The 43,404-nt window shown below is 71.5% G+C and carries 39 protein-coding genes, 1 tRNA gene and 3 pseudogenes; 26 read left to right on the forward strand and 17 right to left on the reverse strand.

What is annotated here, in order from left to right:
* Positions 1-93: 93 nt before the first annotated feature.
* Genes OJ962_RS29175 through OJ962_RS29205 form a run of 7 tightly spaced genes read left to right on the forward strand, consistent with a single transcriptional unit; the run spans position 94 to position 10,091 of the window.
* On the forward strand, positions 94-4,314 hold the full coding sequence (locus OJ962_RS29175; protein ID WP_270006787.1) for a hypothetical protein: 4,221 nt from the start codon (positions 94-96) through the stop codon (positions 4,312-4,314).
* A gap of 18 nt (positions 4,315-4,332) precedes the next feature.
* The gene (locus OJ962_RS29180) at positions 4,333-4,890 is read left to right on the forward strand and encodes a HEAT repeat domain-containing protein (protein WP_202954022.1); all 558 of its coding nucleotides are present in this window, start codon (positions 4,333-4,335) and stop codon (positions 4,888-4,890) included.
* A gap of 52 nt (positions 4,891-4,942) precedes the next feature.
* Positions 4,943-6,847: an amino acid permease gene (locus tag OJ962_RS29185; RefSeq protein ID WP_202954023.1), complete on the forward strand. Its 1,905-nt coding sequence runs from the start codon at positions 4,943-4,945 to the stop codon at positions 6,845-6,847.
* Positions 6,844-7,017 (forward strand): hypothetical protein, encoded by a 174-nt coding sequence (locus OJ962_RS29190; protein WP_202954024.1) that lies wholly within the window; start codon positions 6,844-6,846, stop codon positions 7,015-7,017. The genes OJ962_RS29185 and OJ962_RS29190 overlap by 4 nt, the downstream gene beginning before the upstream one ends.
* Entirely contained in the window at positions 7,014-8,969 is a 1,956-nt protein-coding gene (locus OJ962_RS29195; RefSeq protein WP_202954025.1) for an amino acid permease, read from the forward strand. The genes OJ962_RS29190 and OJ962_RS29195 overlap by 4 nt, the downstream gene beginning before the upstream one ends.
* A 10-nt stretch (positions 8,970-8,979) precedes the next feature.
* Complete coding sequence (locus tag OJ962_RS29200) at positions 8,980-9,408, forward strand: potassium channel family protein (RefSeq protein WP_202954026.1); 429 nt, start codon at positions 8,980-8,982, stop codon at positions 9,406-9,408.
* The gene (locus tag OJ962_RS29205) at positions 9,408-10,091 is read left to right on the forward strand and encodes a potassium channel family protein (RefSeq protein ID WP_202954027.1); all 684 of its coding nucleotides are present in this window, start codon (positions 9,408-9,410) and stop codon (positions 10,089-10,091) included. Before OJ962_RS29200 ends, OJ962_RS29205 begins: the two co-directional genes overlap by 1 nt.
* Positions 10,092-10,268: 177 nt before the next feature.
* Here the strand turns inward: OJ962_RS29205 and OJ962_RS29210 are convergent, their stop codons facing one another.
* Positions 10,269-10,952 (reverse strand): helix-turn-helix domain-containing protein, encoded by a 684-nt coding sequence (locus OJ962_RS29210; RefSeq protein WP_270006788.1) that lies wholly within the window; start codon positions 10,950-10,952, stop codon positions 10,269-10,271.
* 230 nt (positions 10,953-11,182) lie between these two features.
* On the opposite strand from OJ962_RS29210, the gene OJ962_RS29215 reads away from it, so the two are divergent.
* The 3 genes from OJ962_RS29215 (at position 11,183) to OJ962_RS29225 (ending at position 15,085) form a co-directional block, all read left to right on the forward strand.
* Positions 11,183-11,254 (forward strand) — tRNA-Gln (locus OJ962_RS29215).
* A 76-nt stretch (positions 11,255-11,330) separates the two neighbouring features.
* A complete protein-coding gene (locus tag OJ962_RS29220) occupies positions 11,331-12,623 on the forward strand; it encodes a 3' terminal RNA ribose 2'-O-methyltransferase Hen1 (protein WP_202954029.1) in 1,293 nt (430 codons plus the stop codon).
* Positions 12,620-15,085 (forward strand): polynucleotide kinase-phosphatase, encoded by a 2,466-nt coding sequence (locus OJ962_RS29225; RefSeq protein WP_202954030.1) that lies wholly within the window; start codon positions 12,620-12,622, stop codon positions 15,083-15,085. Before OJ962_RS29220 ends, OJ962_RS29225 begins: the two co-directional genes overlap by 4 nt.
* Before the next feature lie 143 nt (positions 15,086-15,228).
* On the opposite strand, the gene OJ962_RS29230 is transcribed toward OJ962_RS29225, so the two are convergent.
* Both OJ962_RS29230 and OJ962_RS29235 read right to left on the reverse strand, forming a co-directional pair.
* A complete protein-coding gene (locus tag OJ962_RS29230; protein WP_270006789.1) occupies positions 15,229-17,010 on the reverse strand; it encodes an ABC transporter ATP-binding protein in 1,782 nt (593 codons plus the stop codon).
* A 38-nt stretch (positions 17,011-17,048) separates the two neighbouring features.
* Entirely contained in the window at positions 17,049-18,797 is a 1,749-nt protein-coding gene (locus OJ962_RS29235) for an ABC transporter ATP-binding protein (RefSeq protein ID WP_202954032.1), read from the reverse strand.
* Positions 18,798-18,875: 78 nt separating this feature from the next.
* On the opposite strand from OJ962_RS29235, the gene OJ962_RS29240 reads away from it, so the two are divergent.
* The gene (locus OJ962_RS29240) at positions 18,876-19,172 is read left to right on the forward strand and encodes a hypothetical protein (RefSeq protein ID WP_202954033.1); all 297 of its coding nucleotides are present in this window, start codon (positions 18,876-18,878) and stop codon (positions 19,170-19,172) included.
* 150 nt (positions 19,173-19,322) lie between these two features.
* Here OJ962_RS29240 and OJ962_RS29245 read toward each other — a convergent pair whose 3' ends face one another.
* Genes OJ962_RS29245 through OJ962_RS29265 form a run of 5 tightly spaced genes read right to left on the reverse strand, consistent with a single transcriptional unit; the run spans position 19,323 to position 24,572 of the window.
* Positions 19,323-20,300, reverse strand: coding sequence for a hypothetical protein (locus OJ962_RS29245; RefSeq protein ID WP_202954034.1), 978 nt, complete (start codon positions 20,298-20,300; stop codon positions 19,323-19,325).
* Positions 20,285-22,654, reverse strand: coding sequence for an AAA family ATPase (locus OJ962_RS29250; protein ID WP_202954035.1), 2,370 nt, complete (start codon positions 22,652-22,654; stop codon positions 20,285-20,287). The genes OJ962_RS29245 and OJ962_RS29250 overlap by 16 nt, the downstream gene beginning before the upstream one ends.
* 54 nt (positions 22,655-22,708) lie before the next feature.
* Complete coding sequence (locus OJ962_RS29255) at positions 22,709-23,854, reverse strand: glycoside hydrolase family 3 protein (protein WP_202954036.1); 1,146 nt, start codon at positions 23,852-23,854, stop codon at positions 22,709-22,711.
* Between the two features lie 51 nt (positions 23,855-23,905).
* Positions 23,906-24,196, reverse strand: coding sequence for an Ada metal-binding domain-containing protein (locus tag OJ962_RS29260; RefSeq protein ID WP_202954037.1), 291 nt, complete (start codon positions 24,194-24,196; stop codon positions 23,906-23,908).
* A complete protein-coding gene (locus OJ962_RS29265) occupies positions 24,165-24,572 on the reverse strand; it encodes a VOC family protein (protein WP_202954038.1) in 408 nt (135 codons plus the stop codon). The genes OJ962_RS29260 and OJ962_RS29265 overlap by 32 nt, the downstream gene beginning before the upstream one ends.
* Before the next feature lie 105 nt (positions 24,573-24,677).
* Between OJ962_RS29265 and OJ962_RS29270 the strand changes: the two genes are divergently transcribed.
* Together OJ962_RS29270 and OJ962_RS29275 are read left to right on the forward strand one after the other, a co-directional pair.
* On the forward strand, positions 24,678-25,004 hold the full coding sequence (locus tag OJ962_RS29270; protein WP_202954039.1) for an STAS domain-containing protein: 327 nt from the start codon (positions 24,678-24,680) through the stop codon (positions 25,002-25,004).
* Positions 25,001-25,408, forward strand: a complete 408-nt coding sequence (locus OJ962_RS29275) for a hypothetical protein (RefSeq protein ID WP_202954040.1) — start codon at positions 25,001-25,003, stop codon at positions 25,406-25,408. The genes OJ962_RS29270 and OJ962_RS29275 overlap by 4 nt, the downstream gene beginning before the upstream one ends.
* Here the strand turns inward: OJ962_RS29275 and OJ962_RS29280 are convergent.
* Both OJ962_RS29280 and OJ962_RS29285 read right to left on the reverse strand, forming a co-directional pair.
* A complete protein-coding gene (locus OJ962_RS29280; protein WP_270006790.1) occupies positions 25,386-25,697 on the reverse strand; it encodes a Rossmann-fold NAD(P)-binding domain-containing protein in 312 nt (103 codons plus the stop codon). The two genes, OJ962_RS29275 and OJ962_RS29280, sit on opposite strands and share 23 nt — an antisense overlap.
* Before the next feature lie 415 nt (positions 25,698-26,112).
* Positions 26,113-26,991: a DMT family transporter gene (locus OJ962_RS29285; protein WP_202954042.1), complete on the reverse strand. Its 879-nt coding sequence runs from the start codon at positions 26,989-26,991 to the stop codon at positions 26,113-26,115.
* A 41-nt stretch (positions 26,992-27,032) separates the two neighbouring features.
* Between OJ962_RS29285 and OJ962_RS29290 the strand changes: the two genes are divergently transcribed.
* The gene (locus OJ962_RS29290; protein WP_202954043.1) at positions 27,033-27,884 is read left to right on the forward strand and encodes an LLM class flavin-dependent oxidoreductase; all 852 of its coding nucleotides are present in this window, start codon (positions 27,033-27,035) and stop codon (positions 27,882-27,884) included.
* Positions 27,881-28,045 (forward strand): hypothetical protein, encoded by a 165-nt coding sequence (locus OJ962_RS29295; RefSeq protein ID WP_202954044.1) that lies wholly within the window; start codon positions 27,881-27,883, stop codon positions 28,043-28,045. The genes OJ962_RS29290 and OJ962_RS29295 overlap by 4 nt, the downstream gene beginning before the upstream one ends.
* Here the strand turns inward: OJ962_RS29295 and OJ962_RS29300 are convergent.
* The gene (locus OJ962_RS29300) at positions 27,996-28,916 is read right to left on the reverse strand and encodes an alpha/beta fold hydrolase (protein ID WP_202954045.1); all 921 of its coding nucleotides are present in this window, start codon (positions 28,914-28,916) and stop codon (positions 27,996-27,998) included. The genes OJ962_RS29295 and OJ962_RS29300 overlap by 50 nt on opposite strands.
* An 82-nt stretch (positions 28,917-28,998) precedes the next feature.
* Between OJ962_RS29300 and OJ962_RS29305 the strand changes: the two genes are divergently transcribed.
* Positions 28,999-30,771: a glycerophosphodiester phosphodiesterase family protein gene (locus tag OJ962_RS29305; RefSeq protein WP_202954046.1), complete on the forward strand. Its 1,773-nt coding sequence runs from the start codon at positions 28,999-29,001 to the stop codon at positions 30,769-30,771.
* Between the two features lie 3 nt (positions 30,772-30,774).
* Here the strand turns inward: OJ962_RS29305 and msrA are convergent, their stop codons facing one another.
* The gene (gene msrA, locus OJ962_RS29310; RefSeq protein ID WP_202954047.1) at positions 30,775-31,425 is read right to left on the reverse strand and encodes a peptide-methionine (S)-S-oxide reductase MsrA; all 651 of its coding nucleotides are present in this window, start codon (positions 31,423-31,425) and stop codon (positions 30,775-30,777) included.
* Between the two features lie 67 nt (positions 31,426-31,492).
* Here msrA and OJ962_RS29315 point away from each other — a divergent pair, with 67 nt between their 5' ends.
* Positions 31,493-32,521, forward strand: coding sequence for a hypothetical protein (locus OJ962_RS29315; RefSeq protein WP_202954048.1), 1,029 nt, complete (start codon positions 31,493-31,495; stop codon positions 32,519-32,521).
* On the opposite strand, the gene OJ962_RS29320 is transcribed toward OJ962_RS29315, so the two are convergent.
* The gene (locus OJ962_RS29320; protein WP_202954049.1) at positions 32,451-32,828 is read right to left on the reverse strand and encodes a hypothetical protein; all 378 of its coding nucleotides are present in this window, start codon (positions 32,826-32,828) and stop codon (positions 32,451-32,453) included. The genes OJ962_RS29315 and OJ962_RS29320 overlap by 71 nt on opposite strands.
* Before the next feature lie 35 nt (positions 32,829-32,863).
* Between OJ962_RS29320 and OJ962_RS29325 the strand changes: the two genes are divergently transcribed.
* Positions 32,864-33,697, forward strand: coding sequence for an aldo/keto reductase (locus OJ962_RS29325; protein ID WP_202954050.1), 834 nt, complete (start codon positions 32,864-32,866; stop codon positions 33,695-33,697).
* A gap of 84 nt (positions 33,698-33,781) precedes the next feature.
* On the opposite strand, the gene OJ962_RS29330 is transcribed toward OJ962_RS29325, so the two are convergent.
* Positions 33,782-34,633 carry a cytochrome c oxidase assembly protein gene (locus tag OJ962_RS29330; protein ID WP_202954051.1) on the reverse strand — a complete coding sequence of 284 codons (852 nt, stop codon included), beginning with the start codon at positions 34,631-34,633 and terminating at the stop codon, positions 33,782-33,784.
* 28 nt (positions 34,634-34,661) lie between these two features.
* On the opposite strand from OJ962_RS29330, the gene OJ962_RS29335 reads away from it, so the two are divergent.
* Positions 34,662-35,780 carry a 5-methyltetrahydropteroyltriglutamate--homocysteine S-methyltransferase gene (locus tag OJ962_RS29335; RefSeq protein WP_202954052.1) on the forward strand — a complete coding sequence of 373 codons (1,119 nt, stop codon included), beginning with the start codon at positions 34,662-34,664 and terminating at the stop codon, positions 35,778-35,780.
* On the forward strand, positions 35,771-37,102 hold the full coding sequence (locus tag OJ962_RS29340; protein ID WP_202954053.1) for a sensor histidine kinase: 1,332 nt from the start codon (positions 35,771-35,773) through the stop codon (positions 37,100-37,102). Before OJ962_RS29335 ends, OJ962_RS29340 begins: the two co-directional genes overlap by 10 nt.
* On the opposite strand, the gene OJ962_RS29345 is transcribed toward OJ962_RS29340, so the two are convergent.
* Positions 37,073-38,005 (reverse strand): TIGR00341 family protein, encoded by a 933-nt coding sequence (locus tag OJ962_RS29345; RefSeq protein WP_202954054.1) that lies wholly within the window; start codon positions 38,003-38,005, stop codon positions 37,073-37,075. The two genes, OJ962_RS29340 and OJ962_RS29345, sit on opposite strands and share 30 nt — an antisense overlap.
* 22 nt (positions 38,006-38,027) lie before the next feature.
* On the opposite strand from OJ962_RS29345, the gene OJ962_RS29350 reads away from it, so the two are divergent.
* Positions 38,028-38,501, forward strand: coding sequence for a hypothetical protein (locus tag OJ962_RS29350; RefSeq protein WP_202954055.1), 474 nt, complete (start codon positions 38,028-38,030; stop codon positions 38,499-38,501).
* Here the strand turns inward: OJ962_RS29350 and OJ962_RS29355 are convergent.
* Positions 38,498-39,166 carry a response regulator transcription factor gene (locus OJ962_RS29355; RefSeq protein ID WP_202954056.1) on the reverse strand — a complete coding sequence of 223 codons (669 nt, stop codon included), beginning with the start codon at positions 39,164-39,166 and terminating at the stop codon, positions 38,498-38,500. The two genes, OJ962_RS29350 and OJ962_RS29355, sit on opposite strands and share 4 nt — an antisense overlap.
* A gap of 15 nt (positions 39,167-39,181) precedes the next feature.
* Between OJ962_RS29355 and OJ962_RS29360 the strand changes: the two genes are divergently transcribed.
* Positions 39,182-40,249, forward strand: coding sequence for a histidine kinase (locus tag OJ962_RS29360; RefSeq protein ID WP_202954057.1), 1,068 nt, complete (start codon positions 39,182-39,184; stop codon positions 40,247-40,249).
* A 564-nt stretch (positions 40,250-40,813) separates the two neighbouring features.
* Here OJ962_RS29360 and OJ962_RS29365 read toward each other — a convergent pair.
* Positions 40,814-41,251 (reverse strand): annotated as a pseudogene (locus OJ962_RS29365) (FUSC family protein); the annotation flags it as partial.
* 45 nt (positions 41,252-41,296) lie between these two features.
* Here OJ962_RS29365 and OJ962_RS29370 point away from each other — a divergent pair.
* From OJ962_RS29370 to OJ962_RS29385, 4 genes and pseudogenes are all read left to right on the forward strand, one after another.
* Complete coding sequence (locus OJ962_RS29370) at positions 41,297-42,013, forward strand: amidohydrolase family protein (protein WP_202954058.1); 717 nt, start codon at positions 41,297-41,299, stop codon at positions 42,011-42,013.
* A gap of 305 nt (positions 42,014-42,318) precedes the next feature.
* Positions 42,319-42,439 (forward strand): annotated as a pseudogene (locus OJ962_RS29375) (methyl-accepting chemotaxis protein); the annotation flags it as partial.
* Positions 42,440-42,545: 106 nt separating this feature from the next.
* The gene (locus tag OJ962_RS29380; RefSeq protein WP_270006791.1) at positions 42,546-42,791 is read left to right on the forward strand and encodes a hypothetical protein; all 246 of its coding nucleotides are present in this window, start codon (positions 42,546-42,548) and stop codon (positions 42,789-42,791) included.
* A gap of 40 nt (positions 42,792-42,831) precedes the next feature.
* Positions 42,832-43,404: pseudogene (locus OJ962_RS29385) on the forward strand (xanthine dehydrogenase family protein molybdopterin-binding subunit); the annotation flags it as partial.

Consider the following 43,404-nt stretch of genomic DNA (forward strand, 5'->3'; position numbering starts at 1 on the left):
CGGAGACCGGGCGCCGGTGCGGCGGTGCCCCGGGGCGCGGCCGCGCTACCGGCCGTGCCAGGCGCCGCGGGCCCCGACGCGGCGGGGACGGCCGTGGCTCCCGGTGGTGGTCCGGCCGGGCCTGGGCTCGAAGCGCCGGCCGGGGCGGCGGGCGTCGGCGACATCGCCGGGCTTGCGGCGTCGGCCGGTGGCGCGGCGGCCGCGCCCCTCTCCGTGCTCGGCGCGCCCGGCGCGATCGCGGGCGCGATGGGTGGGGTGGCGGCGGCCGTCACGGGCGGGCTGAACGCGGCGGCCCCCGCCGCACCGGCTGGGCCCGCGGCGGCGCCCGCCGGCGGCACGCCCGACGTCGGCGCCGAGGCCGCCGGAGGCGAAGGCGAAGGCGGAGCGGCGAAGGAAGGGCCGTCCGAGGAGGAACTCGCCGAGATCGAGACGCAGCTGGCCGCCGGGCCGCAGCGCGAGGAGGAGCCCGAGCCGGCTCCCGCGCCCGCGTCCACGACGTTCGAGCTGCCGGAGCCCGAGACGGCCGACACCGCGGAGCCGGCGGACCCGGAGGCGGCGGAGCCCGATCCGGGGCCCGAGCCGGCCGAGGACGCGGCGGTCTCGCCCGCGATGGCTCCCGACGCGCCGATGGACGAGGCGGCCCCCGCGGCGGTCGCTGCGCCGGAGGTCGAGGCCGGTCCGGCGCCCGCGGAAGCACTGGCGCCGACGCCGGAGCCCACCACGGAGCCCGAGGACGCCGGCGGCGGCGAGACGTTCATCGCCCGCGCGCCCGCGACGGAGCTCCTCGCGCCGCCCACGGAGGATCTGACCGCCGAGCCCGAAGAGGAGCCCGCGCAGGACCCGTCCGCGATCTCGGCCGACGCGCAGGGCGAGCTCGAGGCGCTCGGCGCGAGCGGCGGCGGCGAGTACGCCGGCGGTGGCGGCGGTGGGGGAGGCGGCGGCGCCGTCGAGGCCGAACCCGAGGCGCCCGCGCCCGACGTGAGCAACGCGGACCCGGCCGCGGCGGTCTCCACGGCGGCGTCGCTCAAGCCCGCGCAGATGCTCGAGACGCTGGGCGGCGCCGAGAAGGCCGCCGCCAACCACGTCACCAAGGAGCAGGAGAAGCTCGCGGCGCAGCCGCCCGAGATCGAGGCCGGCGGCGGCGCGGACGGCCCGGCCGCCGACGAGAAGCACGCCAGCACGCCGCCCAGCCGCCCGACCACCACCAAAGCGGCCGCGAAGAGCGGTGGCGAGCCCGAGAAGCCGGCGCCGACGCCCGCGCCGCCACCAAAGGCCCCGCTGCCGCCCGGCCCGGCGCTCACCCCCGATCCCAAGGGCAACGTCTCCGAGGGCGACGGGGCCAAGATCAAGGCCGCGATCGACGCGTTGCCCACGTCCGACGGCGCCGTCGCGGTCCCGGCGATCTCTACGCCCAAGCTCCAGCTCACGGGCGCCGCCGACCCCGCGCAGATGGGCGAGCAGAAGGCGCACCTGGACGAGACGGTCGCCAAGACCAGCGCGCAGGGCGTCAAGGAGGCCGCCGAGCCCGCCGGCGAGAACGATCTCGCGCCCACGACCAAGCCCGAGAAGATCAAGGCCGAGATCCCCGCGGGCGGCGCACAGGCCGCGCCCGGCGCCGCCGGCCCCGGCGCAGACGACGAGACCGCGAGCATCGTCGCCGACCAGGAATCCGGCCCGCAGCTCAAGGCCGCCGCGTCCCAGGCCGCCGCACAGATCGGCGCCGAGAAACAACAGCACGCGCAGAAGGCCGCCCAGACCAAGGCCGCGGCCGTCGAAGAGGCGCAGGCCGAGGAGGCCAAGGGCAAGGCCGACCAGATCGCCGAGCACGCCGCGGCCAAGGCCGGCGTCTCACAGGCCCGCAGCGACTGGACCGGCGAGCAGAAGCAGCTCGCCGACGCGGCCCGCACCGAGGCCACCGGGGCGGTCGGCGAGGCCCAGACCGCCATCCAGACCGAGAAGGGCAAAGCCGAGCAAGAAGCGGTCAAGCACGTCGAGGCCGGCCGCAAGGAAGCCGAGGACGCCAAGCGCAAGGGCGACGAGGAAGCCAAGCGCGAGAAGGACAAGGCCAAGGAGGAATCCGGCGGCGGCGGGTTCTTCGGCTGGGTGGCGTCCAAGGCCAAGGCGCTCTACGACAAGGTCAAGGACGGCATCACCGCGGTCTTCAACAAGGTCCGCAGCGCGATCACCACGGCCATCAACAAGGCCAAGGAGCTCGCGCACAGCGTCATCGACCGCGCCGTCAAGTTCGTCGCCGACAAGGTGAAGGCCGTCGCCGGCAAGCTGCTCGCGATCGGCGACAAGCTGATCCCGGGCTTCGCCGCGGCGCGCCAGAAGTTCGGCAAGTGGATCAAGGACCGCGTCAAGCAGGCCGTTCAGGCGCTCAACCGCATCGTGACCGCCGTCAAGGACGGCATCCGCAAGGTCATGACCGCGGTCGGCAACGCGCTCAAGCAGGGCCTGGACCTGCTCAAGAAGGGCATCAGCGCCGCGATCGACGCGGTCAAGAACGTCGTCAAGGCCGCGATCGAGAAGGCCAAGGCCGCGATCGCCGCGCTCGGCCAGTTCGCGGCGATCATCAAGGACATCGCGTCCAACCCCGGCCAGTGGCTGAGCAACCTTGGCGCGGCCGTGATGGACGGCATCAAGAACCACCTGTGGAAGGCGCTCAAGACCGCCATCCAGAGCTGGTTCAACGAGAAGCTGGAATCGCTGCTCGGCCTCGGCAAGAGCGTCATGGGCCTGCTCACCAAGGGCGGGATCACCATGGCCCAGGTCGGCAAGATGGCGTTCGAGGCGCTGAAGGCCGCGATCCCGCCGGCGCTGATCATGATCCTCGTCGAGCGCCTCGTCTCGATGATCGTCCCCGCCGCCGGCGCCGTGATGGCCGTCGTCCAGGGTCTGATGGCGGCCTGGGGCGCGATCCAGAAGATCCTCGCCGCGATCGACCGCTTCATCGCCTTCCTGAAGGCCGTCAAGTCCGGCAACGCCGGCCCGGCGTTCGCCAACGCGCTCGCGGCCGCCGCCGTCGCGGTGATCGAGTTCGTCTCCCAGTTCCTGCTGCGCAAGATCGCCGGCGCCGCGAGCAAGGTCGCGGGCAAGATCAAGGCCATCGCCCAGAAGATCGGCAAGAAGCTGATGGCGGCGATGAAGAAGGTCGGCAAGAAGATCAAGCGCGGCGCCACCCGGCTCAAGGACAAGGTCTTCGGCAAGCGCAACAAGAAGACGAAGACCGACAAGGACGGCAAGAAGAATCAAGAGACCAAGGAGGACAAGCAGAAGAAGCTCGACGACGCCGTGGCCAAGATCCGGCCCAAGATCATGGCCCTCGTCGCCAAGAAGGCCTCCAGCCTGCGGATGAAGGCGCAGCTGCTCTACTGGCGCGTCGCGAACAAGCTCTCGCGCCTGTGGGTCGAGCAGAAGGGCGAGTACATCGGCGTCAAGGCGCAGGTGAACCCGGTCAAGGACGTGGTGGAGAAGATCTTCGCCGACCCGGCCGACCTGCACGCGATGCTCCTGCGCATCGGCGAGAAGCTCAAGAACAATCCACAGGTCACCGCCGAGATCAGGAAGATCAAGGCCGCTCGCGCCCGCCGCAGGAACAACCCCGACATGAAGCCGCGGGACGCCCAGTCTCCCGCGGCCGAAGCCGCGGCGATCAGCGGGAAGGCCCAACGCGAACCCAAGACGGGCGAGCACGTGATGATGGGCGACCAGGACGTCAACGAAGGCCAGAGCTACACGTCCATGCCCGGCCACATCAAGACCTACGGGCTGGGCAAGGGGCACTACAACCCCGCGATCACCGGCATCCTGGCCGACATGGAGGAGTCCGGGCTCTCACCCGAGGTGATCCGCAGGGGCATCCACAACGTCCTGCAGAACAAGCCCATCGGCCCCGGGTTCGCCGACCATCCGAAGGCTGCCAGCCAGGCCGCCGCGATCGCCCGGCTCATGTTCGTCGTCGAGCCCGGGCGCAACTCGGCCGCGTTCGCGACGAGTTACATGGCGTGGGAGTCGGCCGGGGAGGGCGGCGCGCCGCTCAAGGACGTCGTCACCAAGCTCAACCCGATGGCGCCCAAGGGGTCGGTGGCGGACGCACGCAACTCCCTGGTGCCGCCGGAGCAGCTCAGCGACCTCGAGCAGGACAACGTCGAAGCGCTGTATCGCAGGGAGATGCTGACGGTCGTCACCTACCTCGAGAGCCTGATGCGCGCGGAGAAGCCGATGTTCACGACCGACGCCGAGTGCAAGGTGTTCGTCGAGAAGAAGCTCGAGAAGCACCTGCTGTCAAAGTTGAAGGCGTTGCTGCTCTAACGCGAGAGGGGACACGCGATGCCGGAACACGGGGACACCATTCGCCTGGTCCCGAAGGACCAGGACTCCTACGACGAGACCATGGCCGTCGTCGAGGAGCACGGCTGGGAGGAGGCTTCCGCGGGCCAGGGGGCGACCGCCGCGTGGACCGTGCCCGACGAGGACGCGAAGGTGCGCTTCATCGAGGACGGAGGGACCGCGGTGGAGTACTTCGAGGTCGAGGGCCCCGGCCGAGCGGCCGCCGCCAAGCAGCTCCAAGCCAAGATCGAGATGCTCGAGCCGTCGGAGTTCCGGGCGCACCTGGATCAGTTCGACGACGACGTGGACGCCCAACGCCTGGCGCTGTTCACGGTCGCGACCGCAGCGCCGGAGAAGAGCGACGCCAAGGTCGTCAAGCTCCTCGTCGAGTACCTCTCGCACGAGGATTCGCTGATTCGCCGGACGGCGATGATCGCCATGGGCATCACGCGCTGGAAGGACTTCATCCCGCCGCTCGAGCAGGTCCGCGACGAGGACCCGGACGAGCAGATCCGCAAGCGCGCCGAGAACGCCATCGAAGCGCTGAGCAAGGCGTAACCTCGCGTCAATGGGTGTCAACACCCATCGTCCCTAGAATCGCCCGCGCTCTATGGCAAGACGCCGGCTGGAAGGACTGGAACGGGTCCTGGGGGTCAACGCCCTCTTCTCGACCGCTTACGGGAACGTCGGCTCCTCCATCTACTACGCGCTCGGCCTCGTGGCCGCGCTGGCGCTCGGCCTGACGCCGATCGTCTTCCTGATCACCGGCATCTTCTTCCTGTGCACGGCCGCCACCTACGCGGAGGCGACCGCGATGTACCCGGAGGCGGGCGGCTCCTCCAGCTTCGCCCGCCGCGCGTTCAACGAGTTCTGGTCGTTCTTCGCCGCCTGGGGCCAGATGCTCAACTACGTGGTGACGGTCGCGATCTCCGCGTTCTTCGTCCCGCACTACATCGGCAGCGCGTTCGGGTGGGAGGCGCTGCGGCACTCGCCGGGGGACATCATCGCGGGCGCGGTGATCATCGCGCTGCTGGCGGGGATCAACGTCGTCGGCGTCAAGGAGTCCGCGGGCCTGAACATCGCGCTCGCGGTCGTGGACTTCCTCACGCAGGTGCTGCTGGTGATCGTCGGCGCGGTGCTCGTGCTGGGCGCGGACCCGGGGCAGCTGGTCGACAATGTCGAGCTCGGCGTGGCGCCGACCTGGAAGGACTTCATCCTCGCGATCCCGATCGGGATGATCGCCTACACGGGCATCGAGACGATCTCGAACATGGCCGAGGAGGCGCGCGACGAGGTCAGGACGATCCCGGCGGCGATCAAACGCGTCGCGATCGCCGTGTTCGCCATCTACTTCACGCTGCCCGCCGTGGCGCTCGTCGCGCTGCCGGTGCAGCGCGGGGAGGACGGCGAGTACTTCACGCTGCTCGGCCTCTCCGAGGAGGAGGGTGGCTACGCGGGAGACCCGATCGCGGGCGTGGTCGCGAACCTCAACCTGGGCGCGTTCCAGACGCCGGCGGAGATCTACGTCGGCGTGCTCGCCGCCACGATCCTGTTCCTGGCCACCAACGCGGGCCTGATCGGCGTGTCCCGGCTCGTGTACTCGATGGGCATCCACCGCCAGCTGCCGGATCGATTGCGCCAGCTGCACCCGAAGTACCGCACGCCGTGGATCGGGATCCTGCTCTTCGGCTTTCTCGCAATCCTGATCACGCTCCCGGGCCAGGCCGGCTTTCTGGGCAACCTGTACGCGTTCGGCGCGATGCTGTCGTTCACGATCGCGCACTCGGCGATCATCCGGCTGCGGGTTTCGCGCCCCGATCTGCCGCGCCCGTACCGCGCGCCCGGCAACTTCACGTTCCGCGGGCACGACCTGCCGGTGTTCGCGTTCATCGGTGGGTTCGGGACCTTCGCGGCGCTGGTGGTCACGATCGCGCTGCACCCGGACGTGGCGATCACCGGCGTGGCCTGGCTCACGCTCGGCGTGCTCGTCTTCCTCTTCTACCGGCGCGCGCAGGGCCTGGACCTCACCTCCACGCACAAGGTCGCGATCCCGCAGCCCGTGGTGGATCACGAGGCCGAGTACGACTCGGTGCTCGTGCCGCTGAGCGACGGCTACAACGAGACCGTGATCGCCACCGCGGCCAAGCTCGCCGCCCGCAAGCGGCGCGGGATCCACGTGCTCGCGCTGGTCACCGTCCCGAGCGCGCTGAAGATCGACGCGCCGATGCCCGAGGCGGTCGCGGCCGCCGAGTCGGTGATCGAGCAGGCCCGGCTGCAGGCGGGCGCGCGCGTGTCGGGCCACGTGGAGCGGGTGCGTTCGGGCCAGGCGGGCCGGCGCATCATCGAGGAGGCGACGGACATGCGCGCCGCCGCGATCGTGATGCCGCTGCCGCGGCGCATCAACGGCGCGTCGATCTTCGGCAAGACGCTGGAGACGGTGTTGGCGGAGCGGCCGTGCCGGGTGATCATCGAGTCCGCGCCGGCGGATCACCGGCACCAGGAGATGATCCTGTGAAGCTGCTGCGTGGGTACATCCTTCCGGCACTGATGATCTTGATCGGCGTGGGGCTTATCGTACGGACGTTTTTGAGTGATGGTGGGCCGATCGCGATCGGCGTGATCCTCGGCGTGCTGTTCATCGCCGCCGGCGCGGGGCGGATCTACGTGGAGCGTTCGCTGCGGTGAAGCCGCTCAAGAAGCAACTCGGCTCCCCGGCGCTGTTCGGGATCGTCCAGGGCTTCATCGCCGCTTCGATCTACTTCTCCACCGGGCTGGTGGCGGAGCGAGCGCTCGGGCTCACGTGGGCGGTGTTCCTGGCCGGCGGCCTGCTGTTCGCGGTGATCGTGCCGGTGTACGTCGAGGGCGCCTCGCTGCACCAGGAGCGCGGCGGCGCGACCGTCATCGCCCGCTACGGGTTCAACGAGCTCGTGTCGTTCGTCGCGGGCTGGGCGATCTGCCTGGACTACCTGATCCTGGTGGCGCTGTGCGCGTTCGCGTCGACGGACTACCTCGGCCTGTTCTGGGGCGAGTTCAACTCCGGCCTGACCGAGTTTCTGATCGGCACGGCGATCGTGCTGTTCGTGGCCTTCCTGGCCATCCGGGGCGGCGGGCCGCGGCGTTTCGAGCGCGTGGCGGTGCTCGTGCTCGGCGATCTGCTGCTGCAGGTGCTGGTCGTCGTGCTCGGGCTGGCGCTGCTGTTCGAGCCCGACGTGCTGCTGAATCCCGCCTCGGTCGCGGGTACGCCGTCGCTGGAGAACCTGGTGTTCGCGTTCCCGCTCGTGCTGGTGGCCTTCAGCGGCATCGACGCCTCCTCCGGGCTGTCCGGGCAGGTGAGAATCGGCCGGGCCGGGCTGCGGCGGCTGATCGGCGTGCGGCTGCTGGCCGCGCTGGTCCCGTACCTCGGGATCGCGCTGATCGCCTCGTCCGTGTTGCCGCCGACCGGCTCGCGCTGGATCGAGGCGCCGCTGCTCGGGGTGGCGGACGGGTTCTCGCAGGCGTGGATCCGGGAGCCGTTGCAGGTGCTGATCGCGGTCTCGGCGGTCGTCATCTTCGTCAGCGCCGCCCAGGCCGCGATGCTCGGGCTGTCGCGGCTGGGGTACGCGCTGTCGGTCAACCGGCAGATCCCGTCCGCGTTCGGCTCGCTGCACCCGACGCGCGCGACGCCCGTCGGGATCATCGGCTTCGGCGCCGTGGCCGCGATCGTGCTGCTGGTCCCGGCCGACATGGAGTTCCTGGCCGCGATCTGCGCGTTCGGGGCGACGATCGCCTTCGCCATCGTGGGCGCGTCCGTGATCCGGCTGCGCTGGCGCGAGCCGGCGCGCGACCGCCCGTACAAGATGCCGTTGAACGTACGGATGCGCGGCGCAGAGCTGCCGGTCCCGGCTGTCCTGTGCGTGGCGATGTCTCTCGTGGCGTTTCTGGCGCTGCTCGTCGAGCACGGCGCGGCGCGCTGGGTCGGGGTGGTGTGGATGGTCGCCGGCGTGTCGCTGTACCTCGGTTACCGGCTTTCGCAGGGCAAGGACGTCTTCAAGCGCGTGACGGTGCCCGAGGCGGCGCTGACCCGGCGCGCCGCGGAGGTGGAGTTCGGCTCGATCCTCGTGCCGGTCCTCGGCACGCCGCTGGACGACGACATCATGCAGACGGCGGGCCGGCTCGCGGCCGAGGAGCGCGACGAGGACGACGAGGGCGCCGTGATCGAGGCGATCTGGGTGTTCGAGGTGCCGCTGACGCTGCCGCTCGACGCGCGGGTGCCGGACGAGGAGCTCAAGCGCGCCCGCGCGGCCCTCGCGCGGGCGAAGGCCGTGGGTGAAGAGTACGAGGGCGTCGAGGTGCAGACGGCGGTCGTGCGCTCGCGCAAGGCGGGGCAGGCGATCGTGCGTGAGGCCAAGCGCCGCGGCGTGGAAGCGGTCGTGCTCGCCGCGGAGGAGCCGACCCGCGTCGGCGGCGGGCTGCGCCTGGGCGGCAAGCCGGGGCTGCACGACACGAGCGTGGGGGAGACGACCCGCTACGTGATCAACAAGGCGACCTGCCGCGTCATCCTCACGGCGCCGCCCGCGGGCAGGACGCTCGACCCGATGGATCCGCTTCCAGCGGACGCTCCGGTTCCGCTCGGGCACGCCGACCCGGCCGGACGCTAGGGTTCCAGCTGTGTTCGTACTCGTCGTTGGAGCGGGGCGCGTCGGGGCAGCGTTGGCCACGTCGGCGCTGGGCCGCGGCCACACCGTGTCCGTCCTGGATGAGGACCCGCTGTCGCACGAGCGGCTGGACGTCGAGCTCGGCTCGTCCTGGGAAGAAGCGGGCGGGCGCTTCACCATCGGCACCGCGCTGGAGATCGACGCCCTGATCGAGGCCGGGGTCGAGGAGGCCGACGTGTTCATCGCCTCCACCAACGGCGACAACACGAACCTGGTGGTCGCGCAGATCGCGCAGCGCAAGTTCAACGTCGAGCGCGTGATCGCGCGCGTGCTGGACCCGCGCCGTGCCGCCTGGTACGCCGAGCAGGGCCTGCAGACCATCTGCCCGACCCAGATCGCGATCGAACAGCTGCAGCAGGCGGCGCTCGGCGAGGTCGTCTGATGGACGAGGGCCTCTACGTCATCATCGCGGGCGCCGGCAAGGTCGGCTGGAACCTCGCGCGCGAGCTGCTCGAGAAGGGCCACGAGGTCACCTGCATCGAGCAGGACCGCCGCCGCTATCTGACCGTCGAGCAGGAGCTCGAGCACGCCGTCCAGTACGGCGACGCCACCGAGCTGTGGGTCCTGGAGCGCGCGGGCATCCAGCGCGCCGACCTGGTGGTCGCCGTGACCGGCGACGACGAGGACAACCTGCTGATCTGCCAGGTGGCCAAGGAGAAGTACCTGTGCGAGCGGATCATCGCCCGGGTGAACAACCCGCGGAACCTCGAGCACTTCAAGCTGCTCGGCATCCAGCCCGCGGTGTCCGCCACCGACCTGATCCTGCGCCTGATCGAACACGAGGTCCCGCGCTACGGGCTCGTCCACCTGCTCGATCTGCCGGAGGAGCGCCTCGAGATCATCGAGCTCGTGGTCTCCGACACCGCGCCCGCCGCCGGTCGTGCGATCGCTGACATCGGGCTCCCGGACGGCGCACTCGTTATTTCGGTGCTTCGCGGCGGCTCGGGCTTCGTGCCCAAGGCAGACACGGTGGTTGAGGCGGGCGACGAGGTCCTCGTCGTCCTCGACCCGGGCATCGAGCGTGACATCACCGCCCAGTTCGTGGGCGACAACGGTCACGCGTAAGGCTCCGTTCCCGTACCATTGCCAGCAAGACGGCCTCGCCGCCGCAAGTGAGCTCCAACCCCGAGCTCGGCCTGCGAACAAAGGGCACCCCTCCGCCCTGGGCCCAGTAGGCATCGCGGCGCGAGCGGCAAGCGACCCGCCCCACCCGGGGCGGGTCGCCCCGCCGAACTGCGCCGTCTACGCGGAGTGCCGCTGGAAGGCGATGGAGCTGTGATCGTCGACCGGCCGCGCCTGCCGCGGCTCGGGCGGCTCGCCGAGCAGCAGCCAGCCGCCGTCCGGGCGACGTTCGACCTCTCCGCGCGCGATCAACTGTCCCAGGGCCGTCGTGACCGACGGGCGGCGGGCGCCGACCATGCCGGCCAGCGTGCGATGCGGGAGCCGCAGCGAGACCACCACGCCGCCGGGAGCGACGCGGCCCCAGCGCTCGGCCAGGCACCACAGCAGCGCGAGGAGACGGTCGTCGACCCGGGTCAGATGGGCGATCGCCTGCATGACGACCAGCCGCTCGGCGCGGCGGGCGGCGCGTTCGACCAGCGAGGCAAAGATTTCGGGCCACTGGGCGGCGCGGACGGCCAGGGCCTGGTCGATCACGGCCAGGCGGACCGTGCTGAGCGCGCTCCACTCGACGCTGCGGGGCAGCAGGACCTCGGCGTCCCGGTCGTCCCAGGCACGCAAGAGATCGCCCGGGCCGAGCAGCTCGGCGCACGGGTGGTCGCCCACGATGGCCTCACGCACGAGCAGGCCGTCGAGGACGAGCAGCCCGATCGGATTCGTCCCGCCGGCCAACGCGCGGGCGGGCGACCACGGCCCCCGAGGCACGTCGATCGAGCGCGCGAACAAGCGCTGGCTGACTTCGCGCACACGGCGCGGATCCAGGCCTCGAGCGAGCTCGGGGTCTGCCTCCAAGAGCTGAACTGAGCCGTTCCCGGCGTCTGGCATGCGAACGGAAGTCCTGTCGATCGCGCGGAGGCGGCTGCCCCCGCTAGGCCGAGCTTCAATGTAGCGCTGAGAATACCTGGGTGGAAGGCTTCAGAACCGGTCGGTCCGCCTATTTCGTGTTCGTGGTTCCTATACTGCTCCCCGCAACCCGTTGCCGGGTGGTGTAATTGGCAACACGCCAGATTCTGGCTCTGGTATTTGGGGTTCGAGTCCCTGCCCGGCAGCTTCTCGCGATGTGTTCACGGCTCGAACCCGTGAACACATCGCGCAGAATCGCTCGTCCGGCTACGGTGCCGCTCAGTGCTTCTGAGCATTTCCACCACGCACCGGCCCGCGACCGATCTGGGCTTTCTGTTGCACAAGCACCCCGACCGGGTGCAGGCCTTCCGGCTCCCGTTCGGGACCGCGCACGTCCTCTATCCCGAGGCGACCGACACCCGCTGCACGGCCACGCTGCTGCTCGAGATCGACCCGGTCGGGCTCACCCGCCGCGGCGGCCGCGGCGCCTTCGCGCTCGCCGAGTACGTCAACGACCGGCCGTACGTGGCGTCGTCGCTGCTCAGCGTCGCGCTGGTCACCGTCTTCAAGACCGCGATGGAAGGCCGCACGCCCGCGCTCGCCCAGACCGAGATCCCGCTCGCGGCCGAGCTGCCCGCCGTGCCCGCGCGCGGCGGGGAGGAACTCGTCGGCAGGCTGTTCGAGCCGCTCGGCTACGAGGTCACCGTCACGGACATCGGCAGCGGCCGCCACGTCGGACTCAGGCTGGCCGCGACCACCCGGCTCTCGGCGCTGCTCACCCACCTGTACGTGCTGCTCCCCGTGCTCGACGACGAGAAGCACTACTGGGTCGACAAGGCCGAGATCGAGAAGCTGCTGCGCCGCGGTGAGGGCTGGCTGAACACGCACCCGGAGCGGGAGCTGATCACGCGCCGCTACCTCAAGCACGAGCGCCGGCTCGTGAACCCCGCGCTCGCCGCGCTGGGCGAGCAGCAGCCTGAAGACGAGCAACGGGAAGCGGCGCTCGAGCGCCCGGTCTCGCTCAAGGACCAGCGGCTCGGCACGGTCCAGGCCGTGCTGCGCGAGACGGGCGCGACGAGCGTGATCGACCTCGGCTGCGGGTCGGGCGCGCTGCTCGAGCGCCTCACCAAGGATGGCTACCGCGTCCTGGCCGGCGCCGACGTGTCCGCGCGGGCGCTCGAGCACGCGCAGCGGCGCGTCGGCTCCGCGCGGCTGTTCCACAGCCCGCTGACCTACCGCGACAAGCGCTTGCGCAACTACGACGCCGCCACGCTGGTCGAGGTGATCGAGCACTTCGACCCGCCGCGTCTGCGCGCGCTCGAGCAGAACGTGTTCGGCTCCGCGCAGCCTCGCACGGTGATCGTCACCACGCCCAACGCCGAGTACAACCGCCTGTGGCCGAGTCTGGAGGGCTTCCGGCACCCCGACCACCGCTTCGAGTTCACGCGGGCGGAGTTCGCCGCCTGGGCGACCCGGATCGAAGCCGAATACGGCTACCGAGTCCGCTTCGTCCCGGTCGGGCCGGAGGACGCTGAAGCCGGCCCGCCCACGCAGATGGCGGTGTTCACCCGATGAAGATCACGCTCGGCGATCCCTGCCTGGTCGTGCTGATCGGCGCCTCCGGCTCCGGCAAGAGCACGTTCGCGGAGCGCCACTTCCTGCCGACCGAGACCGTCAGCAGCGACGCCTGCCGCGCGCTGGTGGCCGACGACCCCAACGCCCAGGACGCCACCGAGGACGCATTCGCGGTCCTGCACGAGATCACCTCGCGCCGGCTCGCACGCGGCCGCCTCACCGTCATCGACGCCACCAACGTCCAGCGCGAGGCGCGCGAGCCGCTCGTGCGGATCGCCCGCGAGCACGACCTGTTCGCGGCCGCGATCGTGATCGACACGCCCGAGGCCACCTGCCAGGCGCGCAACGCCACGCGCCCGGACCGCGACTTCGGCGAGCACGTCATCCGCCGCCAGGCGCGCGACCTGCGCCGGTCGCTCAAGTTCCTTCAGAAGGAGGGCTTCCGCTTCGCGCACACCGTCCGGCCCGGTGACGAGATCGAGATCGTCCGCGAGCCGCTGTGGGCCAACCGCGCACACGAGGCGGGTCCGTTCGACATCGTCGGCGACGTCCACGGCTGCCACGAAGAGCTCAGCACGCTCCTCGACCGGCTCGGCTACACCGAAGCCGGGCACCCTGAAGGCCGGCGCCTGGTCTTCGTCGGCGACTACGTGGACCGTGGCCCCGACACGCCGAACGTCCTGCGCACCGTCATGCGCCTGCAGGCCGCCGGCCACGCGATCGCGCTGCCCGGCAACCACGACGTCAAGCTCCTGCGCAAGCTCAACGGCCGCGACGTGCAGGTCACCCACGGTCTCGCCGAATCACTGGAGCAGCTGGAGGCGGACCCGGTCGACGGCGCCGCCGACTTCCTCAAGGACCTCACCAGCCACGTCGTGCTCGACGGCGGCCGGCTGGTCGTCGCCCATGCGGGCATGCCCGAGCGCTACCAGGGCCGCAGCTCCCGCCGCGTGCGCGAGTTCGCCCTCTATGGCGAGACGACGGGGGAGACGGACGAGTTCGGCCTGCCCGTCCGCGGCGACTGGGCGGCGGACTATCGCGGCCGCGCGACCGTCGTCTACGGCCATACCCCGGTCGCCGAGCCCGGCTGGGTCAACAACACGATCAACATCGACACGGGCTGCGTGTTCGGCGGCGCGCTGACCGCGCTCCGATGGCCCGAGCGCGAGCTCGTCAGCGTGCCCGCCACCCGCGAGCACTATGCGCCCGCCAAGCCGCTGCGCGCGCTCGAGGAGCGCCCCGACCGCCTGCTCGACGTCGAGGACATCGCCGGCAAGCGCTTCGTCCAGACGCGGTTCGCCCGCACCGTCACGATCCGGGAGGAGCTCGCGGCGGGCGCGATGGAGGTGATGAGCCGCTTCGCCGTCGACCCGCGCTGGCTCGTCTACCTGCCCCCGACGATGGCGCCCACGGCCACCAGCCAGCGCGAGGACGCGCTCGAGCACCCGGCGGAGGCGTTCGCCGAGTATCGCGCCGAGGGCGTCGGCCACGTGGTGTGCGAGGAGAAGCACATGGGCTCGCGCGCGATCGCGGTCGTGTGCCGCGACGAGGCGACCGCGGCCACGCGCTTCGGAGCCGAGGGCACCGGCGCGCTCTACACGCGCACGGGCCGCCCGTTCCTCGACGACGCCGAGCCCGCGCTCGCCCGCATCCGCGAGGCCGCCACCGCCGCGAACCTGTGGGAGACGCTCGAGTCCGACTGGGTCGTGCTCGACTGCGAGCTGCTGCCGTGGTCGGCCAAGGCGCAGCAGCTGATCGACCGCCAGTACGCGCCGGTCGGCGCCGCGGGCACCGCCGCCCTGGAGGCGAGCGTCGCCGTGCTCGAAACCGCGGCGCGGCGGGTCGACGTCGGCGCGCTGCTCGAGCGCACCCGCGAGCGAGCCCGTCGGGTCGCGGGCTACGTGCACGCCTACCAGCACTACAACTGGCCCGTCTCCGGGCTGGAGGACCTGCGCCTCGCGCCGTTCCACGTCCTCGCCACCGAATCGGGGGCGTGCTTCGACCGCGACCACGCCTGGCACCTGGAGCACTGCGACGCGCTCGCGGCGGCCGACCCCGAGTGGATCCGCCGCACGGACCGCCGCTTCGTCGACCTCACCGGCTCGGACGCCGAAGCCACCGCGTGGTGGGAGGAGCTCACGGCCGGTGGCGGCGAGGGCATGGTCGTCAAGCCGCTCGCGTTCACCACACGCGGCCGCCGCGGATTCGCGCAGCCCGGCATCAAGGTCCGCGGCCGCGAGTACCTGCGGATCATCTACGGGCCGGAGTACGACGCGCCGGACCAGATCGCCCGCCTACGCAGCCGCGCGCTGGGCCGCAAGCGCGGCCTCGCCGGGCGCGAGTTCGCGCTCGGCGTCGAGGCGCTCGAGCGGTTCGTCCGCCGCGAGCCGCTGTTCCGCGTCCACGAGTGCGTCTTCGGAGTGCTCGCGCTGGAGTCAGAACCCATCGATCCGCGGCTCTAACCGCCACATTGCCGAGCCTTTACCGCCTCCCGGGACAGTTCCTCCCATGAGGACGATCAAGGTCATCGCGACCACCACCGCCCTCACGCTCCCGATCCTCCTCCCGGCCATGGCCGAGGCGAAGGCCACCTGGACCTAGACCCCTACGCGGCGCTCTGCTCGCGCCAGTCCTCGTGCAGACGCCAGTAGTGCCCTCGCGCCGCCAGCAACTCGGCGTGGGACCCCTGCTCCACGATGCGCCCGTGCTCCATCACGACGATCTGGCCCGCCCGCTCGATCGTGGAGAGCCGGTGCGCGATGACGATCGCTGTCCGGCCGGCGAGCAGCCGCCGCAGGCCGGCTTCGATCTTGGATTCCGTGTGCACGTCGACGTTCGAGGTCGCCTCGTCCAGGACGAGGATCCGGGGGTCGGCGACGAGCGCTCGCGCGAAGGCGACGAGCTGCCGCTGCCCCGCCGAGAGCTGGACCCCGCGCTCGCCGACCGGGGTGTCGTATCCGAGCTCGAGCCCGGCGATGAAGTCGTCGGCACCCACGGCCGCGGCCGCCGCCCGCACCTGATCGCCTGAAGCGTCGGGGCGGCCGAACGCGATGTTCTCCGCGATCGTGCCGCTGAACAGGAACGCCTCCTGGGGCACGATGCCCATCTGCGATCGCAGCGACTGCGCCGTCACGTCGCGCAGGTCGTGGCCGTCGACCAGCACGCGCCCGTCCGTCGGGTCGTAGAAGCGCGCGACGAGCTTAGCGAACGTCGACTTGCCGGCGCCGGTCGTGCCCACGAGCGCGACCGTCTGCCCGGGCGGGACCGTCAGCGTGACCTCCCGCAGCGCGTACGCGTCGCCGCCGTAGGAGAAGGACACGTCGTCGAGCACGATCTCGCCGCGGATGCGCGGCAGCTGGATCGCGTCCGGCGCGTCCACCAGGTCGGGCTCCTCGTCGAGCAGCTCGAAGATCTTGTCCAGCGCCGCCATGCCGGCCTGGTAGGTCGTGTAGAGCTGGCTCAGCTGCTGAATCGGGTCGAAGAAGTTGTTCAACGCGGCCAGGAACGCGACGAGGACGCCGATCGTGATCTCGCCGTTCAGCGCCTGGACGCCGCCGTAGAACAGGATCCCGGCGGTCGCGAGGGCGCTCAGCAGCTCCACGCCGGGGAAGTACGCGGCGTTGAGATGGACCGTCTTCATGTTCGCGCCGCGGTTCTCCTCGTTGAGGTCCTCGAAGCGGCGCAGGTGGCGCGGCTCCTGCGCGAACGTGCGCACGACGCGGATCCCCGACAGCGTCTCCTGCAGGTAGGCGGTGATCGCGGCGACCTTCTCGCGCGTGGCGCGGTAGGCGTCGGCCGAGACGATCCGGAACACGAACGACGCGATCCCGAGCACCGGGAACACCGTGTAGGTGATCAGCGCGAGCTCCGGATCGAGCGTGAACAGGATCGCGGCGGTACCGATCAGCGTCAGCGACGAGCCGAACAACGTCACGATGCCGTCGCTGACCAGCGTGTCGAGTGCCTCCACGTCGTTGGACATGCGCGAGATCAGCACGCCCGCGCGCTTGCGCGAGTAGAAGCCGACCGACATCCCCTGCAGGTGCTGGAAGAGCTGGATCCGCAGGTCCTGCAGCGCGCGCTGGCCGATCCAGCCGACGAGGTAGGTCTGCGCGTAGGTCGCGCCCCAGTACGCGATCGCGCTGACCAGGAAGGCGACGACGATCCACGTCAGTGCAGTCATGTTGCCGGGCACGATGCCGCTGTCGATCGCGAGCTTGGCCAGCGGCGGCGGCGCCAGCGCGGCGGCCGTCGCGATGATCAGCGCGACGAACATCAGCGCCACGCGGCCGCGGTAGGGCGAGAGCAGCACGATCAGACCGCGCAGCTTGCGCCCGCGCCCGCTCGTCGCGCGCCAGCGCCGGATGAGATCGTCCCTGCGGCGCACAGGACCAGCGGCTTCGAGGGATTCCCTGTCGGCACGCGTCACAGCCCGGCCACCTTCGCCTCGTTGAGGTAGACCTGGTCCACGAGGCCCTTGGTCGCGATCTCGTGGTAGAGCGGGGAGCGCTCGAGCAGCTCGTCGTGGGACCCGCGCGCGATCACGCGCCCCTTCTCCAGCACGACGATGTCGTCGGCGAGCGCGATGGTGGAGAGCCGGTGCGCGATCACGAACGTCGTGCGGCCCTGCATCGCCTCGCGCAGCGCGGCCTTGATCTCGCGCTCGGTCGTGGCGTCGACCGACGAGGTGGCGTCGTCGAGCACGAGGATGCGCGGGTCGGCCAGCAGCGCCCGCGCGATCGCGATCCGCTGGCGCTGACCGCCGCTGAGCGTCAGCCCGCGCTCACCCACGCGCGTGTCGTAGCCGTCGGGCAGCTCGTCGATGAAGCCCGCGGCCTGCGCCCGCTCCGCCGCGTGCCGGATGTCCTCCAGGGACGCGTCCGGGCGCCCGTAGGCGATGTTGCCCGCGACGGTGTCGCTGAACAGGAACGGGTCGTCGTCGACGACCGCGATCTCGCGCCGCAGATCCACGACGTCGACGGAGCGCACGTCGGCGCCGTCGATGGAGACGGTGCCGGACGTCGGGTCATACAGGCGCGAGAGCAGCTGGACGAGCGTCGTCTTGCCCGAGCCGGTCGCGCCCACGAGCGCCACGGTCGAGCCGGCCTCGACCGTCAGCGACACGTCCCGCAGCGCCTCCGGCCCGTTGCCGTAGCCGAAGGTGACGTCGCGCAACTCCACGCGGCCCCGCCCGTCCGGCATGGCCGCGTCGCCGGACACGATCGTCGGCTCGCGGTCGAGGATCTCGAACAGCCGCGCGCCCGACGCGGACGCGCGCTGGGCCAGGCCGAGCGCGACGCCGAGCATCCGCATCGGCCCGATCATCATCAGCAGGTACGTGTAGAACGCGGTGAAGTCGCCGAGCGTCAGCGTCCCGTTGATCACCTGGCGCCCGCCGACGAGCAGGATCACGGCCAGGCCGAGGTTGGGCAGGAACGCGAGGAACGGGTTGTAGAACGCGCGCAGCCGCGTGGCCACCATCGACTGCTCGAACACGCGCGCGACGTTGCCCCGGAAGCGCGTGAGCTGGCGCGGCTCGGCCGCGAACGCCTTCACCACGCGCACGCCGGAGATGTTCTCCTCGACGTCCGCGGTGACCTCGGCGATCCGCTGCTGGACCTCCTGCAGCGCCGGCCGCGAGCGTCGCCCGTAGCGCGTCGCGACGACGACCACGAACGGCACCGGGATCAGCGCCAGCGCGGCGAGGGCGGGGGAGAGGACGAACATCGCGACCGCGCCGAGCACGATCGTCAACCCCGATTGCAGGATGAAGACGAGCCCGTAGCCGAGGAAGAACCGCACCGAGGACAGGTCCACGGTCGCGCGCGACATCAGCTGCCCGGTCTGCTGGCCGGCGAAGAAGCCGAGCTCCAGCTTCTGCAGGTGCGCGTACAGCAGCGTGCGCAGGTCGTACTCGATCGCGAGCGAGACCTTGCCGGCGACCAGCCGGCGCGCCACCGAGAGCGCGAGCCGGCCGACCGCGACGCCGACGATCAGATAGGCCAGCGTGCGCAGCCCGTCGCGGTCGCCGGCGGAGATCTCGTCCACCGCGCGACCCGTCAGCCACGGGATCGCAACGGTGCAGACCATCGCGGCCGCGGCCAGGATCAGCGACCAGACGACGCCCGCCTTGTAGGGGCGGAGGAATCCGAGGAGGCGACCAAAGGTGTGCACGCAACTAACACGATAGGCGCCGCGCGGTCGGGGATCTGTGCGCTGTTAGTCCTAGGACCTGGTTACGATGCCGGTCCGATGACGGATCCGATCGCCCTTCGCAACCGTTTCGCGTACGTCAAAGGCGCGTGGGACGAGAACCTGCGCGGCGTCCCGTTCCCGTCCCTGGGCGAGGGCACCGCGGAGCAGAAGATCGAGCGCCTGGAGCTCGCGCTCGTGGACGAGATGCGCAGCCGCGCCACGCCGGAGTCGGCCGAGCAGGTCGCCGACGCGATGTGGGGCCTGGTCCACTCCCGCCCGGACAGCGATCCGGTCAAGCAGCGGGTGACCCAGCACCACGAGGACCTGGCGAAGCTGGGTCATCGCCGCCTCTAGGTTCGAACCCGGCGCAGCGCGCCACCGGCATCGGCGGGTACTTCACGTACCCCGGCTCGCCCGCGAGTCCGCGCTCGCACATGGAGAAGACCGACCCGCGCGTGTTGCGGATCACGCGCTGACGCGCGCAATCCGCACAGAGGCCGAAGCTCAGGAGCGCTTGGGTGGGTGGAGGATGAAGCGGACCATCCCGGTCATGGGGTCGATGACCTGGGCCTCGGCGAGGAAGCGGTTGGAGCGGGTCAGCCCGTCGATCGTCGCCTTGTCGGCCTCCGTGAGCGTCTTCTCGTTCGGAGCCTGCGCCGCCAACGTCGCGCCAAGCGGCACCTCCAGCTCGGCCCTGAGGTCACCCGGGCGGAAGAAGACGACCTGGTTGGTCGGTGGCGTCGCGGAGGGCGTGGCCGTCGGGGTCGGCGTCGCCGTCGCCGCGGCCTTGCCGGCGCCCGGGGTAGGCATCGCCTTCGGCTCCTCCGGCGGCGGCGGCGGGGTCCGGACCATCACCATCTCCGCCTCCGGCAGGTAGCGGAACGTGTAGAGGGCCAGCTCGAGCGCCTCGCGCTGCAGGACCATGCCGCGGTTCTCCGACCGCTTGCCCACCGTGATCGCGCCGCCCGGGCCCATCCCGTCCAGCACGTACAGCACGCCGGGGCCGGTCATCTCGGTCATCGCGCTGGTGGCGACGGCGCTCATCTCGTACGGGGCGGCACCCGACGGGAACGGCACGGCCTTCACATTGACCAGCACGTCGCCGTTCGGGTGCGTGTACTGCACCTTGACCTTGTCGGCGATCTGCTGCGCACCCTCGGCGAGCGAGTGGTCGTCCGGCTCCCAGGCCGACCAGTTCGGATGCAGGCCGTAGTCGTCGTCGCCGCCGGCGTGGCCGAACGCGAAGATCGCGACCACGATCGCGATCGAGCCGAGCACGACGCCGCCGAGCGCGCCGGCGAGGAAGCCGAAGCGGTTGCGGTACTGGGTCGGCGGGAGCGCGCGCTTCTCGACCTTGGGCGGCGGGGTGTCGTGCTGCTCGGCGGGGGACTCCGGCGGCAGCTCGACGAACCGGTGGGTCTGGGTGCCCTCGGGGTCGGGGCGGCCGGCCGGTGACGGCGGCGGGATCAGATCACGGGCCATGCGTTCTCGTCCATCACGTCGATTTCGGGCTTGCGCAGGCGCACGCCGTTGAGCAGGTCGACCACGTCGTCGCCGTAGAGCTCGGTCGCCTCGACGAGACGGTCGGCGACCGCTTCGACGGCGTCCTTGTTCACGCGGATCGTGTTCCAGGCGATCACGAAGCACTGGCCCAGCAGGCCGGCGACCTGGTCGCGCTTGACGCGGTCGCCGAACGTGCTGTCGAAGCCGCTCGGCGAGCGGTGCATGAGCTGGTTGCCGATCCGCTGGAAGCGCTGCGTGACGCGCTCCTCCTCCTTCTCGCGCTCGTCGCGGTCCGCGATCCGGTCCGACAGGTCGATCGTGGCCGGCGACATCCCGGAGTAGCTGACCATGTGCGCGGCGTGCATCGTCACCGAGTGCAGGTCGCCGCCGACGCCGGTCGTGTTCTGGCCGTAGAAGATCAGCTCGGCGCCGTAGGAGCCGAGCGTCCAGATCAGGTTGCCGATCTCCTCCGAGCGCCAGGCGACGAAGCGGTCCTCGATCGAGGCCATCTGGTGGTGGCCGCCGCTGGAGCCGCGGCGCTTGATCGACAGCCGCGTGGACATCCCGTTGTCCATGTAGAGGTGGCCGCAGACGGCGTGGCCGGCCTCGTGGATCGCGATCGAGCGGCTCTCGTGCGGCGCGTACTTCTGGCCGATGGCGACGCCCGCCTCGACCGTCGTCATCGCCTCCAGGATGTCCTGGCGGCCGAACACGGGCCGCCCGTCCGAGTGCGCGTAGGTCAGCGCGAGCGAGCAGACCTGGTCGATCATCGCGGGCGAGTAGCCGGACGTGATGCGGGCGAGCTCGTCGCGCGCCTTCGGCGTGTCCAGCGACGGCTCGTGCGCGACCTTCTTGATGTAGAGGTCGAAGACGTCGCGCCGGTCCTCCCACGTGGGCGTGCGGAAGAAGATGTGGCGGCCCATGCGGCCCGGGCGGACAAGTGCGGGATCGAGCGCCTCCAGCGGCACGTTGCAGGCGCCGATGAAGTAGATCTGCTCCTCGCGCGGCTTCGGCGGCTTGATCCGGATCCGCTTGCCGAACACCTTCTGCGGGACGATGTACATGGCGTCCAGGAAGGTGTTGAACTTCTTGGTCAGGAACTTCTTGCGCAGCGGCGGCTCGTCGATGCCGTCCATCACGACCAGCAGCTGGTTGAGCGCCTGGGAGCCCATGCCCATGCCGCCCATGCCGGGGATGATGTTGTAGACGCGCTCGAGCGCCGGCGGCAGGAAGCGGCGCTTGGGCTCGGCGCGCAGTTCGAACAGGCGGTCCCGCCACTGCTTGGTCTCCAGCACGAGGTCGCCGTCCCACGTCAGCGCGCCCCAGTCGCCGAAGAACAGCTCGTCGTGGACGGAGCTGCGCTCGTAGGGCTGGAAGCCGGAGCCGAGCGAGGCGCGGCGCATGCCGACGGCGTCGATCTCGTCGATGAAGACGATGCACTGGCCGCCCCACTTGGCGGCGAGCTTCTTGGCCTTGCGGGCCATGTAGCGCACCAGCAGCGCGTCCATGCCCATGAACATCTGCTGGAAGCCCGAGCCCGGGATGGTCACGAACGGGCAGTTGAAGGAGGTGGCGATGGCCTTGCTGAGCATCGTCTTGCCCGTGCCGGGTGGGCCGAGGAAGAGCACGCCGCGCTCGCGCTTGCCGCCCGCCTTCTCGAACTCCTCACCGGACTGCCACAGCGAGACGACCCGGCGGATCTCCTCCTTGGCCTCGGCCTGGCCGCGGACGTCGTCGAGCTTGACGCCCCAGTCCGCGTCGCCGGGCTCATAGCCCTTGATCTGCTGGATCGAGAAGAAGAACAGCGGGCCGAAGAGGATCAGCAGGTTCACGAAGAACAGGAAGAAGCCGATCACGGCGTACATCGCGATCATCGGCGAGTAGCGGTCGAACCACGCGCCCATCTTGTCCCAGCCGGCGGCGAGCGACCACTCGCCGGCGGCCGCCATCGCGATCAGGAAGATCAGCGAGAGAGAGATCGCCAGCCACGTGGTGCGGCGGTACTTGGTCTTCCAATACCAGTGGCGCCGGCGCGAGACCACGTCCTGCCGGCGCAGCTCGTCGTCCGCGCCGTAGAGCGCCGGGAACGGCACGAGCTTGTGCGCGAGCACGTCGACGCCGCCGCGGAAGATCGCGATCCCCGCCAGCGCGCCCAGGATCGCCCACGGGATCGCCCAGCCCAGCCGGTAGTGGAGCAGCGCGAACGTCGCCGGGGAGGTGAAGACCGCGACGACCGTTGCCAGACGTCCGAGCTTGCGCCACTCGCTGGCCAGCGAGAGCGCCGAATCATTGACCCCGCCGCCGATCGCTCGGCGACCCTCTTCCTCGTTCACGACCCGGGATTGTAAGCCTGGACACCTGGACCGGAAGTCCTGGTCCACCCGCCTTTAGGACAGATTCTCCTGCAGCGCGAGAACCCGCGCGGCGGAGGTCCGGACGCGCTCCCGGAACGCCTTGGACCGCTTGGCTTCGGCCTCCAGCGCCCGGAACGCACGCAGCCAGGAGCCCTGGCCCGTCGTGAGCACGATGTCGTTGCCCGCGCGGATGGAGCGGACGGCGATCTGCTCCGTGCTGCCGGTCGCCCGGACCGACGCGGCCTCGATCGAGTCGGTGATCACGACGCCCTGGAACTTGAGCTCCTTGCGCAGCAGGTCCTCGAGGATGCGACTCGACTGGCCGGCGATCCGGTCCGGGTCCAGGCGCGGGTAGCGCGCGTTGGAGCTCATGATCAGCGGGACCTTCGCGGCGATCGCGGCCTTGAACGGGGCGAGGTCGGCGGTCGTGGGCGCGCCGGCGATGCTCGCCGACCCGTAGTCGGTGTTCGTCGTCGCGCCGCCGAGGCCCGGGAAGTGCTTGGCCGTTGCCGCGACGCCGCCCGCCCGCCAGCCCTCGACCGCCGCCTTGGTCGCGCGCGCGACCGCGTTCGGGTCGGTCGAGAACGCGCGCCCGCGCATCGCCGAGGCGGCGCTCGTCGGCACGTCCGCGACCGGCGCGAACGAGACGTTGAGCCCGTGCGCCTTCAGCGCCTGCGCGGCGGCCTTCGCGTCGCGGCCCGGCACCTGGCCGGCCTGCCCCGAGGCCGGCGGCGCCCACGCGATGCGGCGCACCTCGCCGCCCTCCTGGTCGGTGGAGACGATCGGCGTCGCGTCCGGGCTCGCCCGCCGCAGCTGCCGCGTGAGGCGCTTGAGCTGCGCGGCGTCCGTGATGTTGTCCTTGAACAGGATCGCGCCGGACGTCCAGCGCTTGCGCAGCGCGTTGCGCACGTAGGCGGGCGCCGTCGTCCCCTGGAAGCGCAGGACGATCAACTGGCCGACCTGCTGCTTGAGCGTGAGCTCGTCGACGGGCTGCTCGCCGGGCGCGGACGTCGCGGACGGTGTGGGGGTCGGCGTGGAGGCTCTGACGACGTCGCGTACCTCTCGCACCGTGGGCGCCTCCTCGTCGCCCGCGCCGATCGCGACGCCGGCGAAGAGCGCGACCGCCGCGGCGGAGGCGACCGCCACGCGGCGGCGGCGAACAGCGGTCGGCGACGGCACGCCCCTCAGGGTACGAGCGTTCGGTTGGTCAACCAGTGGTTGACCAACCGATCACTCGCGCGTCGGCGCGTCCTTCCACGCGCGGTACTTCTCGCGCTGGCACGCGCCGCACGGGCGGTATCCGGCCGCGATCGCGGCCGCCTCGTCCGCGAAGAACACGCGGTGCTTGGGCTCGAAGCCGCGGCGGAGGAAGGACAGCGCCACCGGGCAGTCGAGGCGGCCGTACACGCGTGTGCGCGCATGGCCGCCGAGCAGGCCGGGCGTCTCGCTCTCGTAGAGCGCGCCGTCCGGCCCGAGCAGCTTGTAGGTCTCAGGCGTCCTGGGGGGTCTTGAACTCGCCACCGTCGATCAGCTCGATCCTGTATCCGTCCGGGTCCTGGACGAAGCAGATGCGGCCGATCTCAGGGCGCCCGCCGGGGTGGAAGGGCGGCTTCTCGGGCTCGACACCGATCTTCGCCAGCTCACCGAGCAACGCGTCGAGGTCGTCGACTGTGAGGGCGATGTGGTTGTAGCCGTCGCCGAGGTCGTAGGGCTCCTCACGGCCGATGTTGACCGTGAGCTCGAGCGTGTCGGCGTCGCCCGGCAGGCCCATGTAGATGTTGTACGCGGTCTCGAACTGCAGCTTGCCGCGGCGCTCGTAGCCGAGGGCCTCGTAGAAGGCGACCGACGCGTCGGGATCGAGCACCCGGACGCACGTGTGGACATAACGCTTGGGCATCGAGGCTCACAGTACGGCAGGACGCGATTGAGACGTCTCGAACCGGGGGACTGTCAGCTTCTAAACACTCCCGCGACAGGAGCAGCCGTGCATGGCTTGGGCCTGATGATCGAAGAGCTGGATGCCGGTGCCGTCCGGATCGCGCTCCGTGGCGAGCTCGACCTGGCCCACGCCTACACGTTCGACGATGAGCTGCGGCGGGTGGAGGGCGCGCGGCCGAGCTGCGTCGTGCTCGATCTGCGGGAGCTGACCTTCCTGGACTCGTGCGGCCTCGCGCGGCTGCTGGCGGCCCGCCGGCGGGCGCGCCGCGGCGGCCACCGGCTGCTGCTCGTGCGCGGGCCGGCGGCCGTGCAGCGGCTGTTCGCGTTGTCCGCGGTCGACGAGGCGTTCGAGATGGTCAGCGAGGTACCTGAGACACTGATGGCACGGTGAAAGTGGTTGCGGCCGCCATCGCCAGCCTCGTGTTCCTCGCCGTCGTCGGGTACCTGGTCCTGCGCGGCGACGAGCAGACGCACGTGCAGGTGCGCTCGGGCGACGCGATCGCCGACGACCCCAACCGCGAGGACGACTACGGCGCCGAGACCATCCGCGCGTACCTGACGGCCGCGCTGCGCTGCGACGACGCCGCGCTCGCCCGCTTCGGCTCGCCGATCGAGGAGCTCGCGGGCCTGTGCGAGGCCGACGGGGTGGAAGCGGAGGTCGCGCGCGACCAGCTCGACCCGCGCGGCCGCGCGCTGTGGAAGCTCTCCGACCCGCCGGACCTCTACCTCTGGGTCGCCCAGGAGGGCGGACAGGGCTGGCGGGTCACGGCAGTCAGCGGTCCCCCGCGGGGGTGACGACCAGCTCGTGTGTCCAGGCGCGGGCCGACTGCCCCGCCAGGTACTCGACGGCGCGCGCGATCTGTGCCTGATCGGCGGTCTCGTTCTCGGCGCGACCCTCGATCATCGCCGGAGATCGACCGGGGGGCTGCCGCCCCCCGAGACCCCCCGCTTCAGGCGAGTCGATCGTCGCGTCGACGACCAGCAGCGCGACGTGGACGCCGTCCTCGCGCAGCTCCTGCGCCGCCGCGTGCACCAGCGCCTTGGTCGCGTGCGCGCCGGCCGCCCACAGGCCGCGGCCCGGCATCGCGCGCTCCCGCCCGTCACCTGGATCAACGTCTTCGCGCCCGCGCGCACGCCCTCGCTGAGGAATACGAACGCCTGCTTTGCGACCGCGCCTGCCCAAGCGTCGAAGCTTTCCACCGTCGCCGTGGAGATCGGCCCGCCGCCGAACGGCTCCTCCGGCCTGGTCGGCCGCGCCGCCGAGACCGCGTTCACGACCACGTCGAGCGAGCCGAACTCGGCGCGCGCCCGCTCCAGCGCCTCCCGCAGCGAGTCCGGGTCGGACGCGTCGGCCTGCAGCGGCAGCCCACCCGCGCCGCGCACGGTCTCCAGCGTCTCGGCCGAGCGCGCGACCGCCGCCCCGCGCCACCCGGCGGCCAGATGGTGCGAGAGGATCGCGCCGCCGAGATTGCGCGCACCGAGAACCACGATCGAAGGCATCAGCGGAGTCTCCCAAAGGGGAACTGGGCGACGACGATCCCGGCGACGACCAGCAGTGCGCCGCCGACCGCCAGCGCGGTGACCGGCTCGTCGCGCAACAGCGCCCCGAGCGCGAGCGCCCCGAACGGGATGATCATCGAGATGAACGAGGTCGTGACCGCGGGCAGCTCGCGCAGCAGCACCGTGAGCGTCACGAACGTGAAGCCGGTGCCGAACGCGGCCAGATAGAGGATCGAGCCGATCGAGTTCAGCGACCAGTGCGTCGCGCCCCAGTCCTCCGTCGGGGCACTGACGGCGAGCAGGAGCGCGCCGCCGATGACCATCGCCCAGCCGTTGACCACCAGCGGGTCCACGCCCGCGATCCGCTTCTTGGTGGCGATGTTCCCGATCGCGCTGGCGATGGGGGACAACACGACCGCGAGCGCCGCCAGCTCGGTGTGCTCGCCCGAGCCGAGGTCGAGCGACTCGCCGAAGGCCAGCACGAGCCCGCCGAGCGCGATCAGCACGCCCACGACCAGCCGCGGCCGCAGCGGCTCGTCCGGCAGGAACAGCGCGGCGAGGACGGCGACATAGAGCGGCAGGACGCCGAACAGCACGGCCGCCAGGCCGGACGTCACGTACTGCTCGGCCCAGTAGATGAGCCCGTAGCAGGTGGCGAACGGCAGCACCCCGATGATCCCGGCCAGCAGCGCGTCGGTGCGCAGCGAGCGTTTGAGGATGACGGCGGCGGTGAGCACGCCCACCCCGGCCAGCACGAACCGGATCCCCGCGCCGAAGAACGGCGCCACATCCTCGAGCCCGAGGGCGATCACCACCCACGTGCTCGACCACACGAGCACACAGGCGGCGTACAGCGTCCAGACCACAGCGCGCGACATCGGCGCGAGAGGGTATGACTCTCCGCGTGAGAGTCGCCTTGATGATCGAAGGCCAAGAGGACGTGACCTGGGACGACTGGGTCGCGCTGGCCGATGCCTGCGAGCGCTCCGGGATCGAAGCGCTGTTCCGCTCCGACCACTACCTGAGCGTGATGGGGGAAAGGGAGCGCGGCGCGCTGGACGCGTGGGCCGTCATCAACGCGCTCGCGGCGCGCACGACCAGGCTGCGGCTGGGCACGATGGTCTCGCCGACGAGCTTCCGGCACCCGTCCGTGCTCGCCCGCCTGGTGGTCGCCGCCGACCACGTCTCGGGCGGCCGGATCGAGCTGGGCATGGGCACGGGCTGGAGCGAGGTCGAGCACACGGCGTCCGGCTTCCCGTTCCTGTCCATGAAGGAGCGGATGGACGTGCTCGAGGAGCAGCTCGCGATCGTCCACGACGGCTACTTCGGTGACGGGTCGCCCTACAGCTTCACGGGCGAGCACTACCAGCTGCGCGACCTCAAGGCGCGTCCGCTGCCGGTGCAGCAGCCGCACCCGCCGCTGATCATGGGCGGCGCCGCCGGGCCACGCGCCGCGCGGCTGGCTGCGCGCTACGCCGACGAGTACAACACGGTCATGCCGACGCTCGACGAGATCCGCGAGCGCAAGGCCAACATCGACGCGGCGTGCGCGAAGGCCGGCCGCGAGCCGATCCCGTTCACGGTCATGACCGCGGCGTCGGTGGGCAAGGACCACCCGGACGCGACCGACACGTGGATCAACGGCTCCGTCGAGCAGGTGAAGGCGCGGCTGGCCGAGCTGGAGGCGGCGGGCGTCTCCGGCGTCTACCTGCAGATGCAGGACCACCGCGACGTCGAGATGGTCGAGCGGATCGGACGGGAGCTCACATGAGCGACGACGACGACTGGGTCGGCACGCCGCCGGAGGGCCGTCACTCGCGTGACCGCGCGAAGCCCGAGCACTGGGCCAGCCAGTGGCAGGGCCGCGCGATCAGCGGCGGCGTCATCCTGCTGTTGCTGCTTGTGGTGGTGCTGATCCTGTTGCTGGGGTAGCGCGCTCGACGTTCTGCACGATCGCCCCGATGATCTGCGGCCAGGCGGGGCGCGGCAGGCCGTGCCCCATGCCGCTGATCTCCACGTAGGTCGAGCCCGGGATGACCTTCGCGGTCGCGCGCCCGCCCGAACGCGGGACGAGCTTGTCCTCGGAGCCGTGGATGACCGTCGTGGGCACGCGCAGCTTGCGCAGCTCCGGGCCGCGGTCACGGTCGGCGACGATCGCGCCCAGCTGGCGGGCGGAGCCGCGCGGGTCGTGCCCGCGGTCGTACGAACGCGTGGCGATGTCGCGCAGATCCTCGACGTCGGGCTCGAAGCCGGTGCCGCTGATGCGCACGAACGACTCCACGGCCCGCTCGATGTACGCGTTGCGCTCCTTGGGCGCGGGGCGCAGCAGGAAGGCGTACATCGTCAGCGCGGGCTGGCCGCTCCAGAACGAGCCGGTGTTGGACATGATCGAGACCAGCGAGAGCGTGCGCTCCGGGTGCTCGATCGCGACGCGCTGGGCGATCATGCCGCCCATCGAGGCGCCGACGATGTGGGCTTTCTCGATACCGAGCGCGTCGAGCACGCCGACGCTGTCGCCGGCCATGTCGGAGAGCGTGTAGGCGGCCCCGCGCTTGTCGCGCAGGGCGAGCTGCTTGAGGCTCGGGACGGGCGCGTCGTCGAGCCGGGAGGAGCGGCCGATGTCGCGGTTGTCGTGGCGGATCACGAAGTAGCCGCGGCCGGCGAGCTGCTCGCAGAAGTCCTCGTGCCAGGCCAGCATCTGCGTGCCGAGGCCCATGATCAGCAGGATCGGCGGGTCCTCAGGGTCCCCGAACGTCTCGTAACAGATGTCGAGCTCGCCTACACGAGCAAACGCCTCGGCCATCGGATCAACGCTAGCCGAGAACGTTAGGGTCCGGTGAAGGCGTCGCCGGATCTCACACAAGCGCGGCGAGGATGGCGCGCCGATGAGGCTCCTCACGACGACCCTTGCCCTCGCGCTCGCCCTCCCGGCGACCGCGCTGGCCCAGACCCCGCCGCCGCTCGCCACCGAGTACAAGGCCCACGGCGACGACGCCCGCGTCCTGGTCGCCGCCCACCGCGGCTACTGGCGCGGCGCACCCGAGAACTCGCTGCCCAGCTTCGAGCAGGCGATCGAGCGCAAGATCGACATGATCGAGCTCGACGTCATGCGCACCTCCGACGGCCAGCTCGTGCTGATGCACGACACGACCGTCAACCGCACCACCAACGGCACCGGCACGATCTCCGCGATGACGCTCGCGCAGATCAAGGCGCTGCGCCTGAGGGCCGGCCTGGGTGGCGCACAGGCGGCCATGACGGACCTTCAGGTGCCGACGCTCAAGGAGGCGCTGCAGCTGATCGGCACCCGCGCGCTGATCAACCTCGACAAGGCCTGGGCCTATCGCGACCAGATCCTGCAGGAGCTGATCGAGACGGGCACGGTCGAGACCGCCGTGTTCAAGAGCAGCGCGTCGGTCGACGAGGTGCAGGCGTTCCGGGCTAAGGACCCGCGGATCCTGTACTCGCACATCGTCAACGACGGCAACGCCGCCTCGCTGACGGGCTTCGGCGACAACCCGCCGGACTCGTTCGAGATCATCTTCGACCGCCTGACGGACGCGCAGATCCAGCCCGCCGCGGTCGCCGCGGTCAAGGCGCAGAGCCGCGTCTTCATCAACACGATGTGGAAGGGCCTGGCGGCCAACTACACCGACGAGGCGTCGCTGATCGATCCCGCCCTCGGCTGGGTGCCGGTCATCGAACGCCACCGGGCGGACGTCATCCAGACCGACAACCCCGATGAGCTGCAGCGCCACCTGCGCGGCATCGACGTGAGCAGGCCGGCTAACCCGGCCAACGCGGTGCGCGTCCAGGGCGAGGACTACTCGACGGACGGCAAGGGCGTCGGCTACGCCGATCAGGACGACGAGAACCGCGGCGGCACCGTCTACCGCGGCTCGGAGGGCGTCGACGTCTGCGATCAGGAGGGCGCGCGGGTGGTGTGCTGGATCCGCGGCGGCGAGTGGCTGAAGTACCAGGTGCAGATCACGCGCCCCGGCGCCTACCGGGTGTGGGGTCGGTTCTCGAGCCCGTACCGTCCGGCGGGCCGGATCACGCTCGAGCTGCCGAGCCGCTCGCAGACGATCGACATCGAGAGCACCACGTCGCACAACGCGTTCTCGCCGCAGACTGTGATCGAGTCGGTCGAGCTGGCGGCCGGCACGCACACCTACTACGTGCGCGTGGACGCGGAGGCCTACCAGAACTTCAACCTCGACTACCTGCAGTTCGACCGCATCACGGACGAGGTCAGCGAGCAGGAGGAGGCGACGGTCGGCGGCGTCGTCGCGGGCACGCTCTCGCTCACGCTGGCCACGACGCCGCCGCTGGGCGTCTTCCAGCCGGGCGTCGAGCGCACCTACGAGACTCACGCGACGGCGCGTGTGGTCTCCAGCGCGCTGGACACGACGCTCACGGTGACGGGCGGCAAGCTCACCAACGACCAGCACGCGCTGGCGCAGCCGCTGCACGTGCGCGCCGACTCCAGCCCGTTCGTGGCGCTGACGGGACCGGTCGCGCTCAAGACGTGGAACGCGCCGGTCGTGGCCGAGTCCGTGCCGCTCGGCTTGCGTCAGACGATCGGCGCCGCCGAGCCGCTCCGTACCGGGGCGTACACGACGACGCTGACGTTCACGCTCTCGACGACGGCGCCCTAGCGCTTACGCACTGAGGCCGACGGGGCAGCTGACGCCAGTGCCCCCGAGGCCGCAGTAGCCGTTCGGCACCTTGGCCAGGTACTGCTGGTGGATGTCGTCGGACTCGTAGTAGAAGGTGTCCAGCGGGGCGATCTCGGTCGTGATGTCGCCGTAGCCGGCGGCCTTCAGGCGCTCCTCGAAGGCGGCCTTGGTCGCGGCCGCGATCTCCGCCTGCTCGGGCGTCGTGGTGTAGATCGCGGAGCGGTACTGGGTGCCCACGTCGTTGCCCTGGCGCATGCCCTGGGTCGGGTCGTGGTTCTCCCAGAAGACCTTGAGGATCTCCTCGTAGCCGATCTGGTCGGGGTCGAACACGACCAGGACGGCCTCGGTGTGGCCGGTCTTGGCGGTGCAGACCTCGTTGTAGGTGGGGTTGGGGGTGTAGCCGCCGGCGTAGCCGACGGCGGTGGTGTAGACGCCCGGCGTCTGCCAGAACGTGCGCTCGGCGCCCCAGTAGCAGCCCATGCCGACCACGGCGGTCTGCATCTGCTCGGGGAACGGCGGCTTGAGCGGTGTGCCCAGGACGAAATGCGTCTCGGGGGTGGGGAGCGGCTCGGACCGGCCCTTCAGGGCCTGGTCGGGCTCCACCATGCGGGTCTTCGTGCCAATGCCAAACATATTCGTCCTTACAGTCTTGCCTGGCCGGGATTCGTTACACGGAAGGTAGACCGAAGCAGGGGTCGCGGTGGACCGAGGGCGGATGTGCGGCGCGCCCGCGCGCCCGATCATCGCCGTCGTGCAGCGCGCCTTCGCCATCGTCTCGCTCCTGATCGCCGCGGCCGTCGGCGCGGAGCTGTTGGCGGCCTACAACGACACCACGGGCCGGCCGCTCGCGCTGCTCGGGAACCTCGTCTTCTTCGCGGCGCTCTACGGCTGCCCGGCGCTGCTGATCCGGGAGTACGCGCGCCGGACCGGCCGCGGCTGGCCGGCGATCGTGCTGCTGTCCGCTGCCGCCGGGCTGGTGCAGGCCGGCCTGCTCGACCAGTCCCTGTTCGCCGAGCGCTACGGCGAGGTGCGCGGCTGGGAGGCGTCGTTTCGCGCGACGGCGATCGAGCCGCTCGGCGTCAGCGCGTACATGGCGCAGGGCTTCGTCCTCGGCCATGTCGTCTACAGCTTCTGCGCGCCGATCGCGCTCGTGGAGGCGATGGTGCCGTCGATCGCGCGCACCGGCTGGCTGGGCCGCGGCGGCGTGGTGGCCGCGACGCTGCTGTGGGCGCTGGTGGCGGCCGCGATCGTCGCCGATTCCGGCCACGCGACGCTGCCCGAACTGGTGGCGACGCTCGCGCTGATCGGGGTGCTCGTCGCTGGCGCCGCACGCGCCGGCAGGGCCCGCGGAGCCGGCACGCCTCGGGCGCGCACCGCGCTCGCGGTGGGCTTGCTCGCGGCCACGGCGCACGCGCTCATGCCCGCCACCTGGGCCGGAACCGCGGGTGCGCTGGTGGTCGCGGCGGCCGCCGGCGTTTGGGTCGCGCGGCGCGAATGGGACCTGCGCAGCGCGGCCGCGCTGGCCGTGGGCGCGCTGCTCAGCCGCGGCGCGCTCGCGTTCACCTACTTCCCCGTCGTGGGCGAGACGCCGGCCGGCGCCAAGTACGCCCACAACGTCGGGATGCTGGCCCTCCTCGCGGTGGCCGGCGCCTACGCGCTCAGACCTCTTCGTCCTCGCCGCCGGTCATCGCCTCCAGCAGCTCCAGCGCGGCCGCCTGGGCGGGCGTGACGAGCACCTCGCCGCCGAGGTCCTCGAGCTGGGGCCAGAAGCTGGCGTGGACGGCGACCTCGTCGCCGCCGGCGTCCTCGAGGACGATCACGGCACGGCCCTGGTTCTCGCTCGCGACGCCTTCACCACCTCCGACGGCAGCGCCCGCGGCGGTGAGCACCGCGACCGCGAGGTCGTGCCAATGCGAGAGCGCGTCCTGGCGCTCCGCATCGGTCATCTGCTCCAGGTGATGGCGATTGCGCTCGGCGAGCGCGGCGACCGCCGCCCCCAGCGGGGCGTCGGCCAGAAGGTCGTCGACAGAGGACACAGGTCCAGTATGGCGCGAGCGCTAGGTTGAGGCCAATGGCTCGGCTAGGACTCGGACTGGCGTCGCTCGGCCGCCCCGGATATCTGAACATCGGCCACGGCTCCGAGCTGGGGGAGGACAAGTCCGTCGAGGCGCTGCGCCGGCGCGCGCACGAGGTGCTCGACTTCGCCTACGAGGCGGGGATCCGGGACTTCGACACCGCCCGTTCCTACGGCCGGGGCGAGGAGTTCCTGGGGCAGTGGCTGCGCTCGCGCCGGCCCGAGGGCGTGACCGTGTCCTCCAAGTGGGGCTACGTCTACACGGCGGACTGGGAGGTGGCCAAGCAGCCGCCCGAGGTCAAGCACCACGATGTCGACACGTTCCGCCGTCAGCTTTCCGAGACGCGTGAGAACCTCGGCGACTGGCTGGATCTCTACCAGATCCACTCGGCGACCCCGGAGTCGGGCGTGCTGGAGAACGACGCGGTGCTGAGCGCCATGGTCGAGGCGGACGTCCCGCTCGGCGTGAGCGTGAGCGGCACGAGCCAGGCCGAGACGATCGACCGCGCGGTGGCGCTGAACATCTTCAGCGCCGTGCAGGCGACCTGGAACCTGCACGAGCGGGCTGCCGGCGACGCGCTCGCGCGCTCCGGGCTGAAGGTGATCGTCAAGGAGGGCCTGGCGAACGGGCGCTTGGCGGCGCGGGACGCGCAGGCGCTGGCGGTGGCGCTGGCGCAGCCCTGGGCGGACGTGGTGCTGAGCGGTGCCGCGTCGATCGACGTGCTGCGCTCGAACCTGCGGGCGTTGGAGACGCCGCCGGAGGACGAGCCGGGGCTCACGGAAGAGAGTTCGGCCTATTGGAAGCTCCGCTCGAACCTCGCCTGGAACTGACGCCGCGTTCGAAGCGGCGCGTCGGTGGGGGGTGCCGCAATCTACTTTCGCTCAGCGAAAGCTCCGCGCTGCACCCCTACGCGCTCAGCCCTGGCGTGCGGATGACGTGATCCGCTCACGCAGCGCCGCCCCGCGCCCTGCGGCGACGGCACGCGCGATCCGCTCGGGGGCCATCTCCACGCCCAGCCGGTCCGCGAGCTCGGCCAGCTCCTGCCGCTCCTCGCTCTCGCGCGCGGCCTTCAGGAACAACCAGCCGAACAGCAGGATCGTGATCACCGACCCCTCGATCATCATGATCGCCCCGGCCGCGCTCTGGTCGTTGGCGGCGCTGATGCCCCATTCGGCCTGGCCGCGCGCGTACTGGGGATAGAGCACGCCGCTGGACCAGAACAGCGCGTTGGCGAGCACGCTCTGGATCAGCCGGATCGCGACGATGTAGCCGATCTTCCAGCCGTTGCCGAACCATCCGGGCTTGGGCAGCGGGCCCAGCAGCGCCATCCACATCGCGATGCCGAAGCTCACGAACAGCATGTGCTGGAGCGCGTGCACGGTGTCATTGCTGACCGCGCCCTGATAGAGCGCCGGCAGGTGCCAGACGTAGAAGTTGGCCGTCCAGGCCACGAGCGCGACCACCGGGTGCCCGAACGCGCGCAGCCACGGGATCGCGCGCAGCAGCGGGGCCAGCACCGGGCCGGTGAGGCCGAGCACGATCAGCAGCGCGCCGAGGTCCGCGATCAGCAGGTGCTCGAGCATGTGCGCCCAGAAGAGCTCCTCGCTCATGGTCGCCAGGGGGCTGGACAGCGTGACCGCCATCAGCGCCAGGCCGCCGTAGAAGCACCACTGGCGCCACGCGGGCGTGTGCACGCGGTGGTTGCGCAGCCAGTACATGACGGCGACGACCACCATCGGCAGCAGCTGCAGCGGTGCGAACTCCATCGGCCGGACCTTAGATACCGTGCAGCCCATGTCCAGTCGTGAGACGCCGCCCTACCGCGCCGACCACGTCGGCAGCCTGCTGCGCCCGCCGGAACTGCTGAAGGCGCGCGAGGATTTCGCCGCGCAGAAGATCGACGCCGAAGCGTTGCGCGGGGTGGAGGACGCCGCCATCCGCGACGCGGTGAAGCTGCAGGAGGACGTCGGGCTGCGGTCGGCCACGGACGGCGAGTTCCGCCGCGCGACCTGGCACATGGACTTCATCTACTCGCTCGGCGGCGTGCAGAAGACGCCGGGCCAGCTGAAGGTCAAGTTCCACAACGCCGAGGGCGACATCGAGTGGACGCCCGCCGCGATGCACGTGGACGACAAGATCACGCTCGAGAAGCCGATCTTCGCCGACCACTTCGAGTTCCTGCAGAGCTGCGTCACGAGCGCGACGCCCAAGCTCACCATCCCGTCGCCGAGCATGGTCCACTACCGCGGCGGCCGCGCCGCGATCGAGGAGTCCGTGTACCCGGACATGGACCAGTTCTGGAGCGACCTGACAGCCGCCTACGCCGACCAGGTGCAGGCCATGGCCGACCTCGGCTGCCGCTACCTGCAGTTCGACGACACGTCGCTCGCCTACCTGAACGACCCGAATCAGCGGGCCGAGATGGCCGCCAAGGGCGACGACGCCGAGCACCTGCACGAGTCCTACATCCGCCACATCAACGAGGCGCTTTCTCGCCGCCCGGAGGGGATGGCGATCACCACCCACATGTGCCGCGGCAACTTCCGCTCCTCGTGGGTCGCCGAGGGCGGCTACGACTTCGTCGCCGAGGCGCTGTTCAACGAGCTGGCCGTGGACGGGTTCTTCATGGAGTGGGACGACGCGCGCTCGGGCGGCTTCGAGCCGCTGCGGTTCGTGCCCAAGGGCAAGGTCGTCGTGCTCGGGCTGGTGACGACCAAGACGGGCGAGCTCGAGTCCAAGGATGAGCTCAAGCGCCGGATCGAGGAGGCGTCGCAGTTCGTCGACGTCGACCAGCTGTGCCTCTCGCCCCAGTGTGGGTTCTCCTCGACGGTCGAGGGCAACGCGCTCACGGTCGAGCAGGAGATCGCGAAGCTGCGGCTCGTGGTCGAGACGGCCGAGGAAGTTTGGGGCTGACGCGCCGCCCGCCGCTGGCGCTCGGCGTCGCGCTCGCGGCGCTGGGCGTGGCGGCGACCACGCTCGTCCTCTACGCGCTGCGCGACGTCGCGCCGGTCGTCTCGCTCGGCGTCGTGTACCTGGTCGTCGTGCTCGCGGTCGCGAGCGCGTGGGGCGTTTGGCTGGGTCTGGGGACGGCGCTCGCCAGCGCGCTCGCGTTCAACTTCTTCCACATCCCGCCGACGGGCCGGCTGGCCATCACGGGCGGGGAGAACTGGGTCGCGCTGGCCGTGTTCTTCGCCGCGGCGGTGCTCGCCTCGTCGCTGACCGAGCTGGCGCGGCGGCGCACGGTCGAGGCCGAGCAGCGGCGCCAGGAGGCGGACCTGAGCGCGGAGATGGCGCGCCTGCTGCTGCGCGGCGGGCGGCTGGAGGAGACGCTCCCCGCTGTCGGCGAGCGACTGGCGCGGGCGTTCGGCACGCGCAGCGCCTCGATCGTCGCCCAGGCGGTGGACGGCACGTTCCCGCTGCGGGAAGGGCCGCGCCAGATCGGGACGCTCACCGTGGACGCGCCCGAGCCGGTGCTGCGGCGCATCCAGACGCGGATCGTGCCGGCGCTCGAGGCGCTTCTGGCGGCGGCACTGGAGCGGGACGCGCTGATGGCCGACGCCGTCGAGACGGCCGCGCTGCGGCGCAGCGACGTGATCAAGACCGCGCTGCTGCGGTCGGTCTCGCACGACCTGCGTTCGCCCCTGACCGCGATCCTGACGTCCGCCGAGGCACTGCGCGTCTCGGCCGAGGAGCGGGTGGAGCTGGCCGAGGGCATCACCGAGGAGGCGACGCGGCTCAGCCGCCTGATCGACAACCTGCTCGACCTCTCGCGGCTGGAGGCGGGCGCCGCCGAGGCCCGCCCCGCGTGGTCCTCGATCGAGGAGGTGCTGTCCGCCGCGGCCGCGCAGGTCCCCGACGGCCAGTTCAAGCTCGCGCTCGACGACGACCTGCCGCCCGTCCGCGCCGACGCCGCTCAGCTGGAGCGCGCATTCGCGAACCTGTTCGAGAACGCGCACCGCTACTCCGGCGGCCATCCCATCTCGGTGCGGGCGCGCGACGTCGGCGGTCGCATCCTGATCCGGGTCGTCGACCGCGGCCCGGGCATCCCCAAGGCCCACCAGGAGCGCATCTTCGAGCCGTTCTACCGGTCCGGCTCGCGCGGCTCCGGCCTCGGACTCGCGATCGTGCGCGGCTTCGTCGAGGCCAACGGCGGCCGCGTGTGGGTGGAGTCGCTCCCCGACCAGGCGACGTCGTTCGTGGTCGAGCTACCCGTCCCGCAGACGCTTCCGACGTAGGTACAGCAGCCGCTGCACGTACAGCGTGGCGGTGCCCGCGACGAGGATCGCGGCCAGGTTGACCGCCAGCTGGCCGGTCGACCCCGCGAACGTGTCCCAGTCGCCGTAGGCCGCGGCGATTCCAATGTTCGCCGCGGCGGGGATCGTCGTGACCGAGATCAGCACGCCGATCAGCGCGCCGGACTTCGCGGTGCTGAGACTGAGCATCCCGGCGGCGCCGGCACACAGCGCGACGATGAAGGCGAACGCGTCCGGGCTGGAGATGCTCTTCGACAGCGCGTGGTCGTCCGTGTTGAACGCGTCCGGGACGATGTTGAACGCGTCGAACAGCAGCGTCGCGGCGATCGTGGCCGCGATCGCGAGCGGGAACCCGATCGCCAGCGCCAGCGCCGACCGGCGCGCCAGCTGCCCGCGGAGCTGCACGAGCGCGACGCACAGGCCCGCGACCGGCCCGAACTCGGGCCCGACCACCATCGCGCCCACGACCAGGATCGGGCTGTCGAGGAAGATGCCGATCGCCGCGATGATCGACGCCAGCACCATGTACAGCAGGAACACGGCGCTGAGCTCGATGCTCTCGCTCGTGCGCTGGTCGAGCTCCTCCCAGATCACCGCGTCGGCCGGCGACCCGGGCGCGTGCTTCTCCGCCGCCTCCGCGTAGTCGGACACGATGTCCGTCGGGCTGAGCGCGATCGACCCCTCGTGATGGATGCCGAGCTCGCGCAGCTCGCTGATGATCACGCTCGCGTCCTCGCGCGCGACGTCGCACATGATCAGGTCTCCGGACGGGTTCGCGGACGCGCCCTGCACCTTGATCACGTTGATCGCCGACTCGGTCGAGCACAGCCGCGCATGCACCTGCGCGGCCTTCTCGGCGGGAGCGACGATCCGCAGGTGAACCATGGCGGGCCATAGGATGGCGGGCGTGGAGGACGCCGAGTTCGAGGTCTGGGGCCGCGTGGCGGTCGATCGCGCCGCGGAGCTGCTCGGGGACGCGATTCCCGACGCGCAGCTGAGCAAGACGACGCGGCGTTCTCGCGCGAGCCGCGGCTACATCCAGCGCTACGTCACGTTCAAGCACCCGACGATGCCCGCGGACCGGGCGGTGTGGCTGTTCGCGGCGCCCGTGGGGCACGCGTACGACTTCCGGCCGCCGCATGCGCGCATCGGGGCCGGGCTGCTGCAGGACCCGGACAACGAGCTGGACTCGAACCGGTTCGCGGCCGGGATGACGAAGGGCTTCCCGTTCTCGTGGAAGACCCATCTGGAGACCAAGTACGAGGGTTATCGGCTCAGCGTCAAGGTCGATCCCGACACGGACGACGCCGAAGCGAAGGCGCAGGAGCTCGCCACGGAGGTCCTGCGCGGTCTCCGGAACGCGGGCCTGCTGGTGGATTAGGCCGCGAAGCGGTAGCCGACGCCCGGGTCGGTGTGGAGGTACTCCGCGCCGATCTTGCGGCGCAGGTTGGACATGTGGACGCGCAGGACCTGGACGTCGTCGGCGTACTCCGGGCCCCAGCCGTCGACGAGCAGCGCGCGGTGGGTGAGCAGCCGGCCGCGGTTGGTCGCGAGCACGCGCAGCAGGTTGAACTCGATCGGGGTGAGGTGGACGCCAAGACCGTCGACGGTCACGGTATGGGCGGCGAGGTCCAGGCGCAGGCCGTCGGCCTCGATGACGGGCTCGGACGTGCCCGGGGCGGCGCGGCGCAAGGCGGCCTGCAGCCGTGCCACCAGCTCGCGCGGGCCGAACGGCTTGGTGACGTAGTCGTCGGCGCCCGCCGCCAGCGCACGGACCTTCTCGTCCTCCTCGCCGATCGCGCTCAGCACGAGGATCGGCATCGAGGACCACGAGCGCAGCTCGCGCGTCACCTCGACGCCGTCGCGGTCGGGCAGCACGAGGTCCACGATCGCGGCCGCCGGGGGCTTCAGGGCCGCCACGTCCAGCGCTTCCTCGGCGGTCGCGGCCTGCAGGACCTCGAAACCCGCCTCGCGCAGGATGATGCGCAGGGCGCGCAGGATCTGGGGCTCGTCGTCGACGACGAGCACGCGCGGGCGGTCACTCATGACACGCTGAGGGTAATGGCGGGTCACTACAAGATCTTCCTGGGCATGGCGGCGGGGGTCGGGAAGACCTACCGGATGCTGGCGGAAGCCCAGGCGCAGGCCGAAGCGGGCCGGGACGTCGTGGTCGGCCTGCTGGAGACGCACGGCCGCGCCGAGACCCAGCGCGCCGCCGAGGGCCTCGAGCAGCTGCCGCGCCGGCGCGTGCCCTACCGCGGCGTGACGCTGGAGGAGATGGACCTGCCCGGCATCCTCCGGCGCGCCCCCGAGCTGTGCCTGATCGACGAGCTCGCGCACACGAACACGCCCGGCGTCGAGCACCCCAAACGCTACGACGACATCGCGGACGTCCGCCGCGCCGGGATCGACGTCTACTCCACCGTCAACGTGCAGCACCTGGAGTCGCTCAACGACCAGGTGGCCGAGCTCACGGGCGTGCGCGTGCGTGAGACCGTGCCGGACGAGGAGCTGGCCAAGGCCGACGAGGTCGTGCTGATCGACCTGCCGCCCGAGGACCTGGTCACGCGCCTCCAGGACGGCAAGGTCTACCCGCCCGCGCGCGTGCCGGCGGCGCTCAACGGGTTCTTCCGCGTCGAGAACCTCCGGGCGTTGCGGGAGGTGGCGCTGCGGCAGGTCGCGGAGACCGTCGAGGCGCGGCGGCCCGACGCGCCGCCGATCGCGGAGCGCCTGCTCGCGTTCGTCACCCTCGACGAGGCGGGTGAGCGCGTCGTCCGACGGGCCGCGCGCTCGGCGCAACGCCTGAACGCGGTGCTCGACGTGCTGCTCGTCCGCGACCCGGAGGCCGCCGCCTCAGCGGACGAGCGTGCCCGACTGGAGGCGCTGCGCCGGCTCGCGGCGATGGTCGGCGCGCACCTGCTCGTCGACGAGGGCGCGGACGAGGTCGCGGTCCTCGAGCGCGTCGCCCGTGAGCGGGGAACGACGTACGTCCTCGTCGGCCCGCCCGGCCCGCGCCGCGGCCTCGGCCGCTTCGCGGAGCCGCAGCTCATGCGCATCCTCAGAGCGCTCCCGGACGTCGACGTGCGCGTGGTCGCGGACCGTCGCGAGCAGGATCTCCTCGGTCGGTAGCTCGTCCGGCATGCCGGCGACGAGCTCGGCGGCGCGCATCAGGTCGACGGCGGTGGAGCGGACGCTCTCACCGAGCGCGTCGTGCCCGGCGCCCGCGGCGGCCCGAGCGGCCGCGGCGCGCGCGCCGGCGGCGCGCGCCGGCTCGTCGAACGCGGCGGCGAGCTCCCACACCGAGCGGGCGAGCTCCGTGACCGGCGCCGCGGCGCCCGCCGGCGCGGTCCCGGCGCGCAGCGCCCGCAGCGCGTGGCGGGCGAGCACGCGCGTGTTGCGCACGGCCAGGTCGAGCTGCTCGTAGGCGCGGCCGTAGCGCTCCACCGGCTCGCGCTCGCCGAAGCGCGTCGGCGCGACCCGCACGGTTTCGCGGCCGGTCTCCAGCGCGTCGTCGAGCTCATCCAGCAGGGGATCGATCGCGCGCGCCTGCACCAAGGCCGCTTCCGCACGGTCGACGTCGCCCGCGGCCAGCGCGGCGGCGACGCGCTCGAGCGCCTGCCCGAGGGCGCCCATCACGGCCTGGCCGGCGCGGCCGACGTGCAGGATCGCGTTGGGCGGGAACACCACGGCGACCGCCAGCGCCACGAGGCCGCCGATCAGCGCCTCGAAGATGCGGTTCGGCGCGCTGGTGCCGCCGATCATGAGCAGGAGCATCGCCGAGACGGCGGCCTCGCCGATCACGAGATCGGAGCCGTTGAAGAGCACGGCGATCGACATCGCGACCACGATCAGCAGCGCGAGCTGCCACGGGCCGGTGCCGATCAGGTGTACGAGCACGGCCGCGAGCGACAGGCCGAGCACGACGCCGGTGGCGAGCTGAAGTGCGCGCTGGCGGTGCTGGCCGTGCGTGGCGCCGATCGCGACCACGGTCGCGATGCAGGCGAACACGGGCTGCGGGTCGGGGAGCAGCCAGACGCTCAGGTACCAGGCGGCCAGCGCGGCGAGCGCGGTCTGACCGATCGCGAGCGAACGGGAGGAGAGACGGCGTTGGGCGAGTCGAAGCTGGGTCATACGAACCACTCCATTCTGCTTCGGCCACCTGCAACGCTTCCTTAAGTGCGGATCTTCGACGCGCACTTCCACGTCATCGATCCGCGCTTCCCGCTGGTCCCGAACCAGGGCTACCTGCCGGAGCCGTTCACGGTCGACGACTACCGCGCGCGCTTGACCGCGGACGGTGGAACCGTGGTGTCCGGCTCGTTCCAGGCCTACGACCAGACATACCTCATCGACGCGTTGCAGCGGCTCGGCCCGACGTTCGTGGGCGTCGCACAGGTGCCGCCGGACATCTCGGATGAAGAGGTGTTGCGATTGACGGACGCGGGGGTGCGTGCGTTCCGCGCGAACTTCGCGCGCGGCACCGCGCCGCCGGACCTGTTGAACCTCGCGCGCCGCTTCGAGGCGCTGGCGGGCTGGCACCTGGAGATCTACGGCGACGCGCGCGAGCTTCCGCCGCTCCCGGGCGTGCGGCTCGTCCTCGACCACCTCGGCGGCCCGGAGGCGGCGCTGCCGGCGACCCTGCGCCTCGTCGAGCAGGGAGCGCGCGTGAAGGCGACGCGTTTCGGCGTTTCCGATCACGACATCGCGCGGACGCTGCGCGAGATCGTCGCCGTCAACCCGGCCGCGCTGCTGTTCGGCACCGACCTCCCGGGCACACGCGCGCCTCGCGCATTCGAGCCGCGCGACCTCGAGCTGGTCCTTGAGATCGCCGGCGAGCGCGCGATCTTCACCAACGGTGCCGAGACCTACCGGCTCCCTCAATCGTATGACTGAGCCGTCGAGCACCGGGGGCGATGTCCCTCCGCACGGGCGTGATGATGACCAGCTACCGGCGCCGATCCGGCGCGGTGGCAAGGCCATCGGGTCGCCGGCGTCGACGTCACGCTCGCCGCGCTGGACAAGCAGACGCACGCGGTCAAGGTGCTCGACAGCGGCTGCGCGTTCGTGACCGCGCCGTCCGGCCCGGCCGTCTCGTTTCCGGCGCGCAAGGCCTGGACGGCAAGAAGACGCTGAAGGTCAGCTGCGCACGCCGCTGATCGGCCTCGCTGCGCTGCTCGTGATCGGCGGGATCGCCGACGATCAGCGGGATCGCCGAGCAGACGAACCTGCTCGCGCTCAACGCCGCCATCGAGGTCGCGCGGGCGGGCGAGCAGGGCAAGGGCTTCGCGGTCGTCGCCGACGAGGTGCGCTCGCTGGCCGAGGAGGCGCAGACCGCCGCGGCCGGCGTCGCCGCTCGGACGACGGCGTTGCGATCGTCCGCGAGGCCGCGGGCGCGTTCGAGGCCATCCGTGACGGGATCGGCGAGGTGGACCGCCAGGCCGAGCAGATCGCGAGCGCGATCGCGACGGTCGAGCGCACGGCCGCGACGATGGGCGCCGAGCTGTCGGACGTCGCCGCAGTCGCCGAGCAGTCGTCGGCCTCCACCGAGCAGGTCTCGGCCGCCGCGCAGCGGACGAGCGCGTCCACCCAGGAGATCGCCGCGTCGACGCAGGAGCGCGCCCGCGAGGCCGCCCGCCTCGACGAGCTCGGCGGGCAGTTCACCCTGGCCTGACCGAAACCGGCCGCCGCGCGCGGCCGGTAACGTCCGGCCGATGATCGGGACGGCGCGCCGCCGGCGGGACGGCGAGGCGAAGGTGCGCGGGGCGACGCGCTACGTGGGCGACATGCCGGTGCACGGGCTGCTGCACGCCCGGCCGGTGCTGGCGGCGGATGCGCACGCGCGGCTGCTCGGGATCGACACCAGCGCGGCGCTGGAGGTGCCCGGCGTGGTCGCCGTGCTCACCCACGCGGACCTGCCGCTGGCCGGCGGCTCCGGCCGCGCCGCCGAACCGCTCGCACGCGAGGAGATCGTGTGGGCGGGCCAGCCCGTTGCGCTCGTGGTCGCCGAGAGCGAGGCCGCCGCGGAGGACGGCGCCGCGCTCGTGGACGTCGACACCGAGCCCCTGGAGGCCGTGCTCGACCTCGAGGCGGCGATCGCCGACGGTGCTCCGCCGGCCCGGTACAGCGAGAAGGCGGGGGAGGACGAGAGCGCCGCGAGCGCGCACGGGGGCGGCGACGACGACCGCGGCGGGGACGAGGGCGACGTGGCGAGCGGCGACGAGCGCGGCGCGGCGGGCGGCGACGAGCGCGGCGCGGCGGGCGGGGGCGAGCGCGGCGCGGCGGGC

Source organism: Solirubrobacter deserti (genome assembly GCF_027587175.1).
Classification (GTDB): Bacteria; Actinomycetota; Thermoleophilia; order Solirubrobacterales; family Solirubrobacteraceae; genus Solirubrobacter; species Solirubrobacter deserti.

Coding starts and splice junctions, on each gene's coding strand:
- OJ962_RS29180 (WP_202954022.1), top strand. CDS start 4,333: ATGCCGGAACACGGGGACACCATTCGCCTGGTCCCGAAGGACCAGGAC.
- OJ962_RS29185 (WP_202954023.1), top strand. CDS start 4,943: ATGGCAAGACGCCGGCTGGAAGGACTGGAACGGGTCCTGGGGGTCAAC.
- OJ962_RS29205 (WP_202954027.1), top strand. CDS start 9,408: ATGGACGAGGGCCTCTACGTCATCATCGCGGGCGCCGGCAAGGTCGGC.
- OJ962_RS29225 (WP_202954030.1), top strand. CDS start 12,620: ATGAAGATCACGCTCGGCGATCCCTGCCTGGTCGTGCTGATCGGCGCC.
- OJ962_RS29240 (WP_202954033.1), top strand. CDS start 18,876: ATGACGGATCCGATCGCCCTTCGCAACCGTTTCGCGTACGTCAAAGGC.
- OJ962_RS29245 (WP_202954034.1), bottom strand. CDS start 20,300: ATGGCCCGTGATCTGATCCCGCCGCCGTCACCGGCCGGCCGCCCCGAC.
- OJ962_RS29265 (WP_202954038.1), bottom strand. CDS start 24,572: ATGCCCAAGCGTTATGTCCACACGTGCGTCCGGGTGCTCGATCCCGAC.
- OJ962_RS29270 (WP_202954039.1), top strand. CDS start 24,678: ATGATCGAAGAGCTGGATGCCGGTGCCGTCCGGATCGCGCTCCGTGGC.
- OJ962_RS29280 (WP_270006790.1), bottom strand. CDS start 25,697: ATGCCGGGCCGCGGCCTGTGGGCGGCCGGCGCGCACGCGACCAAGGCG.
- OJ962_RS29285 (WP_202954042.1), bottom strand. CDS start 26,991: ATGTCGCGCGCTGTGGTCTGGACGCTGTACGCCGCCTGTGTGCTCGTG.
- OJ962_RS29290 (WP_202954043.1), top strand. CDS start 27,033: ATGATCGAAGGCCAAGAGGACGTGACCTGGGACGACTGGGTCGCGCTG.
- OJ962_RS29295 (WP_202954044.1), top strand. CDS start 27,881: ATGAGCGACGACGACGACTGGGTCGGCACGCCGCCGGAGGGCCGTCAC.
- OJ962_RS29300 (WP_202954045.1), bottom strand. CDS start 28,916: ATGGCCGAGGCGTTTGCTCGTGTAGGCGAGCTCGACATCTGTTACGAG.
- OJ962_RS29305 (WP_202954046.1), top strand. CDS start 28,999: ATGAGGCTCCTCACGACGACCCTTGCCCTCGCGCTCGCCCTCCCGGCG.
- msrA (WP_202954047.1), bottom strand. CDS start 31,425: ATGTTTGGCATTGGCACGAAGACCCGCATGGTGGAGCCCGACCAGGCC.
- OJ962_RS29325 (WP_202954050.1), top strand. CDS start 32,864: ATGGCTCGGCTAGGACTCGGACTGGCGTCGCTCGGCCGCCCCGGATAT.
- OJ962_RS29330 (WP_202954051.1), bottom strand. CDS start 34,633: ATGGAGTTCGCACCGCTGCAGCTGCTGCCGATGGTGGTCGTCGCCGTC.
- OJ962_RS29335 (WP_202954052.1), top strand. CDS start 34,662: ATGTCCAGTCGTGAGACGCCGCCCTACCGCGCCGACCACGTCGGCAGC.
- OJ962_RS29345 (WP_202954054.1), bottom strand. CDS start 38,005: ATGGTTCACCTGCGGATCGTCGCTCCCGCCGAGAAGGCCGCGCAGGTG.
- OJ962_RS29355 (WP_202954056.1), bottom strand. CDS start 39,166: ATGAGTGACCGCCCGCGCGTGCTCGTCGTCGACGACGAGCCCCAGATC.
- OJ962_RS29360 (WP_202954057.1), top strand. CDS start 39,182: ATGGCGGGTCACTACAAGATCTTCCTGGGCATGGCGGCGGGGGTCGGG.